At 49.6% G+C, this 57,671-nt stretch carries 58 protein-coding genes and 2 tRNA genes (2 of these 60 cut by a window edge); 35 read left to right on the forward strand and 25 right to left on the reverse strand.

Features of this window, described 5'->3' with window-relative positions; all coding sequences use genetic code 11:
- The 6 genes in view from nuoH to FJ146_04440 are tightly spaced (at most 40 nt apart) and all read left to right on the forward strand, a layout consistent with a single transcriptional unit that may run on beyond the window.
- Positions 1 to 1,049, forward strand: the 3' portion of a protein-coding gene (gene nuoH / locus FJ146_04415; protein MBM4251190.1) for an NADH-quinone oxidoreductase subunit NuoH. The gene continues 67 nt to the left of window position 1, outside the view; 1,049 of the gene's 1,116 nt are visible here — the last part of the coding sequence; its start codon lies off the left edge, out of view; its stop codon occupies positions 1,047 to 1,049.
- Between the two features lie 21 nt (positions 1,050 to 1,070).
- Complete coding sequence (locus tag FJ146_04420; protein MBM4251191.1) at positions 1,071 to 1,622, forward strand: NADH-quinone oxidoreductase subunit J; 552 nt, start codon at positions 1,071 to 1,073, stop codon at positions 1,620 to 1,622.
- Positions 1,615 to 1,917 carry an NADH-quinone oxidoreductase subunit NuoK gene (gene nuoK / locus FJ146_04425; protein MBM4251192.1) on the forward strand — a complete coding sequence of 101 codons (303 nt, stop codon included), beginning with the start codon at positions 1,615 to 1,617 and terminating at the stop codon, positions 1,915 to 1,917. Before FJ146_04420 ends, nuoK begins: the two co-directional genes overlap by 8 nt.
- A gap of 40 nt (positions 1,918 to 1,957) precedes the next feature.
- The gene (gene nuoL, locus FJ146_04430; GenBank protein ID MBM4251193.1) at positions 1,958 to 3,901 is read left to right on the forward strand and encodes an NADH-quinone oxidoreductase subunit L; all 1,944 of its coding nucleotides are present in this window, start codon (positions 1,958 to 1,960) and stop codon (positions 3,899 to 3,901) included.
- A gap of 28 nt (positions 3,902 to 3,929) precedes the next feature.
- Positions 3,930 to 5,507: an NADH-quinone oxidoreductase subunit M gene (locus FJ146_04435; protein MBM4251194.1), complete on the forward strand. Its 1,578-nt coding sequence runs from the start codon at positions 3,930 to 3,932 to the stop codon at positions 5,505 to 5,507.
- On the forward strand, positions 5,504 to 7,024 hold the full coding sequence (locus FJ146_04440; GenBank protein ID MBM4251195.1) for an NADH-quinone oxidoreductase subunit N: 1,521 nt from the start codon (positions 5,504 to 5,506) through the stop codon (positions 7,022 to 7,024). The genes FJ146_04435 and FJ146_04440 overlap by 4 nt, the downstream gene beginning before the upstream one ends.
- A gap of 3 nt (positions 7,025 to 7,027) precedes the next feature.
- Here FJ146_04440 and murJ read toward each other — a convergent pair whose 3' ends face one another.
- Positions 7,028 to 8,587 carry a murein biosynthesis integral membrane protein MurJ gene (murJ, locus tag FJ146_04445; protein ID MBM4251196.1) on the reverse strand — a complete coding sequence of 520 codons (1,560 nt, stop codon included), beginning with the start codon at positions 8,585 to 8,587 and terminating at the stop codon, positions 7,028 to 7,030.
- Between murJ and FJ146_04450 the strand changes: the two genes are divergently transcribed.
- A complete protein-coding gene (locus FJ146_04450; GenBank protein MBM4251197.1) occupies positions 8,519 to 9,469 on the forward strand; it encodes a hypothetical protein in 951 nt (316 codons plus the stop codon). The genes murJ and FJ146_04450 overlap by 69 nt on opposite strands.
- Here FJ146_04450 and FJ146_04455 read toward each other — a convergent pair.
- The 6 genes from FJ146_04455 to trpS all read right to left on the reverse strand — a co-directional run bounded on the left by FJ146_04455 (position 9,466) and on the right by trpS (position 16,741).
- Positions 9,466 to 10,983, reverse strand: a complete 1,518-nt coding sequence (locus FJ146_04455; protein MBM4251198.1) for a DUF4340 domain-containing protein — start codon at positions 10,981 to 10,983, stop codon at positions 9,466 to 9,468. The two genes, FJ146_04450 and FJ146_04455, sit on opposite strands and share 4 nt — an antisense overlap.
- The gene (locus FJ146_04460) at positions 10,980 to 12,611 is read right to left on the reverse strand and encodes a hypothetical protein (GenBank protein ID MBM4251199.1); all 1,632 of its coding nucleotides are present in this window, start codon (positions 12,609 to 12,611) and stop codon (positions 10,980 to 10,982) included. Before FJ146_04460 ends, FJ146_04455 begins: the two co-directional genes overlap by 4 nt.
- 6 nt (positions 12,612 to 12,617) lie before the next feature.
- A complete protein-coding gene (locus tag FJ146_04465; protein MBM4251200.1) occupies positions 12,618 to 13,382 on the reverse strand; it encodes a hypothetical protein in 765 nt (254 codons plus the stop codon).
- 38 nt (positions 13,383 to 13,420) lie between these two features.
- The gene (locus tag FJ146_04470; protein MBM4251201.1) at positions 13,421 to 14,347 is read right to left on the reverse strand and encodes an ABC transporter ATP-binding protein; all 927 of its coding nucleotides are present in this window, start codon (positions 14,345 to 14,347) and stop codon (positions 13,421 to 13,423) included.
- A 184-nt stretch (positions 14,348 to 14,531) separates the two neighbouring features.
- Positions 14,532 to 15,731, reverse strand: a complete 1,200-nt coding sequence (locus FJ146_04475) for a hypothetical protein (protein ID MBM4251202.1) — start codon at positions 15,729 to 15,731, stop codon at positions 14,532 to 14,534.
- A 20-nt stretch (positions 15,732 to 15,751) separates the two neighbouring features.
- Entirely contained in the window at positions 15,752 to 16,741 is a 990-nt protein-coding gene (trpS, locus tag FJ146_04480) for a tryptophan--tRNA ligase (protein MBM4251203.1), read from the reverse strand.
- Positions 16,742 to 16,873: 132 nt separating this feature from the next.
- Here trpS and FJ146_04485 point away from each other — a divergent pair, with 132 nt between their 5' ends.
- The 8 genes from FJ146_04485 to FJ146_04520 all read left to right on the forward strand — a co-directional run bounded on the left by FJ146_04485 (position 16,874) and on the right by FJ146_04520 (position 26,377).
- Positions 16,874 to 17,230 (forward strand): integration host factor subunit alpha, encoded by a 357-nt coding sequence (locus FJ146_04485; protein ID MBM4251204.1) that lies wholly within the window; start codon positions 16,874 to 16,876, stop codon positions 17,228 to 17,230.
- 22 nt (positions 17,231 to 17,252) lie between these two features.
- Positions 17,253 to 17,864: a cob(I)yrinic acid a,c-diamide adenosyltransferase gene (locus FJ146_04490; GenBank protein MBM4251205.1), complete on the forward strand. Its 612-nt coding sequence runs from the start codon at positions 17,253 to 17,255 to the stop codon at positions 17,862 to 17,864.
- 354 nt (positions 17,865 to 18,218) lie between these two features.
- The gene (locus FJ146_04495; GenBank protein MBM4251206.1) at positions 18,219 to 19,007 is read left to right on the forward strand and encodes a hypothetical protein; all 789 of its coding nucleotides are present in this window, start codon (positions 18,219 to 18,221) and stop codon (positions 19,005 to 19,007) included.
- 29 nt (positions 19,008 to 19,036) lie between these two features.
- Positions 19,037 to 20,809, forward strand: coding sequence for a type IV-A pilus assembly ATPase PilB (gene pilB, locus FJ146_04500; GenBank protein ID MBM4251207.1), 1,773 nt, complete (start codon positions 19,037 to 19,039; stop codon positions 20,807 to 20,809).
- Positions 20,806 to 21,927: a type IV pilus twitching motility protein PilT gene (locus tag FJ146_04505; protein ID MBM4251208.1), complete on the forward strand. Its 1,122-nt coding sequence runs from the start codon at positions 20,806 to 20,808 to the stop codon at positions 21,925 to 21,927. The genes pilB and FJ146_04505 overlap by 4 nt, the downstream gene beginning before the upstream one ends.
- Positions 21,928 to 21,935: 8 nt before the next feature.
- Complete coding sequence (locus tag FJ146_04510; protein ID MBM4251209.1) at positions 21,936 to 23,201, forward strand: type II secretion system F family protein; 1,266 nt, start codon at positions 21,936 to 21,938, stop codon at positions 23,199 to 23,201.
- Between the two features lie 317 nt (positions 23,202 to 23,518).
- Positions 23,519 to 25,090, forward strand: coding sequence for an aldehyde dehydrogenase family protein (locus FJ146_04515; protein MBM4251210.1), 1,572 nt, complete (start codon positions 23,519 to 23,521; stop codon positions 25,088 to 25,090).
- A gap of 120 nt (positions 25,091 to 25,210) precedes the next feature.
- A complete protein-coding gene (locus tag FJ146_04520) occupies positions 25,211 to 26,377 on the forward strand; it encodes a hypothetical protein (protein ID MBM4251211.1) in 1,167 nt (388 codons plus the stop codon).
- Here the strand turns inward: FJ146_04520 and FJ146_04525 are convergent.
- The 4 genes from FJ146_04525 to FJ146_04540 form a co-directional block, all read right to left on the reverse strand.
- The gene (locus FJ146_04525; GenBank protein ID MBM4251212.1) at positions 26,374 to 27,744 is read right to left on the reverse strand and encodes a hypothetical protein; all 1,371 of its coding nucleotides are present in this window, start codon (positions 27,742 to 27,744) and stop codon (positions 26,374 to 26,376) included. The genes FJ146_04520 and FJ146_04525 overlap by 4 nt on opposite strands.
- A 147-nt stretch (positions 27,745 to 27,891) precedes the next feature.
- Positions 27,892 to 27,976 (reverse strand) — tRNA-Leu (locus FJ146_04530).
- 34 nt (positions 27,977 to 28,010) lie between these two features.
- Entirely contained in the window at positions 28,011 to 28,337 is a 327-nt protein-coding gene (secG, locus tag FJ146_04535) for a preprotein translocase subunit SecG (GenBank protein MBM4251213.1), read from the reverse strand.
- Between the two features lie 55 nt (positions 28,338 to 28,392).
- A tRNA-Phe gene (locus FJ146_04540) sits at positions 28,393 to 28,468 on the reverse strand.
- Between the two features lie 109 nt (positions 28,469 to 28,577).
- Between FJ146_04540 and FJ146_04545 the strand changes: the two genes are divergently transcribed.
- The 3 genes from FJ146_04545 to FJ146_04555 are packed head-to-tail and all read left to right on the forward strand — an operon-like array spanning position 28,578 to position 31,367.
- The gene (locus FJ146_04545) at positions 28,578 to 29,420 is read left to right on the forward strand and encodes a 3-deoxy-8-phosphooctulonate synthase (protein ID MBM4251214.1); all 843 of its coding nucleotides are present in this window, start codon (positions 28,578 to 28,580) and stop codon (positions 29,418 to 29,420) included.
- A complete protein-coding gene (locus tag FJ146_04550) occupies positions 29,372 to 29,875 on the forward strand; it encodes a VOC family protein (GenBank protein MBM4251215.1) in 504 nt (167 codons plus the stop codon). Before FJ146_04545 ends, FJ146_04550 begins: the two co-directional genes overlap by 49 nt.
- A gap of 55 nt (positions 29,876 to 29,930) precedes the next feature.
- A complete protein-coding gene (locus FJ146_04555) occupies positions 29,931 to 31,367 on the forward strand; it encodes a hypothetical protein (GenBank protein MBM4251216.1) in 1,437 nt (478 codons plus the stop codon).
- Here FJ146_04555 and FJ146_04560 read toward each other — a convergent pair.
- Both FJ146_04560 and FJ146_04565 read right to left on the reverse strand, forming a co-directional pair.
- Positions 31,364 to 32,230, reverse strand: coding sequence for a hypothetical protein (locus tag FJ146_04560; GenBank protein MBM4251217.1), 867 nt, complete (start codon positions 32,228 to 32,230; stop codon positions 31,364 to 31,366). The two genes, FJ146_04555 and FJ146_04560, sit on opposite strands and share 4 nt — an antisense overlap.
- Positions 32,231 to 32,241: 11 nt before the next feature.
- Complete coding sequence (locus tag FJ146_04565; GenBank protein ID MBM4251218.1) at positions 32,242 to 32,445, reverse strand: hypothetical protein; 204 nt, start codon at positions 32,443 to 32,445, stop codon at positions 32,242 to 32,244.
- 301 nt (positions 32,446 to 32,746) lie between these two features.
- Between FJ146_04565 and ribF the strand changes: the two genes are divergently transcribed.
- Positions 32,747 to 33,796: a riboflavin biosynthesis protein RibF gene (ribF, locus tag FJ146_04570; GenBank protein MBM4251219.1), complete on the forward strand. Its 1,050-nt coding sequence runs from the start codon at positions 32,747 to 32,749 to the stop codon at positions 33,794 to 33,796.
- On the opposite strand, the gene FJ146_04575 is transcribed toward ribF, so the two are convergent.
- Complete coding sequence (locus tag FJ146_04575; GenBank protein MBM4251220.1) at positions 33,793 to 35,316, reverse strand: hypothetical protein; 1,524 nt, start codon at positions 35,314 to 35,316, stop codon at positions 33,793 to 33,795. The two genes, ribF and FJ146_04575, sit on opposite strands and share 4 nt — an antisense overlap.
- Before the next feature lie 131 nt (positions 35,317 to 35,447).
- Between FJ146_04575 and FJ146_04580 the strand changes: the two genes are divergently transcribed.
- The 8 genes from FJ146_04580 (at position 35,448) to FJ146_04615 (ending at position 44,136) form a co-directional block, all read left to right on the forward strand.
- Entirely contained in the window at positions 35,448 to 37,043 is a 1,596-nt protein-coding gene (locus tag FJ146_04580; GenBank protein MBM4251221.1) for a Ppx/GppA family phosphatase, read from the forward strand.
- 2 nt (positions 37,044 to 37,045) lie between these two features.
- Positions 37,046 to 38,086: a hypothetical protein gene (locus FJ146_04585; protein MBM4251222.1), complete on the forward strand. Its 1,041-nt coding sequence runs from the start codon at positions 37,046 to 37,048 to the stop codon at positions 38,084 to 38,086.
- A 56-nt stretch (positions 38,087 to 38,142) separates the two neighbouring features.
- Complete coding sequence (locus FJ146_04590) at positions 38,143 to 39,126, forward strand: glutaminyl-peptide cyclotransferase (GenBank protein MBM4251223.1); 984 nt, start codon at positions 38,143 to 38,145, stop codon at positions 39,124 to 39,126.
- The gene (locus tag FJ146_04595) at positions 39,127 to 41,496 is read left to right on the forward strand and encodes a lytic transglycosylase domain-containing protein (GenBank protein MBM4251224.1); all 2,370 of its coding nucleotides are present in this window, start codon (positions 39,127 to 39,129) and stop codon (positions 41,494 to 41,496) included.
- Positions 41,497 to 41,796: 300 nt separating this feature from the next.
- Positions 41,797 to 42,735: a protoheme IX farnesyltransferase gene (locus FJ146_04600; GenBank protein MBM4251225.1), complete on the forward strand. Its 939-nt coding sequence runs from the start codon at positions 41,797 to 41,799 to the stop codon at positions 42,733 to 42,735.
- A gap of 201 nt (positions 42,736 to 42,936) precedes the next feature.
- On the forward strand, positions 42,937 to 43,158 hold the full coding sequence (locus tag FJ146_04605) for a NifU family protein (protein ID MBM4251226.1): 222 nt from the start codon (positions 42,937 to 42,939) through the stop codon (positions 43,156 to 43,158).
- Positions 43,159 to 43,219: 61 nt separating this feature from the next.
- Positions 43,220 to 43,693 carry a hypothetical protein gene (locus FJ146_04610; GenBank protein MBM4251227.1) on the forward strand — a complete coding sequence of 158 codons (474 nt, stop codon included), beginning with the start codon at positions 43,220 to 43,222 and terminating at the stop codon, positions 43,691 to 43,693.
- Positions 43,694 to 43,839: 146 nt separating this feature from the next.
- Positions 43,840 to 44,136, forward strand: coding sequence for a hypothetical protein (locus FJ146_04615; GenBank protein ID MBM4251228.1), 297 nt, complete (start codon positions 43,840 to 43,842; stop codon positions 44,134 to 44,136).
- Here FJ146_04615 and map read toward each other — a convergent pair.
- Together map and FJ146_04625 are read right to left on the reverse strand one after the other, a co-directional pair.
- Complete coding sequence (gene map / locus FJ146_04620; GenBank protein MBM4251229.1) at positions 44,133 to 44,882, reverse strand: type I methionyl aminopeptidase; 750 nt, start codon at positions 44,880 to 44,882, stop codon at positions 44,133 to 44,135. The genes FJ146_04615 and map overlap by 4 nt on opposite strands.
- Before the next feature lie 93 nt (positions 44,883 to 44,975).
- A complete protein-coding gene (locus FJ146_04625; protein MBM4251230.1) occupies positions 44,976 to 46,499 on the reverse strand; it encodes a hypothetical protein in 1,524 nt (507 codons plus the stop codon).
- Positions 46,500 to 46,574: 75 nt separating this feature from the next.
- Here FJ146_04625 and FJ146_04630 point away from each other — a divergent pair, with 75 nt between their 5' ends.
- Both FJ146_04630 and yacG read left to right on the forward strand, forming a co-directional pair.
- Positions 46,575 to 47,726, forward strand: a complete 1,152-nt coding sequence (locus tag FJ146_04630; protein MBM4251231.1) for an FAD-binding oxidoreductase — start codon at positions 46,575 to 46,577, stop codon at positions 47,724 to 47,726.
- A gap of 21 nt (positions 47,727 to 47,747) precedes the next feature.
- Positions 47,748 to 47,960: a DNA gyrase inhibitor YacG gene (gene yacG, locus FJ146_04635; GenBank protein MBM4251232.1), complete on the forward strand. Its 213-nt coding sequence runs from the start codon at positions 47,748 to 47,750 to the stop codon at positions 47,958 to 47,960.
- Positions 47,961 to 47,965: 5 nt separating this feature from the next.
- Here the strand turns inward: yacG and FJ146_04640 are convergent, their stop codons facing one another.
- The 3 genes from FJ146_04640 to FJ146_04650 are packed head-to-tail and all read right to left on the reverse strand — an operon-like array spanning position 47,966 to position 49,131.
- Positions 47,966 to 48,319: a hypothetical protein gene (locus tag FJ146_04640; GenBank protein MBM4251233.1), complete on the reverse strand. Its 354-nt coding sequence runs from the start codon at positions 48,317 to 48,319 to the stop codon at positions 47,966 to 47,968.
- A 12-nt stretch (positions 48,320 to 48,331) separates the two neighbouring features.
- On the reverse strand, positions 48,332 to 48,601 hold the full coding sequence (locus FJ146_04645) for a hypothetical protein (protein ID MBM4251234.1): 270 nt from the start codon (positions 48,599 to 48,601) through the stop codon (positions 48,332 to 48,334).
- Entirely contained in the window at positions 48,598 to 49,131 is a 534-nt protein-coding gene (locus FJ146_04650) for a hypothetical protein (protein MBM4251235.1), read from the reverse strand. The genes FJ146_04645 and FJ146_04650 overlap by 4 nt, the downstream gene beginning before the upstream one ends.
- A gap of 103 nt (positions 49,132 to 49,234) precedes the next feature.
- On the opposite strand from FJ146_04650, the gene FJ146_04655 reads away from it, so the two are divergent.
- The gene (locus tag FJ146_04655) at positions 49,235 to 50,257 is read left to right on the forward strand and encodes a hypothetical protein (protein MBM4251236.1); all 1,023 of its coding nucleotides are present in this window, start codon (positions 49,235 to 49,237) and stop codon (positions 50,255 to 50,257) included.
- Entirely contained in the window at positions 50,241 to 51,539 is a 1,299-nt protein-coding gene (locus FJ146_04660; protein MBM4251237.1) for a hypothetical protein, read from the forward strand. The genes FJ146_04655 and FJ146_04660 overlap by 17 nt, the downstream gene beginning before the upstream one ends.
- Here the strand turns inward: FJ146_04660 and FJ146_04665 are convergent.
- The 3 genes from FJ146_04665 to FJ146_04675 form a co-directional block, all read right to left on the reverse strand.
- Positions 51,536 to 51,772, reverse strand: coding sequence for a hypothetical protein (locus FJ146_04665; GenBank protein MBM4251238.1), 237 nt, complete (start codon positions 51,770 to 51,772; stop codon positions 51,536 to 51,538). The two genes, FJ146_04660 and FJ146_04665, sit on opposite strands and share 4 nt — an antisense overlap.
- Before the next feature lie 37 nt (positions 51,773 to 51,809).
- Complete coding sequence (locus FJ146_04670; GenBank protein MBM4251239.1) at positions 51,810 to 52,757, reverse strand: hypothetical protein; 948 nt, start codon at positions 52,755 to 52,757, stop codon at positions 51,810 to 51,812.
- A 147-nt stretch (positions 52,758 to 52,904) separates the two neighbouring features.
- Positions 52,905 to 53,975: a radical SAM protein gene (locus tag FJ146_04675; protein MBM4251240.1), complete on the reverse strand. Its 1,071-nt coding sequence runs from the start codon at positions 53,973 to 53,975 to the stop codon at positions 52,905 to 52,907.
- 298 nt (positions 53,976 to 54,273) lie between these two features.
- Here FJ146_04675 and FJ146_04680 point away from each other — a divergent pair, with 298 nt between their 5' ends.
- Both FJ146_04680 and rplS read left to right on the forward strand, forming a co-directional pair.
- On the forward strand, positions 54,274 to 54,771 hold the full coding sequence (locus FJ146_04680) for a hemerythrin domain-containing protein (GenBank protein ID MBM4251241.1): 498 nt from the start codon (positions 54,274 to 54,276) through the stop codon (positions 54,769 to 54,771).
- A gap of 109 nt (positions 54,772 to 54,880) precedes the next feature.
- Positions 54,881 to 55,351: a 50S ribosomal protein L19 gene (gene rplS, locus FJ146_04685; GenBank protein MBM4251242.1), complete on the forward strand. Its 471-nt coding sequence runs from the start codon at positions 54,881 to 54,883 to the stop codon at positions 55,349 to 55,351.
- Here the strand turns inward: rplS and FJ146_04690 are convergent, their stop codons facing one another.
- The 3 genes from FJ146_04690 to trxA are packed head-to-tail and all read right to left on the reverse strand — an operon-like array spanning position 55,352 to position 56,688.
- Complete coding sequence (locus FJ146_04690) at positions 55,352 to 55,741, reverse strand: YraN family protein (protein MBM4251243.1); 390 nt, start codon at positions 55,739 to 55,741, stop codon at positions 55,352 to 55,354. It abuts the gene before it with no gap.
- Positions 55,683 to 56,360, reverse strand: a complete 678-nt coding sequence (locus tag FJ146_04695; GenBank protein ID MBM4251244.1) for a ribonuclease HII — start codon at positions 56,358 to 56,360, stop codon at positions 55,683 to 55,685. The genes FJ146_04690 and FJ146_04695 overlap by 59 nt, the downstream gene beginning before the upstream one ends.
- A 1-nt stretch (position 56,361) precedes the next feature.
- Positions 56,362 to 56,688 carry a thioredoxin gene (trxA, locus tag FJ146_04700; GenBank protein MBM4251245.1) on the reverse strand — a complete coding sequence of 109 codons (327 nt, stop codon included), beginning with the start codon at positions 56,686 to 56,688 and terminating at the stop codon, positions 56,362 to 56,364.
- Between the two features lie 238 nt (positions 56,689 to 56,926).
- On the opposite strand from trxA, the gene def reads away from it, so the two are divergent.
- Together def and rpe are read left to right on the forward strand one after the other, a co-directional pair.
- On the forward strand, positions 56,927 to 57,478 hold the full coding sequence (gene def / locus FJ146_04705; GenBank protein MBM4251246.1) for a peptide deformylase: 552 nt from the start codon (positions 56,927 to 56,929) through the stop codon (positions 57,476 to 57,478).
- Positions 57,475 to 57,671: the beginning of a ribulose-phosphate 3-epimerase gene (gene rpe, locus FJ146_04710; GenBank protein MBM4251247.1), read on the forward strand. 469 nt of this gene lie beyond the right edge of the window; only the first 197 of its 666 coding nucleotides appear in the window; its start codon is at positions 57,475 to 57,477; its stop codon lies off the right edge, out of view. The genes def and rpe overlap by 4 nt, the downstream gene beginning before the upstream one ends.

The following is a 57,671-nucleotide window of genomic DNA, read 5'->3' on the forward strand; positions in this document are numbered from 1 at the left end:
TCAAGATTCTGATTATCTTGGTCCTATGCTTGCAAGTCCCTCCGCTTATGGTGTGGGCCGAGCGCCGCGCTCCTGCGATGATGCAGCGGCGGAAGGGTCCAAACCGCGTCGGACTATTTAAATTCAGGTTATACGGGCTCCTACAGTCGGCAGCTGATGCGATAAAACTCATTTTTAAAGAAGAAGTCGTGCCGCGCGGTGCTAATAAAGTGGTCTATCACATTGCGCCGATCTTCGGGGTATTCACAGCTCTGGTAGTCGCTTGCGCGATACCTTATGGCAACGACCTCACCGTTTTTGGACAGAAGATAAGCTTGAGCCCGATCCGGCTCGACGTTGGGTTTCTATTTATTTTCGCCATTTCTAGCCTTGCAGTTTATGCAGTTACACTCGCAGGCTGGGCCAGCAACAACAAGTATTCGCTCCTAGGCTCTCTGCGCGCATCGGCGCAGATGATCAGCTATGAAATTCCACTAGGGATGTCTCTGATTCCATTGGTTGTGATCTTCGGCACCCTCGACCTTAACAAAATGGTGATTGCACAGTCGGCCTATCCATGGTCCTGGGGCATAGTGAAAGCACCGATCTCCTTTCTACTCTTTCTGGTTTGCATGTTCGCTGAAACCAACCGAGCACCTTTTGACCTGGCTGAAGGTGAAAGCGAGTTAGTAGCGGGTTTCCACACAGAATTTAACTCAGCAAAATTTGCGGCTTTCTTCTTGTCCGAATATGTGGCCATGTTTGTTCTGTCAGCTCTGGCAGCTACGGTGTTCTTTGGTGGTTGGCAAACGCCCTTCATCCCCTATGACACGCTACTCGGCCTAGTGGGAGGTATGGAGTGGTTAGCCGCACTTGCTGGTTTTATCTGCCTCATCATTAAAGCAGCATTTTTCCTTTGGGTTTATATTTGGGTTCGGTGGACTCTGCCCCGATTCCGGTATGACCAGCTCATGTCCCTTGGTTGGAAATTCATGTTGCCAGTTGGTCTGGTCAATCTCTTGGTGACAACGCTTGTGGTTGCTTTCATTGAACATGCTGGACGCAACTGAAGGTAGGAGACTCCTTTCAATATGACGCAAGAACTCGTATTTTTAGCTTTCGCTGCACTCATCGCGCTGTGCTCGATGATGGTAATCTTAAGTCGTAATGCCGTTGTCAGTGCAATTTACCTAGTTGGAGATCTCTTTTCCCTAGCTGGTCTTTACGCCTCTATGGACGCTCATTTCGTCGCAGCTATCCAGGTACTGGTTTACGCTGGCGCGATCGTCGTCCTCTTTATGTTTGTGATCATGCTTCTCAACTTGGGACCGGATCAACGGCAGCATTTGCAAGTGTCAGCCCCCGAAGTTGGAGTTTTAGCGCTGACGATTATTGGCTTTCTCGTCGTTGGAGGGATGTTGCTGCTCGGTCAGCCAACCGGTGTGACAGGACCTTTGACTGCGGAGGCAATCGAAAACGCTGGAGGCAACACCTACACCGTAGGTATGGTTCTTTTCACTAAGTACCTATGGCCGTTTGAACTCGCATCCATGCTTATTTTGCTCGCAATTATCGCGGCGATCGTGATCGCCAAGAAAGAGCAAAATAAGGACGGTGACACACGGAGACTGGCACATGGTTAGTATTGACCACTACTTGGTTTTAGCTACGTTTATGTTTCTTTGCGGCACTCTTGGCGTGCTTTTTAGACGCAACCTACTCATGGTCCTGATGTCAATTGAACTTATGCTGAACGCAGTTAATTTGGTTTTCGTAAGCGGCTCACGGATGCTTGGGAACCTAGACGGACAGGTCATGGTTTTCTTCATCATTACAGTCGCCGCATGTGAAGCAGGCGTTGGCCTAGCGATGGTGATTGCTTTATTCCGTCGATACGGCACTGTTGATACTAATTTCCTCAGAATTTTACGCGGTTAACCCCACACCACCGGTCTATGGCACGGGAGGTCTGACTCTGATGTTGTTTTGGTTAATTCTCTTCTTCCCTTTACTTGGGGCCTTCCTCAATGGTCTGGTGCTGAGAAAAGTCTCACCAACCGTTTCACACATTCTTGGCGCTGCAGCGCTGATCGCGGCTTTCGTCTGTGCCCTAATAACCTACCTGCAATTCATGGGGGCGGGAGGCGAGGCGCAAGTTATTAACGGTATGGACTGGATTGAAGCTGGGACTTTCAAAGCCCCTTTCAATTTCATCCTAGATCGCCTTTCCGGCATGATGCTGCTGATAATCACTGGAATAGGTAGCCTGATCCACATTTACGCAGGTGGATATATGCATGAAGAAGCCGCGACGTATCGCTTCTTCAGCTATCTGAACCTTTTTGTATTCATGATGTTGCTGTTAGTCCTAGGGGACAACCTTCTCGTAATGTTTATCGGCTGGGAAGGAGTGGGATTATGCTCTTATCTGCTGATCGGATACTGGTACGAGGACGATAAAAATGCCGCAGCGGGCATGAAGGCCTTTCTGGTTAACCGAATCGGCGATATTGGGTTTCTTTTGGGAATCTTTTTAACTTTCAAATACTTTCATACGATCTCTTTCAGCCAGCTCAAAGAAATGGTTCTAACGGCCAGTGCTAATCTAAGTGGTGAGCAGTTGGAGGCTATCGGCTGGATCACCCTGGCGCTCTTCGTAGGAGCCTGCGGCAAGTCAGCTCAGATGCCACTATATGTCTGGTTGCCAGATGCTATGGCAGGCCCAACTCCCGTGTCAGCATTGATTCACGCGGCAACCATGGTGACCGCAGGTATCTACATGATGACCAGACTAAATTTCATGTTCTACCTTGCGCCAGATACGCAAATGGTCGTGGCTAGCGTTGGTGCCATTACGGCACTCTTTGCGGCCACTATCGCACTTGTTCAATACGACATCAAAAAAGTTCTGGCATATTCGACTGTTAGTCAACTTGGTTACATGGTCCTTGGATGCGGGGTCGGTGCCTATAGCGCTGGTGTGTTCCATTTGTTTACGCACGCGTGTTTTAAAGCCCTACTATTCCTAGGGGCAGGTAGCGTCATTGTTGCGATGCATCACAAACAAGACATGCGTGAAATGGGTGGCCTACGGAAGTACATGCCGATCACGCATTTAGTGATGTTTGTTGGTGTCCTGGCTATCATTGGTTTCCCCGGATTGTCCGGGTTCTTCTCTAAAGATGAGATCCTTTGGCGAGCATGGACTGGCGGGGATCGATACCATATCCAATGGGTCCTAGGTGCTCTAGCAGCGGTTTGCACCTCGTTCTACATGGTCCGACTTCTGATGCTCACCTTCTATGGCAAGAATCGCAGCGATCATCACACCCAAGAGCACCTGCATGAGACTAGTGTAACTATGTGGGGTCCACTTGTTGTCTTGGCGGTCCTCAGTGCGGGAGTCGGTTATTTAAACGTGCCGCATATTCTTCCATTCCCAGCACCTCTGTTGTTCGAACACTACTTGGATCCCGTCATCAGCATACCGCCATCCGTTGCTGATTACTGGCATCACTTGCATGCGGAATACCCTCACTCTCTTGAGTGGGGGATTATGGGAGTCTCTGTAGTCGGGATGGCTTTGTCCTCGATTTTAGCCATCGGTATGTACAGTGACGGATTTAGTAAACTTGCCCACTCCCTGGGATCAACTCTCAAGGGTGCACATAGAGTCCTCACTCACAAATATTATGTCGATGAGTTTTACGACGCCTACTTCGTTTCTCCACTGCGCGACATAGCCCAATTTCTCTGGAAAATAGTCGATGTCGTTATCATTGACGGTATCGTCAATGGAGTTGGCCAAGCCTGCATGCTGATCGGCGGCCTAAGCAGCTTTCGCATGTCTGGAAGCCTACATCGTCATGGCATGGTAATGATCGTTGGCATTGTCTGTATGCTGTCCGTGTTGTTTTTCTGAGTACTTCTAGCAAATAGGCTATCAACAGATGGACTTTCTCAATTCTCACATTTTGTCGATCACGACGTTCGTTCCCTTGCTGACTGCGATTACTGTGCTCTTGAGTCCCAAGCTTGCGATCGCAAGATGGGTTTCAATGGGTGGCTCGATTTTAGCTTTCCTTGCCAGTCTGCATGTTTGGTTTTATTTCGACCCTCAAACAGCGGGACTTCAATTTACCGAAATGCATGATTGGATGCCCAGTTTTGGCATCCGCTACATTATGGGGGTAGATGGGCTTAATCTTCTTCTGATTATGCTGACCACCTTCCTGACACCATTGATCTTACTGAGTGTTTGGCACGTAGATGATAAAAAGCAAAAAGCGTTCTTATCGTTGTTTATGACTCTCGAGTGCGGCATGCTCGGGTCTCTGGTCGCCTTTGATTTGGTCTTCTTCTACGTCTTTTGGGAAGCGATGCTAATCCCGATGTACTTCATCATCGGTCTTTGGGGCGGAAAGAATCGCATTTACGCAACGACGAAATTCATCATTTATACCTTCGTAGGCTCGCTACTCATGCTAGCAGCTATGATTGTGCTTTATGTGCTGCACTTTCAGCAGACTGGCATTTATACCACCAACCTGCTTGACCTTTATGGCACTAGCGCTGAGTACAGCACGCAAATGTGGCTTTTTGCTGCCTTTGCGCTCGCCTTTGCCATCAAGGTGCCTATGTTTCCCTTCCACACTTGGTTGCCCGATGCGCATACCGAGGCCCCTACCAGCGGATCTGTGATCCTGGCCGGCGTTCTGTTAAAACTCGGTACTTACGGATTAGTACGATTTGCAATCCCTCTTTTCCCCCAGGCAACTGCCACCTTTGCTCCCGTCATGGTCGCACTTGGGGTGATCGGCATCATTTACGGGGCACTTACAGCGTGGATGCAGAAAGACGCGAAGAAGATGGTCGCATACTCTTCAGTCTCGCACCTTGGCTTTGTCGTGATTGGTTCGGTTGCTGTCGTCAGCGGCGGAGCTGCCTTATCTGCTGAGGCGCTGACCGGAGCCGTTTATCAGCAGATCAACCACGGGATCAGCACCGGAGCCCTGTTCTTCCTAGTTGGATGTATCTACGATCGCCGCCACACCAGGATGCTGGCCGATTTTGGCGGTATTGCCAAAGTGATGCCATGGTTTGCTGTCATGCTCATCGTTGCTACCCTCAGCTCGGTTGGTCTTCCTGGCACCGGTGGCTTTGTTGGTGAGTTTCTCATCCTGTTGGGTACTTTCTTATCGTCACCGCTCGCTGGCGCTACGGCGGCACTTGGAGTGCTGCTCGGCGCTGTATATATGCTGACACTTTGCCGAAAGATCCTCTTCGGACCGCTTGATAATGAAGAGAACAAAACCCTTGAGGACCTCAGTCCCCGAGAGTTTGCTTATCTTACTCCACTTGCTGTCTTGGCCGTGGTGATGGGCGTATTCCCTAACCTGTTCCTGGATAAAGTCCGCCCTTCTATTGAAAATTTGGCAAACAACTTTCGGAATTACAAAATTGTCGCTGAAGCACCGCTTGGATCTGAATATCTACTCGGAGCAGATCAAAAGGAGACGGGACGTTGAACTTCAATATTCCTTCACTAACCTCTGAATTTTACCTAACTACCTCCCCCGTTCTGATCTTGTGCATAGGCGCCCTGATCTCCATGTTACAGGGGGTATCGCGTCACTTAGGCAGCGAGAAGGCCGTATATACAGTTCTTGTCCTTAGCTTAGTAGCAGCCTTAGCCGCTACTTTGGCCACTACTCCTGGTGTTGAGACCTTTTATCTGGGCGGTAGCTATCTAGCTGGGGTGCTTTCTCGCTTCGGCCAGGGCCTAATCCTAACCGTAGCCTTGATTGTTGCGCTGCTTTTCAAGTCTACGTTTCTCAGTGACAAATTCTTCCGTGGGGAAATTACGTCACTCTATCTCATGGTCATCACAGGCATGCTCATCACGGTAGCTAGCGAAGACCTGGTAACACTTTTTGTTGGATTAGAGCTGTCTTCAATAGGGCTTTATGCTCTCGTTGGCTACTTAAATCCATCCAGAAGAAGTCAAGAGGGAGCAATTAAGTACTTCGTACTCGGATCATTTGCCGCTGCCTTGCTTCTATTTGGATTCGCCCTACTTTACGTGTCAACGGGTTCACTTCGATTGAGCGAGGTGAGTCAGGCAGTTCCAAAATTGATCGGACATAATTGGGTCAAAGTTGGTGTAGTGTTTTCGCTGGCTGGCCTCTCCTTCAAACTTGCCCTTGCTCCGTTTCACCTTTGGGCACCCGATGCTTATGAATCAGCGCCTACAGGGCTCACGGCCCTTATGGCTACCACAGTGAAAGCAATGGTCATTGTACTTGCCGCAAGATTCTTTGCCGGTAGCCTCGCCTCGGTCTATGAAGTTTGGCTGCCAGCTTTGATGTTTACGGCTGCGATCTCGATGATTCTTGGCAATATTATGGCATTGGTCCAATCGAGTCTGAAGCGCATGCTCGCGTATTCATCGATAGCCCACAGTGGTTACATGGCAATCGCAATTTGCGCTAGCAGTGGGAGCACAGGTAACTTGCCTGTTGCTGCGGTTCTCTACTACCTCGTTGGTTATACGATTATTTCACTCGGTGCCTTTAGTATTATCATGTGGTTAGAGAACAAAGATAACGACAACCTGCTACTCGATGACATCTCCGGCTTAGCCAAGACTCATCCGTGGGCAGCATTCGGTCTGGCTGTGTGTATGTTTAGTTTTGCTGGTATGCCACCGACGGTTGGTTTCATCGGTAAATTCTTTGTCTTCAATGCAGCGATGATTAATCATCTAACCGGCCTGGTTATTATCGGCGTGGTAGGGAGCTCGATCTCACTCTTTTACTACCTTAGGGTTATAGTCAGACTCTACATGTCTGAGCCTCTGCATCTACCCACCCCCCTTACCCCAACGCGGTCTTGGGTAGTCGCCACTGTAGTGGGAGTTACGGTTGCTGCGAACTTCGCTCTCGGTACCGTTTTGCCGGAAGCGGCGATGAGATTGATGGTAGATACCTCAAAAGAGGTCGCTTCTGCTCCCGTGTCCGAGAAGTCGGGAACAGTTGCCCACTAGCTCTTATTGGAAACGCTTGGCGATGGCGGCACGGAGTGCTTTGCCTTCGCCCACTCCGAGACCTACAGTGATCCCTAGGTAGCAGCCACCGAATGCCCCCAGTATCACGACACCAGCTGCAACAGGGTTTTGGCCGGTCGTAATCATTTTGGCACAAAAACCTACCGATGCGCTAAGTACGGTTGTAATGCTTAACTTCAGCAATAACTTTGGACTGAGTGACACATCTCCAACTACTTTCACAACAGCGAACCTTAATAGCACGAACTCGACCCAGCTTGAGAGTCCAGCTGCGCTTGTTAGCATGGCGGCCCCGGCGATCAGTGATAAGCCCAGGGCACGAGATAGAACTAAGGCAGCAGCTGCACCGAGTGACGCAGTTAAGCCGACCCTAAGACAGGCAAACTTTAGAGGAGTGCGAGAATCGCCAATAGCATAGAATGCCGTTGAGCAAAGTCGTCCCAGAGTTGATGGCAATAATCCGATGGCATATCCGCCTAAAATTAGCCAACCATCGGTGGCATCTTTGGTCGTAAAGGCACCAGTTTGATAGACAGCAGCTATGATGACATCACCTAAAACCACCATAGCGCCGACCGACGGGATCACAAAAAAAGCTACGCGAGCCAATCCTCGCTCTAATTTTTGCCTAATTTGCTGATGGATCAACTTTTGATTGCCAATTACGGATGACATGGCGGGAAGTTCCGCTGCAGAGACAGACATGCCAAACAAGGATATCGGTAGCAAATAAAGTGTTTGGGCATAGGCCATAGCGGAATAAATTGCCGGACCAAGAAAACTTGCAATGATGCCGTCGATATAGGCACTGACCTGGACAACGCCACGACTTGCAAGAACTGGTAGAAAATTTCTGATAACCCTCTGCACTGAAGGGTCCTTGATGGTGAACTGAATTTTCACACCCTTCAGCAATTTCCAAACTTTGGGTAGCTGCACGACAAGCTGCAGTAGACAGCCCACCACTGTCCCCCAAGCTACATCTTCAACCATGGCATATTTGGCGGCTAATCCGGAGTCCTGGGCAGCACCGGACCAAACCAGGGCCACGATAATCGACAGATTCCAAAGCACAGGCGCCAAGTAACTTAAAAGAAAGTAGCCATGACTGTTTAAGACCCCCAAGCACCACGCCGACATGACCAGTAAAGCGATACCTGGAAACATGATCCGGACAAGGTTTATGGTAAGCTGTCGTACCTCTGGAGCCTCAAAACCTGGCGCCAAAATATCAATCATAACTGGCGCAAACATAACTCCTAGCGCGGAAAGTATAGTAATAATGAGCAACAAAATGGTCGCCACAGATCCGGCAAGGCGCCGAGCTTCCTCTGTCTGGCCCTCAGCGTGGAGCCTCGCATACACAGGGATAAATGAAGCTGAAAGGACTCCTTCTCCGAATAAGTTTTGTAAGAAATTTGGGATGCGGAGTGCCGCCTTAAAAGCTCCAGCTGCAAGAGAATTGCCGAGGTAATGGGCAAATACCCGGTCTCTGACAAGGCCGGCTATGCGAGAAAGGAAAATCCCGACCGCGACGGCTATGGCTGCTGGGGTTTTAGGACGACCCACAAATTACTCCTCAATCTTCGGTTATTTGAGATTCTAACACTCTTGCGCCGCGGCAAGTTACTGATTACCGTAATCCTTATGTATCCAATTCTTTTAAGATACGGCTCATTCTTATTGCCATCTTGGCACGCGATGTATGCTATCGGGGCCCTGGCGTCACTTTGGCTGTTTTTGCGCCTTGCTCGCAAAAATGTTCCAAGTGTGACTTGGCCACAGCTGTCACGAGTCTTCGCAATTTGCTACGTTGCCGGTTACTTCGGTGCACGGCTGTTATCCATTTTGATTGAGGAACCAGAAGTTACGGGGATTCATGCAACACTCTTGGCCCTTTTCAGATTCGGTCCTATGACATTCTATGGCGGAGCCTTAGCAGCGGCACTTTGCGGTAGCATCTACGCCGCAAAAAACCGCTTGCCGCTCGTCGCCCTTTTTGACTGCGCAATTCCCGCTGGCCTTTTAGCTCTTGGGATAGGGCGTGTAGGATGCTTTTTAAACGGGGACGATTTCGGCAAGGCTGTACCAATGTCTACGGGAGAAGCCCCACCCTTTTGGGCGGTCGTATTGCCAAATTTAGGTGACCATATTCCGCGCTACCCCGTTCAACTCATGGAATCATCGTTAGCGCTGCTACTCTGCCTGGTATGTGTAGTTCGCGGCGATCGCCATGCGCCGCGCGGCCTTAGTGCTGTCCTGGGCATTGGTGGGTACGCAGCGATAAGATTCTTACTCGAATACCTGCGGGATGATTTTAGAGGCACGATACCCTGGACTCAACTCTCCACCTCCCAGGGTATCAGCCTTGCCTTGGTGACCGTCGTGGTTTTTGCGCTGTTAAGAATGCGCAAAATTACTTAACTAGGTGACGCAATAGCGCCCAAAGAGCCGGCCTCTCCACCTAGATCGGCGCCGTTATCGTCATCTATCGGCATTTCGGAGGCTGGCGCAGTATTTGCTCCTGCCACGGGCGGAGTCATACTTGCGAAAACGCTCACCGGCACGTGATAAATGACATCTGTACCCGCGCGGCGCACGAGGTAGTTTGCATTATCACTTTCAATCTTGAATACGTCGATTGATAGGGGTTTTTTCTTAGGATCGTCATATCCTAGGACGATATGATGCAGCGGAGCTGACCCTAGATTCTTGGCCTCAGGAGCTGACGGGGGAATAAACTTGTCAGTTTTGGCAAACTCTAAATCTACTACAAACGCGCGAATATGAGGCAAGTCAGAAGGCTTGTCTTTCACGTCTAACTTGAGAATCCCCTTTTCATCGAACTTTTCAGAATCACTCGAAGCGTACCAACTTCCCGCAATATTTTTATAGAGCTGTCCATCGATTGAAATAGACTTGGCACTTACCATGTCCGATTCTAATATCCGCCTGTTGCGAAAATCCATAATGTCACGCTTGTATTTGTCCCTTAGACCGTCACCTAATTCGTAAAGTGTGGGCTTTTGGTCAACAGAGGCGAATACTTTACCACCAAATTCTAGAAATTTAATTTCAGTTGGCACTCCGTTATCCGCATTGAGAACAACTGAGACTTCAGGCATGGTCAGAGCTGCTTTTAGAGTATCGTCCGGCGTGTCCACAAAGTTAGAGGCTCTTAGGTTGCCAAGATCTTCGACAAATTCCCGAACTGCGACACTGTCCGCCTGTAATTGTTCTGGAGCAACGATAGAATACTTGCCATCCACTCGGGGGAGCACGATTTCGGGCTCGCCGCGACGCTGATACCGTAGCGACTTCAACCTAGACTCATCAATTTTAACGATAGTCTTATCTCGGAATTCTGCTGCTGTTTTAGTGGTGGATACGAGAATGTGCTGACTCCCGATATATACTTTGTCGCTGTCACTGGTACGAAAGTATACCTCATAGCCTATTGGAGCTTTTTCCCCAATAAAGAGGGTCCAATCTGAGGGGTTTTGCCCTGAAGTCCTCATCCTTATAAAACGTTTCGGATGCGCAAGCCCGTAATCGGCCCAGCGACTTTTGTCATCACTTACCACCTTGGCAAAAGAGTAGCCCGTAACAGTCTTCACAAGATTATCAAGTGTGCCCGCATCGGCGGGCGCATCTACAGGTGACTTCAGTCGCCACAGTCCTTCAACCTTCGTTACCTCTACGTCGACTGGCTTTACGCCCTGTGCACTATGGTCGTCTTCAACTACGGGGATCGTTGTGTCCATTTCTGAGTGATATTGAAAATCAACGACATCTTCAGCCCTGAACTTAGTTAGCTTGTTCTTATTTTCCTCAAGCTCTTGATCCTTTTTTGTTTGCCATTCGTCCCAGGTAGCAACTCCACCTAGAGCAAGTAGGATCACCGCTAGTAAGCCGGAAATTTTTAGCTTTTTATTCACGCCCTTCTCCTCTTCAGCCAGGCAAGAGTGCCGCCGCCTAAGAATACGAACGGATATATAAAGGCAAGGAAAAGAAGGACTAATTGACTCTTGGCAGAGGTTAGCTGGATGGTGCTTTTAGTTGGGTCTTTCGGTCGAATAGAGATAAAATCCTCATCCTGAAGTAAGAAGTTGGTCATGTTCAAGAACATATCCCGATGCTCCGCCAATTGTGCGCCCTGATTCGCGGCAAAATCCACTGATCCAGTGGCCACAATGCGCGTTTCCTTAGTTTTTGGGGCACCTTCACCTTTTGCCGCATCTGTTTTGGTAGCTTTATCATCAGAACTTGCAGTTGCTAATGCAGGAGCCTGAGCTTTACCCGTGGACACCGCAATCACTGGAAACGAGCCTGTCTCCCAACGGTCTTCCGTAAGATTTTCTAAATCACTTGCGGATTTGACGTTTTTGACTCGGATCATATCCTTACTGGTCTTACCGACCATTTCGACCTTAAATTTATTTACGTTTTCCTTTAACTCTTCAAGCGAGCGAGTGTTACGAAAAACCAGCTGAACCTGTGACATCCGTGAAAAGTCCTTGGATATCGGGCTAAACTCATCAAACTCGCTGACAATAGCGTTGTTTTGGCCAATCATCTGCGCCCTAATGTCGTTAGGTGCCAGTATCAGTAAATCGTCCTGATACTTAAGACCAAATTTTTCCAAAAGTTTATTTAAAGAGGAAACAGGAACAAGTGCGTCGGTCATTACCAACAACGCGCCGCCTTGTTTCAGATAGTCCTCGAGAATTCTGGTTTCCTCTTCCTTGAATTCATACTTCGGTCCAGGGATGACAACGAGGTCTGCGTCTTCTGGAATTTTCGCAGTTTCTAGTAAAGACAGTTCCTCGACATTATCCTTATTACCTTCAAGTTCTGCAGCAATCTGCCCAAACCCCGTAGCATCGCTACCTTTTAGGGCGCCCTCGCCATGTCCCTTTGTAAAGTAGACTTTTTTCGTCTTATTCTTAAGCACACTAACTAGCGCATTAGTAACTTTCTCCTCACTAAATGCGGTTAGACGTTTTTCTTGACCCTTATATGTGAATATAGCTGTATTTGGATCGGTGATTTTTGCCGCTAATACGGCAGTGGGATTTGATCGTGGATCAATAAACTCAATCTTTAATACAGCGCCCTTTGCCTGATATAAATTAAGAGTGTCTCGCAAATCAGTCGCGACCTTCTCATCAGTGGTGAAAACCTTGACCGCAACATAATCTCCAGTATCTTTGATTTGTTGAACAACTTTGACAGATTGGTCTGACAAAGTGTTCAATTTGTCTCTGCTGAGATCTACACTTTTGTTAAACCTTGGGCGGGCCGCCAAGACGGCAACACCGACGATGATCAATGTACCCAGAAGTACCACCAAGCCGGAGCTTGCTCCGTACTTGGCACCTTTTCTTTGGAACAGTAACTTGAAATTATCGATGTCCATGATCACCCACAAGGTCACAATTGTTGCCGACAAAGCCCAGGTGAGTTGAAGAATCCATTGATGTTCAGGCAAAGCCGAGCCCACGGCGGTGCCGAGTGCAGCGACAAGTACAGCTAAGAAGGGCAAAATTAGTAGACCAGGTTTCATCTTAGCTTACCTCCAGCGCTGCGAGTCTAAAACGACGTTGGTAAAAAACAGGAAAAGAGCAGCAAAACAAACAAAGTAGGCGGTGTCATTGACCGTAAGCATGCCTTTGAAAAACATGTCTAAATGGTCTGTAGATGCAATATACTTGAGGACACCTTCAAATAGACTCCCACTGTTAAAACTAGGCGCCAGCCAGTTTAGTATCAAAAGCAGGAAGAGCCCAAACATCGTGAACAGAAATGCCATGAACTGGTTGGTTGTCATCGAGGACACCCACAGGCCAAATGCTAATTGGGCGCACATTAAAAGAAAGATCCCAAGGTAACTTGTCAAAATCAGGCTGCCATCAGGGTTACCAAAGGCTTTAATGTATAAGGGATAGACGGATGAACATGCGAGCACTAGCGCCAAAATAGCGGCCGTTGCGATAAACTTGCCGAGAACGATCTGGGTAGCTGTAACCGGCGAGGTTTGCAAGAGACGAATTGTTTGATTCCGCCTCTCCTCCGAGAAAGAGGACATAGTGACCGCTGGAATCACGAGCACCAAAATAAAGTGTAAATTGTAAAAAAGCGCGCGGAGTAATTGCTCTAAGGTTGGTGCTTCACCACCATACATCGGCGCCCGCTGGGTGATATCGACAAAGGTATGAAGAAAACTATAGAAGAAAACACCCATGAACCCTAGAAAGAAGAAGAAAATAGCGCAGCCTTTTGGGGATGCGAATGTGGCGCGTATATCACGCCATGCGATAGTAAATACTGCCGTCATTATTTTGTGACCTCCAAGAACTCATGTGTTTATTGTCATTAATGTGTAAGTTGAAAAAAAACATCTTCAAGGGAATGTGTCTTTAGCGTCAGCTCGCGAAGCCCGTAGCTGCCGTTCACCACTACTTTAGACACCTCGGTTATTACCTGCTCATCGGCAGCCTTGGCCAAACCGAATTCCAACTCACCATTTTTCGGATCAGTGAGTCTCACACCGCTCAATTGATTGATAGCGCCCAAATCGCGGGCCAATTGATCGACATTATTTGCGACGCGCATCCGGTATATGCGGCCCGCCTCAGCTTGGCGCGCTAACTCCTCTACGGAACCCTGCTGAACAACGACACCGTTATGGATAATGACGATTCGATCACAGGTGTTTTGCACCTCACTCAGGATGTGTGAACTGAGTATAATAGTATGCTGTCCCGCAAGGGATTTGATCAGCTCGCGAATGTGCAATATCTGATTAGGATCCAAACCCTCTGTTGGCTCATCTAGAATTAAAACCTCAGGGTTGTGCACAATAGCCTGTGCCAAAGCCACTCTCTGCCTATAACCTTTTGAAAGATTTCCAACCAAACGATGGCGTACATCGCCTAATGACAAGCGATCCAAAGCGTCATCGACTTGTTTACGCAATTGCACCGCCGGAACCTTGTGTAAACGTGCCGCGAATGTCACATAGTCAGCTACGCGCATTTCCAGATGGAGGGGGGCGACATCGGGTAAATAACCTAATCGTCTCTTAGCCTCCAAAGGCTGATCCATGATGTCAAAACCGGCTATCTTAGCCGATCCTGAATCTGCTCCTATGCAGCCACACATGATATCCATTGTTGTCGTCTTACCTGCACCGTTAGCGCCCAAAAATCCAACAATTTGACCTGGCTCAACCTTGAATGACACATCTCGTAGCGCCTGGATTGATCCAAATCGCTTAGTCAGACCGTTTACCTCGATCATGCGTCAACACCCCCAACCGACCCTTGGTTTGAAACTCTATGAGATCAAGACTATAGTTTTTAGATGAAACGATATTAAGATTCCATATTAGGCAGTTCGGACAGGTAGTCAAGAATGACAAAAAAATCTATTTCAGACCAAATTTTTTGGCCCCTAGGGCAGCAAGACTTCGAACACGCCTTACCTACTGGCTACAAACCTTCGACGTCTTTCCTGAACCAGCGGCGATTTCGCCAAAGGAGCCACAGAGTTTGGTTTTTTGTTCATCAGACAAAGGAGTGGGTAGGCTTGCTACTTGACTATCAATGCTAGCTGCTACCTTCTCCGCAATCCCCCCCCCCAACTGACCACGAAGTGCCTGCGTAGAGTCGCCAGATGCCGCGACTTTATCTTGGCCACTCCTAATACTTCCAAGCGCGGTAGTTAGGGTCGCTCGGACCGATGCAGGCGCCTTAGCCAACTGGGCAAATCCAGCATCGACAGCGGCAAGATCGTATACAGTTGCAGAAAACTGGGTCGTACGAGCAGAGGCGGAGCAAATCCCACTCGATGGCAGGATAGACTGCATTGTTTTATTCAAGCTACTGATGGCATTAATGTAGGTATCTGGATTATTAGCTGCTTGATTGCTTCCCGTGACTCGAGCAACCCTCAGCTGCAGATTGGTTTGCGGTGGAGATACGGTTGCGTAAGTGAATACCTGGTTGAAAATAACAGCTTCAGTCAGATGGGTAAATGCCCACAGGAAATGGGCCTGATCCGCGTATTGCCTCTCGCGCGTCGTACTATTGCATACTTGCCGCAGATCAAGCTTGCTACGCACACTTTCAGACACAAATGGGCACGTGGCTAAAACCGCCTCATTTAGATAATTTAATCGAGGCACTGAAGATCGGACAGTTTCAGCACAGGATGGAAGGATTAACGGCAAATCCTCTACAGTGCGATCTAGGGTACCGAGCGACTGAAGCTCATCCATAGTCAAGCCAATGGCTGTTTTGAGGGCTGTCATTGTGGCTGCAGCCCCCTCGCCACTTGCACCTTTAGCGGCGATCAGGGCTTGAGCCAAATTGAAAGGGTCGCCGCCGGCTAAGCCGAGATTGATGAAACCATATAGTATGGACGCCTGCTCAGATTCGGGATTCAAAGCTAGAGCGTTACTCGCGTGCCTGAGTGCGACATCAAACTTTCCACGGTCATAATTCGTCCTGGCCATATCGAGCTGATTCTCAAAGTCCTTCTTGTGCTCGCTAGGCACAGTACGACCAAGAATGTTTTGGTCCGCGCCGCACGCCAACAGCCGCAGAACCGCCATTAGTATAACCAGGATGCGCCACTGGCGCTTAGCAACCACCTGGCCAAGCTGTTGGAGAAGCGCTTGCATAGTCAAAGCCTACGATCAAGTTAGTACGGGCGGCCAATAACCCCGACCGCATGCTGAATTTTCTCAAGCTTTTCTCTGGCAAGGACTCTAGCTCTAGTTGATCCGGTGAGCACGATATCACGGAGATCATCAGGTCGTTTGATAAGCTCAAAATACCGATCACGCATAGGCCCGAAAACCGACTTGATCTTTTCAATAAGCTCAAGCTTCGCGTGGCCATAACCGAAACCTCCAGCCCTATATTTATCGGCCAATTGACCGACCTCAGCTGGGGAGCCTAAAAGCCTGTATAATGCGAACACGTTACAGCTGGAGGGATCTTTAGAATCCGCCAATGCGGCCGACCCCGTCACGATTGACATGACTTGCTTATGCCACTCTTTGTCAGTGGCAAAAATGGCGACAGTGTTGTTCTTAGACTTACTCATCTTCTCACCGTCTGTCCCTGGAACCACAGCCACATCGTCCGAGATCAATGGTTCTGGCAAATGCATCAAGGGCCCGTAACGGTTATTAAATCGCTGAGCAAAATCGCGCGTCATCTCTAAATGCTGCTTTTGATCCTGCCCCACTGGCACCACGTCAGCGTCAAACATAAGGATGTCTGCGGCCATCAGTACCGGATAGTTAAATACGCCCATGTTGACATCGATGCCTTTAGCCTGGGTATCCTTGAAGGAGTGAGCACGCGTCAGCATACCGTAAGGTGCCTGGCAACCTAGGATCCAAGCCAACTCGCATACCTCAGGGACCGCAGATTGAGCATAAAGGAGCCCTCTTTGTGGGTCCAGACCGCAAGCGAGCATAGTCGCAAGCAAGGTGAACGAATACTGCCTCGTTTCAGCGGCCGTATCAGAGCCGTTTAACGAGTGAAAATCGGCAAGAAAAAAGAAAAAATCGTACTGATTCTGTAGGTCAATGAGGGGCTTATAGGCGCCGAAATAATTACCTAAGTGTGGCGTCCCCGACGGACGCGAGCCGGTGAGAACGCGTTTTTTGGACTGTCCCATAGACCTCCCCAGTACCCAAAGAGGGCATACTACTCCTCAACCTCAAAAAAATCATTACACTATCTTCTCGCAGGAAAGAGAACCTGTTAATATTTAAGAGCTAGTTAACCAGTAGTCGACGCCAGGCTAGCGATGACTTCACCTGCCGGGCGTCGGAGTTTAACGGACAGGGAGACTCAAGCCGTGGAAGGTACCCTCACCAAAGACGCTCTGATTGAGATGATTCGTGACAAAGTCGGCTATCCTGTCAAGGAAGCCAAGGAGATCCTCGAGATCATCCTTGAGGAGATCAAATCTCGGCTAGAAGAAGGCAAAGAGGTCAAGATCTCTGGGTTCGGTAAATGGACCGTGAAAGAAAAACGCTCCCGTCCGGGCCGCAACCCCCACACAGGCGATCGGATTGAAATTTCCGCGCGCCGGGTTGTGACTTTTCACCCATCTGATAAACTTCGTGATTCGGTTAATAGCACCGTCAATCAAGGCGGCTAATTTTACCGACCCATGCGGTTTTATGCGGCTTACAAAAATTTACACCAAGATCGGTGACAAGGGGACCACGATGCTGGCTGATGGCACGATGGTCCCCAAGCATTCTTTACGCATTGAGACCTACGGAACGATTGATGAGCTCAACAGCTACCTAGGTTGGCTTCGCGATGTGCTCCGAGACACCGAACCTGGTAAATTTGCATCTCTGGTCTCACGCTTAACTTTGATACAGAATGAGATGCACGATTTGGGAGGTGAGCTCGCAACGCCCACCGACAGACTCAGGCCTGAGCGACAAAACTTGGTGTCTGCCGCGAGCGTTGGGCGCCTAGAGTCCGAAATCGATAGTTACAACGAGTCCTTACCAGCGCTGTCGAATTTTGTATTACCGGGCGGCCACCAAGCTAACTCAGCTGCCCACATCTGCCGCACCGTTTGCCGACGAGCGGAGCGACTCATCGTCCGCTTGGGCAGCGTTGAGGCATTGCGTGAAGAGCCACGCATCTATGTAAATCGACTTAGCGACTGGCTTTTTGTAGTTTCTCGGCACATCAGCATGACCCTAGGAGTGCCTGAGGTGCTGTGGAACCAAGGTGGAAAATCACGTCCCCATGACCAATCGTCAGTCCCCTAAAACTGCTTGGACATTGACAGTGGTTCTGCCAATTTTGGCAGCCATTGGCTGGTCGGCACACCCGGCACTCTTAGCCGCTTGGGCTATCTTTGACGCACCGTCTTTCACCCCGGAAGTGGTGCCTAATGGTGCCGATGAAGACCCCACCTTGAAACGACAGATCCAGCGTCATTTCCTACGCCATTACGTTTACATTCCAACAGACGACATCGTCTCTGTGAACCCAGATCCAATCCCAGCTAATGATACTGCGTCTTTAGTTATGCAAAAAGCCTGTGGCCGAGGTAGACTATTCGTCTGGATACCCTTCAAAATACGTCTACCCTTTGCTGGTGAAAAGGTCTTCGAGTGGTGTTGGAAACCGCAGACAAAGAACTCGTAACAGTTAATAATTTGGCGTCTGTAACATCAGACTCAGTTGAGTGCCGCATTCCACTAAGAGAGCGTTTTGCTAGCTTGAAAGAAAAACTCGGAGACGTTGAAGAACTGCTCGAGCAACTGATCGGTTGGACTCACGACATCGTCGGAACGGCGGAAATCGTGACTGCACACGAGAGGTTTCACTTAGAGAATGGCAAGGTTTTTCATGACGACCCATTCTATGACTCACGTACCACCTATTTCTTCGATCACTTTATTTTCGATCGAAAATTAAACGGACATGGATCCAACTGCGACACTTACTCTGGCTTAACGCCATGTCAACTCTTCCTCTCGCGAGCTCAGCAGGAGTCCCCTGCGCTCCCGATAGAGGTGGCAGAGGCCTTAGATTCTCTGAGTCATTTTAGGCATTCCCTGTACCAAATTCATAAAATATCTGAAAAGCAAATGACTCTAGTTGACTTAATCGATTCAGCACGAATTTCGATTCACGCTAAACCAAGGGAGCATTTCCGTGGAATTGAGAAAAAAACAATCCTTCAAGGATATGTTTTCAATCTTGGCACATTCCACTACTTGAGCTCCGGGATTGTACTCCACCCGCTAAAAGCTAACCGGCTGATTAAAAAGCTAATCAAGCAAAGCCTAAAGGATGGGCATAATCGCAAACAAGTTCTACCCTTACTGGCTAACTTACAATTGCGATACCTGCGTCACAAACACGTGCATCCAAAGCTCATCTACAAAAATCAAGCCCCCTAAATTGAATCATCTAAACAAAGTGCTCCCCCTTGCCGATGAAGCAAGGGACGATTTGGAGCACTATGAGCAATCCGCTGAAAACTTATCTTATCGAGGGATCGCACCTCAGCGATAAGGATTATATTCGCGCGGAACAACTTGCAGCCAAAGAAACCATCACTCTCATGCACGCTGTGGAGCAGCTTCAGTTAATGCCTGAGGCCGCAGTGTTAGACGTTTTCTCACGATTTTATAAAATCCCTAAAACCAAAATCGAAGATATGGAAATTCCACAGCCGATCGTTGCCCTGTTACCGAAAGACCTGGCTCATAAGCATAGAGTTCTGCCTATCGACCGCGCTGGCAACAACATCATCATCGCTACAGGTGACCCAAGAAACCAGAACGCAATAAATGCCATAAGATTTTCTGTCGGTTTTTTTCCAAAACCTGTATTGGCGAGCGAGCTCCGTATCACCGAGGCTCTCACAAAATACTACGGTCGCAAAATTCTGGACATTGAGGCTTTAAACGAAGCGGGCGACGTCCAAACTAGAGCCCAGCAAAAAGTCGAACGCCAAGACATTTCAAATAACGAAAAAGGCGACGGACCCATCATTAAGCTTGTGAATCAAATCCTGATTCAATGCTTAGTTAGACGAGCGTCTGATATTCATATCGAACCGTATGAGTCCTATCTCAGGATTCGGCTACGGATTGACGGTGTTCTCCATGAGATCGCACGACCGCCCATTTCCATGAAAGCTCCGCTAATATCGCGGATAAAAATTATGTCCCATCTAGACATTGCGGAGACTAGGCTTCCCCAAGACGGGGCCATAAACATCACTATCGACGGCAAACCAGTAGACTTTCGGGTAAGCTCTTTGCCGACTGTTTATGGCGAAAAAACCGTTATGCGGATCCTGGATAAATCAAATCTCCAGACTGATATGACGCAACTAGGATTCGACCACGAAGAGCTTCAAAAGTTTAAATCATCCATTCATAACCCATTCGGGATGGTTTTAGTCACTGGGCCTACGGGTTCGGGTAAAACTACGACTCTATACTCAGCGTTAGCTGAACTAAATCAGGAGTCTGATAATATCATGACTGCCGAAGATCCAGTGGAATACAACTTGGAGGGTATCAACCAGGTTCAAATGAAACCAGATATAGGGTTAAATTTTGCCTCCGCACTCCGGTCTTTTCTCAGGCAGGATCCAGACATTATCATGGTGGGAGAGATCCGCGACCTAGAAACTGCCGAAATTTCGATCAAAGCTGCACTTACAGGGCATATGGTCCTATCGACGTTGCATACCAATAGCGCTACAGATACCATTTCACGTTTATTAAATATGGGCGTTGAATCGTTCAATTTAGTGTCGGCATTGACTTGTGTGACAGCTCAACGACTTATGCGAAAAATCTGTGAGAAATGCCGTGTTCCAGATGATAGCGTCAACTCTACGATAATGATCGAACTTGGTATCCACCCTCAGTACGCAGACAAGGTGAAAGCATACAAAGGGGCTGGTTGCCCTAATTGCAATGGCACTGGCAACAAAGGTCGCGTCGCAGTACATGAGGTGCTTAAACTCAATGATCCTGTTCGTGAATCAATCCTTGATAATGCACCTGCGATGAAAATCAAAAAGATTGCTATGGCAAATGGAATGCGAACACTCCGCCAATCCGCATTGAACAAAATGGCCCAGGGTATCGTCGATGTCCATGAGATCATCAAGACAACAACCTCTGACTCCGATGACAATCAACACGCTAAGAAAACGACGCAACAAAAGGGAGCAGCATGAACTACTCACTCCCACAGCTTTTGAAGGCACTTGTGGATCAGGGCGGCAGTGATCTCCACATCACCAGCGAATCTCCACCACGCATGCGCATTCATGGAAATCTACTGCCCGTAGAGTTGCCTCCACTTGACGGCAACGGTACCAAATCTCTCTGCTACAGCGTTCTAACAGAAGAGCAGCGCCGAGAATTTGAAGAAGGAAAAGAATTAGACTTTGCTTTTTCTATAACGAATGTAGCGCGATTTCGCGCAAATATTTTCATGCAACGAAACATGGTGAGCGGAGCATTCAGGGTGATTCCTCAAAGAATCACAACGATGGACCAATTGGGATTAGCTCCAGTGCTTAAAGACCTCTGCACTTTACCTCGTGGACTAGTGCTCGTTACCGGGCCTACAGGATCTGGCAAATCCACCACCCTAGCTTCGATGATAAATCATATTAATGATACGCGACAGGGCCACATACTCACCATCGAAGATCCAGTTGAATTTATTCATCAACATAAGAAATGTACCGTTAATCAACGCGAGATTGGCACGGACACGAAATCGTTTGCGCGTGCTTTGAAGAGTGCCCTTCGGGAAGATCCCGATGTAATTTTAGTGGGTGAATTAAGAGATTTAGAAACTATTAGCCTCGCCCTTACCGCCGCGGAGACCGGTCACTTGGTCATGGCAACTCTGCACACTAATACGGCGATCAGCTCATTAAACAGATTGATCGACGTATTTCCTCCTCACCAACAAGTACAAGTTCGAGCCCAAATTTCTCTGTCTCTCGCCGGAGTCATGTGTCAATCCCTAATACCAAGCACCGCAGGTGGGCGCGTCATGGCCATGGAAATACTCATACCAAACAAAGCGATTAGAAATCTAATCCGCGAAGACAAGTTACATCAGATTTATTCCTCTATGCAAAGCGGGCAGGAGGATTCGGGTATGCAAACCATGAACCGAGCTCTGATGAGCCTCATAGAGAGGCGGTTGATTACCCTCGATCAAGCTCTCGAAACCTCGCCAGAGCCGGAAGAGCTAGAGGAAATGATTACAAAACGCGACCAAAGAGGGCTTGCTGTTCACTCAAAGAGTAAATTGATACCCAAAAAGGGGGCTTAAGGTAAATCGTGGCTGAGTTTAAGTACAAAGCAAAAGACCTCCGTGGGCGGGTGAAGGTGGGTAAAATCCAGGCTGCCACAGCCGTCCAGGCAAAAGCGCAACTAACTAAAATGCGCATGCGCCCAATCACCGTCACGGCCGTAAAACTTGACGGTCCCGAGGACGAGTCTCAAGATTTTTTTTCAAAAATTTTCTTTCGAGACGACAAGGGCAAGCTGCAGATTCAGCTCGGAAGTGGCGCACCATCTGACAAAGAGCTTATTGTTTTCACAAAGCAGTTCTCGACAATGATTTCCAGCGGTGTACCACTCATTCAATCGATTGGTGTCTTAGCGTCCCAACAACCATCCGTGATGTTTGGTCGTGCCCTTGGAAAAATTCGCTACGCAGTCGAAAATGGTGCGACACTGAGTGAAAGTCTCGAGGCATTTCCCTCAATTTTTGATAATTTGTACGTGGCTATGGTACGTGCTGGAGAGGCAAGCGGCAATTTGGATGAGATCCTCTTGAAGCTAACCACCTATATAGAAAAAGCGGCAAAAATACGTGCTCAAGTCAAATCAGCAATGTTTTACCCAATCATGATCGTGACGGTAGCCATTACTGTCATTTCGGTGCTTTTGGTCTTTGTAGTTCCCACCTTTGCTAAGCAATATGAGGATGCCGGCAAGGAGCTACCTTGGTTGACGCAGCAAATTGTCGACCTGTCAGACTTTTTAGTAGCAGATGGGGTGTATCTGCTCATCGGCTTAGGCACTTCAATCTTTCTATTTCGCCGATATATTAAAACTGAGAACGGGCGTAAGTGGCTTGACAACAAACTGCTGAACGCCCCTGGATTTGGTGTGTTATTCCGTAAGCTAGCTGTTGGGCGATTTTGTAATACAATGTCGACTATGCTAACGTCTGGAGTAAATTTGCTCGAGGCCTTGAATATCTGTGCGGCATCTTCCGGCAACAAGGTTATCGAAAAATTCGTCGTTTCAGCGCGTACTGGTGTTGAGCAGGGCCGCAAACTTTCAGAGCCACTGGCAGATGGCGGACTTTTTCCCAAGATGGTTATCTCAATGATTCAGATTGGCGAACAAACTGGAGCATTGGATGACATGCTTCTAAAAGTTAGTGCGTTTTATGAGGAGGAAGTAGATCTAGCTGTGAAGACCCTACTCTCTATGATTGAGCCAGTGATGATAGCTGTCATCGGCGGAATTGTTGGCGTCATCGTGATCGCTATGTACCTGCCAGTATTCGATGCTGCAAGTCTGGTAGGTTAGATAATTATCTGGACTTCTGTAGCATCCAATTATGGCAGCACTCAGCGCAGGAATAGGCGAAACCGCCATCCTGGTAATCCACACTTGCCAAGTCCTTGCTTTGGCATCGGGGACACTCCACATGTGTGTGATTATAGAGGCAAGTAGATCGTCGACACTTCACGCCATCTAGCCCCTCAGGATCAAATGTAGTCGGACCGTGACAGACTGGACATCTTTGATGACTTCTACGCTCCACTTTTGCTTCGCTCCCAGGTACGGATTAGCTGTAAGCTAGTCCCCTGTCGGCAACTAGCACTTACTCGTGAGGACTTGCAATGACATCTACCAACCATAAAATTGATGGAACCAAAGCTGCCTTCATCAATGGCCAATGGCACAATTCGAACCGCACTATTGAATCTCGAAGCCCCGCAAACCTCGATAATATTCTAGGTGTATTTGGAGAGGCCGACAAGACACTGATAGCTGATGCCGCGGCTGCGGCACGCAAGGCCTTTAAGACATGGTCACGCACCCCGGCTCCAGTCCGCGCAGGAGTGATACAGAATTTCGGTCGACTGGTCGAATCCAATAAGGAGGCTCTAGCTAGTATCGTCACACACGAGATTGGTAAACCCTATAAGGAGGCACTCGGGTCTGTCCAAGAGGTCATCGACACGGCTAACTTCTTCGTATCCGAGGGACGACGTTTGTACGGCCAGACTGTCCCGTCAGAGATGCCTAATAAAGAACTTTTTACTTATCGACGTCCGATTGGTGTATTTGGTTGTCTCACTGCGTGCAACTTCCCAGTGGCCGTGCCTGCATGGTATTTTATTCCAGCACTAGTTGCAGGCAATACCTGTGTTTGGAAGCCCAGTGAAGACTCACTTCTGACTAGCTATTGGTTCACTGAACTGTGGGCTAAGGCCGGGCTCCCTTCTGGAGTGTTCAACACGGTATTTGGCGCCGGTGCAACGACCGGAGCAGCCTTTGTTGATCTTATCGAAAGCGGTGCCTTTGATAAAATCGGATTCACAGGTTCCACGACGGTCGGACGGCGCATCGGAGAGGTTTGCGGGAGATCGCTACAAACACCTTGCCTTGAGCTAGGGGGAAAAAATCCCATGATTGTTTGCTCTGACGCGGACCTTGAGCTTGCCGTCAATGGCGCATTGTTCTCCGGCTTTGGTACTGGAGGCCAAAGATGCACATCCCTCGGTAATCTGATCTTGCATGAAAAAATTTATGATCAGTTTGTGACTAAGTTGGTGAGTAAAGTTAGTCAGATTAAAATAGGCGATCCCTTCGACAAGGACATAACGTATGGGCCACTCATTAGTCAGCGATTCCTCGACAATCACCTCGATCATCTATCTACCCTTATTGAAAGCCATCACGAGCTACCTCTTGGAAACGGAGGTCACATCGGTCACGGTGTGACCTGGCAAAACTTCAGCGGCAATGCTGCGCGCGGGGTATATGCAAGACCAAATATTGTGCTCAATGTATCGATGAAGGACAGGATTTACGCGACCGAGACCTTTGGTCCACTTTTTAATGTTCTCAAATTTCGAGAATTTGACGAAGCCATGGCCATGGCAAACAATCACGGTTACGGACTTTCGTCTGCAATTTACACAAACGAACCGCGGACTATCTATCAATTTAAGCAAGATATTACTGCTGGCATGTCGAGCATCAATAATACAACTACGGGTGCGGAAGCTCACTTGCCTTTCGGCGGTAACGGCAAAAGTGGCAACGGTGGACGCCAATCTGGGATTTGGGTAATTGATCAGTTTACTAAGTGGCATGCGGTCAACTGGGATATGTCCGGTCGCCTTCAACTTGCCCAAATGGATACCGCCTACGTGGAACCGGATCTCCAGTTCCGCATAAGTTGACGATTATTTCCTATTGTTTATGGGTTGTTGCAAATCACCCTCAAGGCTTACAAGCATTTTTACCGATACTCTGTGTGTGAGGTAGGAGGTGCTTTTGAGCGCTTGGGGGGGAAGCGCACCATGTACCCATTAATCAGGACATCACTGCTCAGTATTTTGCTGTTCGGCAGCACCTATCTTTACTCTCAGCTTATTGCAAATGGTCGATATCTGTCCGTCTCCAACCATGTGCTTCACGCGTATTCTGAGATTCCAAGTACTGAACTGGTTGGAAAAGCTAGAGACATAATCGCAACCACTCGCCAGAGGGCACTACTTTATGAACGTTTAATCGAAAGCTCGCATTTAATCGATGGTATGGTGGTAAATCGCGGCGCCTCGGGAGAAATGCTAGATCAGTGTGACAGCCTACTATTCTCTTCGATTCGTTACGTAAGTCTCGCGAAATTAAGTTGGCTGGATGAGGCTTCGAAGGCCTGGGCTGCGATTGAAAGTTCCAAGGACCGCGACGCCTGGTTGCGCCATCCAAGATGTTATCGAAGTATTTCACGTGATATGTTGCTTGGCCTGCTCATAGCCATGACCCGCAGCCCTCCGCGATTCGAACAACACCTCAGTCAACTGATGTTCATGATCCATCAGAACAATGGCTTCTTTGGCACCGGCCCGGTGTATGTGAGCTACCTGTCCCCGGGATTAGCCCGACTTATGAGAGGCTTTGCAAAGCGCGATCTGAGGATAGCTCCGAAGATTCCTGACCTTATTGCGGCAGGCTATTCGACCGCTGAGATTGAGGTTTTGCTTAATCCGGCGGGATACACGTCTCACTTGGGGGGGCTAACCGCATGGCTTGAGATGGAGTTAAACGACCAGGGTCTTCACCTTGGAGATTCGCGGCTGAGCTTTCTCGGAGCGGCTGACTCTTTGGTTGCGCCCTTTGGCAAGTTTTCACTAACCGACCAGCGACTTGAATGGATCACTGACCGACTAATGAAGGCAGATCAGCAAAATCTTTTTTTTAGATATTTGCGCTTTAGATCCGTCGGCGGCCTTTCTAATACTGTTAGACTGAAGCTATTGAACGAGCTCATCACTATGAGACAGTTTCCAGCGGACCGTCTCCCAATGGACTGTGATCGGCACTCGGACTATCTTTGGCAGAGAGCCAATAAATCTGCGAATTACGACCCTATTCCATGCCAGATCGAATTTTCAGGTGTCGACTTCTTGTGGATGGCTGCTCTCCTCTTGGAGGGCTTGGATTCTAGCTCCCTTACATCACACTAGAATGCAATAGGGGCGAGATTATCCTGGTGATCTTCTGGCCTAACCACGAACCAAAGGACCATGCGCGTTTTCAGAGATTCGTATGAATTTCGATTAAACAACGGCCCTATTAGAGGTATTTGTGCAAAAATGGGGACATACGCCTTATCCCCACCTTTTCCACGCAGGTCCAAAATACTCGCTATGGTCGGAGTGCCTAATTTACAAATAACTTCGCTCTGAATCTCACTCATATTAACGTCAAGCTCTCTACCAGATCGATCCCGATAACTTAAATCGTATCTGATTCGTACTCGTTCCCGAGACAGCTCGGTTAATCCTACCTTAACCTTTAGACCCAACTGCTTCCATAGGGTTGGGGAACTCGCACGCGTTGCCTTAGATTCAGGAGGCTTCGATGTCAAAACCTGGTGCTCTGAGCCCGTTGAAAGTTCGATCGGTTGATTACCAACAATACGTACGACCGGCTCGGCAATCGTTTCTACTCGACGATCTTTCGCCATTGACTCGAACTTTGATAATAGTTCGATCTCCGATATTCCATGGGGCACCGCAGCGTCCGCATTAATTTTAGTATCAAGGCCTAGCACACGAGCCTCTGCCTCCTGGATCGAAAACATACGTATTTGCAACTGGTAGGGATGATCATTTCTATCTTCAAGACAGCGAAAGATGATCACACCCTCACTTAGGCCCCCCTGGGTCACTGCGTCTACTTCGGTTTCGGCAGAGTGGCGCGACGACGTATCACCGCAATAACTCATGACAGATAACAAATTCTTTCCAAGGGTACTGACCGCGTATCTGGGCCCTAATATTGCGGCAGTTTCTCTCTCCCAGTTAGCCAACGTATCGACATCTAGAGTTACGCTTAAGCGACAATCGGAACGTAATCGACAAAAGGTTTGCGCCCGCCGAAACCAGTCAACTGACTTCGTCTCACCAGAAATGATCCCAGCATCACTCTGACAACGAATCCCCGGTTCTTTACAAAGCCAAGGGGGCATTATCAAATTGCTCTCAGGCACTGCCGCCTTGCCAGCTTCCACAGAATCTGCCGCGATGACCTCGACCAATAACCTCGCGGCGTCTCCTCCCCCCGCCGACTGAACCGTATCTGCCGTTATCATCACGATCCCCGAACGGAGAGCCGTCAAATGCCATCGACCTTGGCCCACGTGAGCAACATCGATGATCCCTCGCCTCGACACGTGTAGACTTGATTCTTGGGGAAACGAGACTGACCGCACTTGACCCGGTAGCATCCTTACACTTCGATGTAACAACTCTGGCGCTGGATCTGCGACTAGGATGTCAGCGAATAGAGAACTGCCGAGGATAAAGACTATAAGAACTTTTGCGACCACTGCTGCGTCCCCTCTTCCAATCGTTGCCGAGAGATAAGGCCATAGCTGATAGTCGTACCCAATTGAAGTGACATGGGCTCGGTGACATAAGATGTCATTCCCGAGCCCAACTCGCTTTTCTACCGAAACTACCTGTAAGCATTTGTTTGGTGCGGTCGAGAGGACTTGAACCTCCACGCCTCGCGGCACCAGTCCCTCAAACTGGCGTGTCTACCAATTTCACCACGACCGCAATCTAAAACCAAAAAACCAGCAATAACAAAAGCTTAAGGATTGGGCGGAGCCTGTGCCGCCGATGGCTGAACCGGAGCCTGCTGTTCGGATTGCTCCTTGAGACGCTCTTTCAACCCGACATCACCGCTCTTGCCCTGCATGACCGTCAGAGTTATCGACGTGATCATGAATATCAAAGCTGCGCCATAAGTTAATTTCCCTAGCAGGGAAGTCGCACCTGTGGCGCCAAACACACCTGAACTACTGCCACCCCCGAATGCCGCACTGACCCCACCCTCGTTGCCACCCTGAACGAGTACAACTAGGATCATGAACAACGCAACAGTCACATGCACAATCTCAATAAGTATCTCTGCCATCGGTCCGTCCGCTCCTTGGGTGATCGGTGAATCTACGACCGAGTGTACGATAAAATGGTGGCGCCTCCCAGAATCGAACTGGGGACACGAGGATTTTCAATCCTCTGCTCTACCGACTGAGCTAAAGCGCCATGCTTCCCCAAAAGGAAGTTAGTATGTATGCGCCTATTTTGTGATAGTCAATGGATAACTAGCAGGCCACCTTTAATTGACCTCTCGTGTGCTAATCCGGAGCCCTGAATGACCACTAAGCCCAAGCGTGAACGCCCCCTCGTAATTGCCGGGCCCTGTGCGGCCGAATCCTTTGAACTGATGGCTGAAGTCGCCGGACACATGAGCCGCTTGAGTATCGAACTGGGGTTCGACTACGTGTTCAAGGCCAGTTTTGATAAGGCTAATCGGACGTCCGCAACTAGCGTCCGCGGCCCCGGGATGGATGCCACTCTCAGATGGTTCGCGGATCTAAAAGCCAAATTTGGGGTAAGAATCCTTACTGATGTCCATGAAACCTACCAAGTGGGTCCAGTCGCTCAGGTCTGTGATTACCTGCAGATTCCGGCTTTCCTATGTCGCCAAACCGATCTCGTAGTAGAGGCTGCCATGAGTGGGCGCGCCGTAAACATCAAGAAGGGTCAATTTATGGCCCCGGCGGCGATGGCCAGTGTTGTCAGTAAAGCACGAAAGGCCGCACAATCCGCCAATTCTGAGGCCGACATTCTCTTAACTGAGCGTGGCTTCACATTTGGGTACGGCAATCTTGTAGTGGACATGCGCGCCCTACCCATCATGGCTGAGACGGAAGCTCCGGTCATTTTGGATATCACTCACAGCACACAGTTGCCTGCCGCTGGTGGCGAAACATCTGGCGCACAGCGTCGATTTGCACCGGTGCTAGCCCGCGCTGCGACTGCAACTGGCTATCTCTCTGGGTATTTTCTTGAAGTCCACACCAATCCCACATTAGCGATTAGTGACAAAGACGCGCAATTGAACCTAAAACAAGCGACGGCGCTACTTAGCCAACTCGTACCCCTGTGGCAAAGTTCAAAGGCCTGGTCCTCGATCGATACGGAATTCAAGTAAGCGTCGACCCTCGAAAACAATGGGAGACACCGGTGAGTTTTACGATAAGCGGACTCAATCACCTAGGTTTAGTTGTCGAGGACATAAAGACCGCCAGGAAGTGGTTCGTCGACAGCCTTGGCATGAGGCTAGTCGAGGACCGAGGCGAACTATTGTTCATCGCTGTTGGTGGCGACATTTTGGCCCTTAAAACTCCTCGGATGGCCGTATCCAAACCAGAACATGGCGGGGAAAAAGACTACCAAACTGACGCTAAGAGCGGCTGGCAATCTCTGGACCACTATGGTTTTTTTGCTCCAAATCCAGCGGCCGTCGATGCATTTGCCAGTTTTGTTGTAGGTCAGGGGGCAACCCTGCTCAAGGGACCGTATGACCGCAGTGATGGTCGCGCGGTTTACTTTCGTGATCCCTGTGGCCTAGTTGGCGAGTACCTCTACTACTCACCGACTAAGTGACGTAGACTATCTGGATAACATCTGCTGCATTGAGCCACCTTCACCGGGGAGACTTATGATGGCTGTGCCATATTTGCGCTGGCTAGGGATAGCCATACTGGTAACCACCCTAAACCCAAAGTATGCCGTGGCCGCATCTAACGTGGAACAGGCGAGGCCCAGTGGTATAGCCAAGATCAAAATGAGCGCATCGCGATCGGAACTACGTCAGCTACGCGATAAGGGCTACGACATAGCAGGATTTAATCTCAAAACGGGGACTGCTGACGTCGTGATAACGACTGACCAGGAGACTCTGTCACTTTTGGCTGAGGGTTTCACAGTTAAATCCGTAGACACAATCGACACCACGCTTGCTCCTGACAGCGATTACAAAACCCCTGAGGAGGTCTACGAAATTCTCAACGATTGGGCACGCAATTACCCTGGACTAGCCCATTTAGAGTCATTGGGTAAATCCCTCAAGGGCACAGAACTTTGGGGGTTGCGCATTAGCAATGATGCTGCCACAAGGGAGGCCAAGCCGGCAGTACTTTTTAATGCAGAGCATCATTCTAGAGAAGTAATGACAGTTGAGGTTGTACTAGATACGGCCGAATATCTACTAACTCGCTACGGCTCCGATCCGCGCGTCACATCATGGGTCGATCGAAACAACATTTGGGTGGTCCCGATGGTCAATCCAGACGGCAGCCACATGGTGTGGACCAGCAACAACATGTGGCGCAAAAACGGACGGGGCAACTACGGGGTCGATATCAATCGCAATTATCCATACATGTGGTCGGGCTGTGGTGGGTCTAGCTCGATGCCATGGGCTCAAGATTTTCATGGGGCATCCGCAGCATCTGAACCCGAAACTCAGATCATGATGAAACTAGTAGAGCGCATAAAACCAGTTTTTAACATTTCCTACCATTCTTACAGCGAAATAGTGATCTACCCCTATGGATGCGACGGTCGCCACGCTGAAGACCGTGATCTTGTAGAATCCATCGGCAAACAGCTGGCCGACACTATCCCGAGCGAGTTGGGACAAGGGACCTACACCCCGGGTACAGCTTGGGAACTTCTCTACGATGTCGATGGCAGTGACATTGACTGGATGTACCATGACCACCATGTGCTCGCGTACTGTATCGAGGTGACTAGCGATCAGTCAGGCTTTCAGCCCCCCTTCAGTCAACGCCAATCGACCGTTGAGTCTGTGAGGCCAGCTTGGCAAAAACTACTCGATAGGCTTGATCAAAGTGGTATCCATGGCACAATTCGTGATAATCGCGGGCGTCCGCTCGCTAATGTCAGCATTTCCATCCATTCATTAGACAACCTCAAAGCTACACCAGGAACCTGGAACACGGATGCGCAGGGGAGGTTTCACGCCATCCTAGCCCCTGGCAATTACAACGTACGATTCTCAGCCGGCCCTTTGACCGGCGATCGCACGGTTCGTGTGGCTGATAAGGTGGTGACCTCGGACTTTGAAATCTAAAAGGTTCGCCTAGCTTTAAGGGCTGTCTGCATATCCTCGAAAATGGCAGCCTGCCCCCACCACAACTTCTGTGACGCTAGTGCTTGCTCAATCAGCATCGCCTGGCCATCTTGAGCCCTAAGACCCGCCAGCGTGCAAAATTGCAGCAACTTCGACCTACTTCCATAAACCAAGTCACAGTAGGCACCGCGAAAGCCCCTCAAAGCCGGCACCAGATAGCCCAAGTCGTCTCCACGGTGTGGCGCGCTAGTGGCTTGAATGAGTAGTGCCTCCGGCGCGCGCGCCAATACCCCGACCAGCGCTGCCGCACTGAGGTCACTAAACTGCAATAAGCTCTTATCTGGCCATAGTAACTGCAAATGCTCCCTGGGTTCTTTGCTGCGTGCCAGGATCGACACTCGCGGTAATTTTGTCAGTTTTCCGTCACCATATCGGGCGGCCAAGTATCCCAATATAGCCGTCACCGCACCTCCATCGCCGAGAAAGACTAAGTCCTGAAACTCTTCTACTTGTGCATTCATCCGCCTTAGACCACGCACAAATCCGGGGCCGTCCGTTGATGCCGCGTTCCACCACTCGACGCCCCGATACAATGTATTAACCGAACTCAATAAATTACCGGGAACTAGCGATGCCACTAGTGCTTTATGTGGGGTGGTCACATTAAAGCCAACTGCTCCCATGTCCCATGCTACATGTAAAAAATTTCTCACTTGTGGCGCTGGCATTGGTAAGGGCAAATATACAATATTGAGACCAAGCCGCGCAGCTGCGAGGTTATGGATCTCGGGCGACATCGTGTAGCTGATTTGCTCACCGAGTAGGCCCATCAGTTGAGTCCGACCGTTTATCCATTGAGTCAACTTAGACCCCCTCAGTGGGCAAGAGACAATTTGTGACGACGCGACAAATGATTGATAAAGGCACGCAGCGGTAATCGCAGCTTCGGAGCCATCGGTGAGAAGTTAGCCCTCACTAGGTAACTACCCGAACGATCTCGCAGTAATCGGCAGCTGCCCACTGTGATTTGGTAGGGATCAATGACTGACGCGAAATCTGGGACCTTTGCGAAGCTCATGGTCAATCTCTCACCCTTTGAGAACGAACTGTTAGAGATAAAAATAACATGAGCCAGATCTATATCAACTACGTGTACATCAACTTCGCCTCTGCTCTCAGCGGACTCCGGAGCAGACTCTCTATGTAGCTGCACCCCCAAGAATAGTTTGGTCGCAGCGGGCCCCTTGATAATATAAGACAGACGAGACCCGGCAAGGGCCGACCATACGCCCAGGCAGACAAATAGAACGATTATCATGATAATCCAATAATTGTCCGCCAATGATACAGTCGTATAAAGTGAATTTAAGAAACTTTTAATCATAAGGCCATTTCGCCATAAATTCATAAGGCGGACCGGTAGTAGCAAGGTTACTGAATTGATTCAAGTCTCAGATATAAAATCCTATGGGAAAACACCTGCAGCTGGAGCCGCATTAACCATCGGTAACTTCGACGGTTGCCACCTGGGCCATCAGAGACTGATAGCCGAAGTCATCGAATATACTAACAAATATTCATTAACCCCAATGGCGATCACTTTTGATCCGAGGCCTGATGCCTATTTTAGGAGCCTAAAAGACGAGGCTCTGCTCTTCACACCCAACCAGAAGACCAGGTGCCTAGGTGAACTAGGGGTGGAGATTCAGATCGTACAATGCTTCGATGCAGCGTTCAGCAGCGTTACTCATGAAGAATTTTTAAACGAATATTTAATCGAATCACTTAGCGCCAAAGCAATCGTGGTTGGAGATGATTTTAAGTTTGGTCGGAGCAGGCTTGGTAACCTCGACTTTCTCCGGACAAAAAGTTTGGAGCACGGCATAAAGCTCAGCATTGGACAAGCGTGCGACTTTCAAAACTCTCGTATAAGCAGCAGCCGCATTAGACAGGCAATCGCCAACGATGGAGACATGGCTAACGCCGCTTTGATGCTCGGACGCCCCTATCTTCTAGAGGGCACTATTGAAAAAGGTGACCAACTCGGGCGAAAACTTGGTTTCCCGACAGCAAACTTAGGGGGCTGTAAGCAAATTCTACCTAAATTTGGGGTATACCTAGGGTTTGTTTGGTTAGAGAACACCTCAAATGCAGCGCAGATGGCACCTGTCACGCGGATGCCAGCCAATTTGAGTCCTGCAGTCATCAATATTGGGGTGAGACCCTCAGTCTCAAGTCAAACTTCTATCGTGCGCATTGAGGCTCACATACTTACGGGGAATTTCGCCCCTGATTCACTCTACAAGCTGAGAGCTGGATACTACATCACTCACAGGTTGCGCGATGAGAGGCGCTTTAATGCGATAGCGGATTTACAAAACCAAATCAGAGCCGACATTCAACAGGCTAAGCATTTGCTGAATAGTTAAAGCCTGCAAAAACCCTGTTCCAAAGTATTATCCTTGAGGACTTCTGGGTCATGATTCTTGGAAACTGGGTAAAAAGCACCTCCCGCGGCATCGACATTTAGGGCCCACACCTCGGTGTCACCGGCTTTCAGACTACAGTTTGCGTCAAGCTTGGTGGTGGAGCGCGTCACATAAACCATTCGATAAACGCTAGAGGAGGCCAGTCCATTCAGGGCGAAATCAACAATTTGGTCGTCAATGCGACTCACTCGGCCATCCAAACCCTGTCGATTCGAACATAGGTCTGAGGCAGCAAATGAGTAGGCTTCCACTACATTGTGGGAGGACTCAGTGGCAGTCCCGAGATTCATGCGAGGGTTAAACATGGCATATGGCTGGCTTGAATCTAACTTCATCCAGCTGAAAGTTGTGCCAAATTGATCAGATGTATCACCAGCGCAGCGATAGAATACACCCGACAAAACTAAAGCGTCAGAACCATCGCTACTCAGTGCGACCGACCGTACGTCAAAGCCTGGTGGCGGATTTGTTGCCCCAGATACATAACTAAAGCGTTCGAGGACTTTGGCCTCATCGACACTTACAAAGATAGGAGCCGACTTAAGCGGCGCAAAAGTTGCTGGGTTAGTCGGAGCACCTGTGCCCCTCTGCGGAGCCTGTGCGGACGGCTCGACGATCTGCTCCACAATCACAGCACTTGTAGCTCGCACTGCAGGTCTGGATTCAATTGCTAGCCGAATACCTTGCAACCATTTAGTGCCAGTAGAGGTAGCAATATCGGCAAAAGTCACAAACGGGAACTTTTTAAGGTCTGAGGTACCGGAAACATCGGGTGACGCTGAGGCGGTAACTAAGATGTAGGGCTTAGCTGCGCCAGCCTCCGTAGGCATCCAAAAAAACTGGTCAATGTGATCGCTACCAGTCGGCAAATCCACGTTATTGGTTAATTCAACCTCACTGCCACCTCCAATTTGAGCAACCTTCACCACGGTAGAACCGGAGGTAGCCTCGGTACTGAGCCAAGCAACCATCTTACTGTCCGGACTGAAGGAGATTTGAGACTCAACCGCATCGTTTGACGTCATTTTGACTGCCCCGCTACCTCCAGCGAATGCCTGTAGATACACATCGACCTGGTTATCTTTCAGAGACGCTAATAAAACCCACTGGCCGTCCGGAGATATGAGGGCCTCACGTTCGTAGCCAATATCTTCGGTTGTAACGCGGCTACTGCTTCCCGGCACCGCACCAGCTCCCCAAGCCAGTTTGTAGGCTTTTAGAACAGGAATGCCGTCTGCGGAACCTACTCCGGAAATATAGACAATACGCTGGCCATCATCACTTATTGTGGGGTCCACATCTGAAAAACGTAGACCTGTCGGTATCAAGGTCCGCCCGGTGCGGATAATCTCCGCACTCGCTGATGGGCCGCCCTTGGGTTTTTCGCAGCTTATGAGAACACCGACTGAAGCCGCCAATAGCACTGCCGACGCAATCATCGCCGATCCGATTATTCTCATATTTTTAAGTCCTTATATAGCGAAACCCTTTTCTCTGGGTTTTTCCAACCAACTAACGTATTTTCGACCGCGATTGGCAATTCTTTTTACTACGGGATCGTATTCGATTTCGTCAGACCGGTAAATGCTCCATGCCCCAATCCCATCTGCCGAAAAAAACAATTGCAGCTATAGACATTGGTACCAATTCAGCCCACATGGTCATTGCTGAGATTGATCATGTCGGCGAAATGCGCATTTTAGACAATGATAAGGTAAACTTACGGCTTGGCAAGGCAATTGAGGCTGACGGTAATTTATCCGAAGATGGAATCCAACGCACAGTTGAGACTCTTGCCCACATGCAGGAGATCATCCGCCCGTTTCACGCCACGGTCCGAGCCGTAGCCACACACGCAACGCGCGAGGCCAGAAACCACCGACGGCTTCTGCGCGAGGTAGAGCGAACCTCTGGTATCAAAATAGAGATCATTGACGGCATTGAAGAAGCCCGGCTCGTTTTTTTAGGAATGCGCTACGGACTGGCGCTTAATAACATACCTTGCCTTGGCGTCGACGTTGGGGGCGGTTCTACGGAAATGATTGTGGCTAAAGACGACGAAATCCGATTCGTCTCCTCGATCAAACTCGGGGCCGTGACCTTAACCGATCGTTTCTTTAAACACTCCTACGGCGTCTCTGCATTTGAGGCTCTGAAGGACCATGTGCACAGTCGCCTTGCTCCACTGGAGCAGGAAATGTCTGGATTATCGTTTGAACGCACATTGGCTTCATCAGGTACAGCAAAAGCTATCGCCTTTTTGCATGCGAAGCTGTTCGGTAACGTATCGATGTCAGATCCTAATGGCTACATACTGCCCAGGGATGACCTATTTAAACTAGGGACGCTGTTTGCCTCGCTCATGACACCGGACAAAATTCGCGAGGCAACAGGCCTAGACCAATCCCGTGCAGAAATCATCCTGGCTGGGACAGTAATTCTTGAAGAACTAACACGCCTTCTCGACGTAAAGGAGTGGATGATTACCTCGTTTGGCCTCAGGGAGGGGCTAGTAGCAGACACTTTCTACCGAGCCACGGATGCGCCAGCTGGTGAATTACCTGACATTCAGTGGCACAGCGTGCAACAGTTCGCCAGACGGTTAGGACTTAATCAGGTTCATGCAGCGAAGGTCAAGCTACTCGCATTAAGACTTTATCATCAGTTGGCGCCGCTTTGCCTCAAAGTCTCATCTGCAGACACCTCTGATGCTGATGTGAAGGCTCTAAAAGCTGCGGCATACCTAAGGGAGGCGGGTAAGTTCATAAGTAACCCGCAGTACCACAGGCACTCGCAGTATCTGATATCAAACTCACGGTTACCTGGGTTTACCGAATCGGAGAGGCAGCTAACGGGTCTTATCGCACGCTTCCAGCGAAAGGGCTTGCCTAGCGCTGATCATCCTGATTGTGCTGAATTGACGGCAAACGACCTCAAAAGACTTCGTTTTTTATCCGGTATCTTACGCCTAGCTGCCGCCCTTGATCGCACTAGACAGGGTCGGGTTGAGGACGTTGAAGTCGACGTCTCTGGCCAGGTTGTAAAGCTTTCTCTAATACACAGTCGGGAACGCTCACCCGACGTCGAACTCCTAAAAGCTCGCCTGGAACAAAGTGCGCTGGAGAAATCCTGGGATTTGGAACTTGGGTTCCATACGCGGCCAGCAATCACCGTGGAGTCTAGGTAGCCTTGTCAGGTAAATACCCTAAGCATGGAGCATTTCGCGATTATCTAGATGCTATGAAGGTTGCCCTTAGCACCACCGGTGCACCTTCAACCAAGGGACAGTGGGTCGTAGTCTATGGGTCCTCGGACGCACTACTAGGTGAGGCCGTCGCAAAACTGCAAGCGACTGCCGTCGAGGCAGGAGCTGTTGTGGCCTCCTGTGAAGCAAATCAACTCAACGAGTCATCACTGACCTCCATGCTCCAACAGGGAAGCCTGTTCGACCCCCGCATTCTTTACCTGATAAGAAGGTGCGAGGCGGCAAAAAATCTACATAAGCCACTAACCTTCATTGCATCTAAGGATCAGGGTCCAAACTCACTTTGCTTCGTGTATCAAGGTGAAAATCTGCCAGTGTCGGTAAAGGCCTCGCTTTTGCATCGTAAGGCTACACTAGTCCCCTGCTACCTACCGTGGCCCAATGAGTTACCTCAGGTCCTGAGTCATTTTGCAGACGGCCTCAAACTGAAACTCACCGCCGATGGAGTGCAGGCACTTTTAGCCTCAAATGGCGACGATTTAGCGACTAACCTCAATGAGCTTAGACGGTTGAAGTGTTTATTTGGCAACGAAGCCAAAGCCCTGACTGCGACAGATTTAATTGCTCACTTAGATGGACTGCGAGTTGACGAAGCGAACCAACTGGAGCGACTGCTGCTGGCAAGGCAATGGGCCAAGGCTCAGGCCTTAAGCTCCCAGCTTTTGCTGAGAGGCGAAAGAGCATTACAAATACTCGCCATCGTTGCCAGTCATATAAGAGTCACTTTGAAATTGCTGGACGCCCACGCGCAAGGGGTTAAAAGTCCCGCCGGTCTCGCTCAAGAGGCGCAGGTCTCGACCTATGTAGTGAAAAACTACCTGCCCCTAGTGCAACGAGTCCGTAGTGCGGGAACTTATCGTACCGCACTGAAGCTGTGCCATCATGCCGATGTGTCCCTGAAAAGCCGCCGCTGTAATGAAGATCTCATTCTAGCAGGGATTATCGACGCCTTAGCGATGACGTAATATAATAGACTGCTCCCTGCTGAAATAACCACAGGTTCGCCACAAAGGGGCTCTCGTTGCGTCGATTTGGACTGGCCAAAGTGGCCGTGGTCATGGCTTTGGGTATTTCCAAAATTGGTTGGTCCAGCGACCATCAATTACTGTATGCTCGGGAATTATCCCTGCCAGCTTACCAGCTCGCTACCCTGGCAAAGGACGCGCCAATCACCGATTTGAGGTTATCCTCCCCTACTAACCTGCTCATGATTGGCCAAACCTCGCTTTGGAGCTGGGATCTAGCTTCGGGTAAACTCGTACGCACGCAGCTCGTGACACCGAGCGAGCGTTTTGCTAGTCCGCTACGACATATCGGATCTGACGGCCTAAATGACTTTGTCTCATCAGACAATAAGCTCTTTGAGCTTGCTTGGACATCTGGACGCATACTTCGATTTGACATTGCTGAACCCGATCGTGCTCTCGGTTTCGCCGGCGAAGGCGATAATTTTTGGCTTATCAAAGCTCATCACATTTTTCGGATCGATCGGTACACAAAGGCGGTCTTAGCTCGCTACGATTATAATATTTCTGACGTCACTAAATATGTTTTTGACCCGCAGTCGCGGAGACTCTGGTACTTAGCTCAGCGTGAGGTGCGCTACATCGCGCTTGATGGACCCGATCGACAAAGTCATGTGAGCGCCAAATTAAGATCAATGGGTCTAGATCTACAGATGACAAAACACGAGCTAGTTGCGTTATCCGCATCAGCGTTAATACGCCTCAGTTTTGCGGGTAAACCCTTACAGTCAGTGCCGGTTGAGGGCCGTCGCAAGCTCCACAACATGGCCTTAAATGATGTCAGTCATGCCTACTTGTTCGACGACGGAAATCTGGAAATATATAACGTTCCTCTTAAATCAACATCCGCTGCTCAAATTCCATCAGATCTGGTCGCAAATACTAGCCTCATGCGCTTTGACCGGGATGTATTGGCTATATTAGCAGCGGGGAGCCCACGTGTATTTCGTCTAAGCGTAGACAAGTTAGGTGATGAATAAATGGCGCATGCATACAAGCGATGCTTATTCGTGATCTTATTGGCGATAGCAATGGCGGCGTGCGCCGGGTCTGAAGCAGATTTGTCCTCCGAACAGGTGGTCAGTAGGCCCAAGCGGAAAAAGGGTCGTCCAAGTAAGCCTCGAGTCATAAGCGCCAATCAGTTGGCTGCCCTAGACGCCGCGATTGATGAACATGACCACACCGCAAACTACGTCAAAGATATTCGCGTTATTGTGAAAGCCACGGAACTCGAAAAAGCAGGAAATTTCGACGGAGCGAGCAAAGCATGGTTTGAAGCGCTTACTCTAAGTCATGGCTCTTTCGGCAAACTGTCTTTACAAGGATGGATTCGGACCTACGCCGAATCAGCAGGTAAATCGACTGACATAGATGTCTTCAGTAAGCTTTTGATGACTGAAACGCAAAACGGCAAGCTAAGCCCCTACATGACAGAGTCCGGGCTTAGCCGCGATGAACAGCTAAGACCGATTATTAGGCAAGTAGCAAGCAAATGGATCTCTTCTGGTCACCACGCCAACGACGCGCAGTCACCCGACTTTCTCCCCCCAACAGGAATCCCAGCTACCGATCCACTGCTGACAAAACTGGTTGTTAAATATTGCCGCAAGTCGACCCTGGATGATCCTAGTTGGTCGACCTGGCAACATTCACTTAGTGCGTCATGGCAAGACTACTGGTCTGCATTGGTCAATTATCAGTGCGGTAACAACTCTACTGCTACCATCAGTATTCTCAAAGAACTGTACCCGCGTCTAGCAGAGCAGCCGGAAACTCAGGGCATGGCGGTCGAGATTGCCGGTCGTATGATCTCTCTTCAGCGGTCCGTTGGCCAGAGGGTAGATGCCGCAGAAACCTATTTAGATTTAGTAAAATTATGGGGAAATCCAGGGGTTACGGGAAAAGCGATGGGAACCGACCCTGTTAGCCTAGTCTTACGACGTATCGATGAAACCCTTTGGGCTGCCAGGTACAGAGCACTAGTAGGTGATTTGGAAAATGCGAAAACATTTGCACGTGACGCTTTAGTCCTTGCCAAGCGTACCGCCAAGTCACAAAGCCTCTCCCTGCGAAAAGCGCAAAACGAGCAATTATCGATACTTACTGTCGATGCATACCACACGCTGGCCTCGCGCGTTGCAGTGGAAAAAAAACACTATCACAGTGCTAGCTCCCTAAATACCTTGGCGCTTAAAACCCCCGAATTGAACGATCAATGGCGCGACCGCTTAGCATGGGCCGGTGGGATCTACGAATATCTTTCAGGAAACTACGTAGCGGCCCTAAACCACTGGAAGAAAGTGCAAGAGTCCACGGCAGATGAGAGCCAAAGAATCGCATCCATGTTCTGGCGGAGTCGTTGTCATGAAAAGCTGGGGCAGATCGACGAGGCCGGGCTGGAGTTAGCTAATATGATCGGAAGGGCACCTCTCAGCTACTACAGTGTCATCGCTTCTGGAGAGTCAGGTATTTTGCCACCAACCGAATGGAAAAAAGCTATTGGCCACATGCCACAACTAACAGATCGGATCAGCGAAACCCAAGACTTCGGTTTATCTGAGTTACGTCTCCAGCCTAAATTGGGCCAGTTATTTATGCGAGCCGAACTTCTTCTGGCCGCTGACATTCAATCCCTTGGCCGCGTTGCTGTGGCCGAACTAGAAACTGAAATGAATAGCCGATTATCCCCCAAAAAACACCTTAGCGCCTTCGTTTACCTAAGTAGACTTCAGTTTAAAGCTGGGGCTCACCTTGCTGCCATCGGACTCACGGGTAAATTGGCAAAGTTGGACCAGGACTTTTGGCAGGCCTGGCCAGAGCAGATCCTTATCTACTTCCCTCAGCCATACCTTTCTCTTTACCAAGAGCAGGCTCTTGCACTGCAGGTGCCAACATCACTCCTTTTGGCCATTTCCCGCCAGGAAAGCGGCTTCACTCCTGACATTCGCAGTTCTGCTAATGCAATCGGCATCATGCAACTGATCCCATCAACTGCCAAAAAGTATGCTGCCGAAATCGGTCTCACTCCTAATCAAGGTATTGAGGAGCAATTGCTCGATCCAACAATCAATATTCGTCTGGGCAGTCATTATCTACGGTTGCTAACTGCAACTTACGATGGCTTCCCGCCGGCCGTTTATGGCAGCTATAATGCTGGTGAGTTTGCCATGGATGCCTGGCTGAAACGGCGCCATCATCCCGACCCACTTATGTTTGTGGAGCTAGTACCTTTTGGCGAGACTCGCGAATATATTAAAAATGTCTGGCGGAATGCTGTCGTATACGACTATTTGATCAGCCAGGGGATCGGCCCAGTAGACCCAGGTTTTGATTTCGGATTTGCTGGCTAAGGCGGCGCATGATAAAAAGGTGAGTAACTGTTTGTACTAGAGGGGCTTATATGTCGTTAACACCGCAACGTGATCCGCTAAAAGAGGCAGCTGGTTGGATTAGTCTGGCGGTCGTAATGGTGGTTTTTCCCGCCCTGTTTTATCTCTGTGTGTTTTTTCCGATTTGGGTTGGCTGGACCCCCCGTTGGTAAGCTGAAGCGCAAGGCTGTCTTTGCCCAGGCGCCGCTATAGAGACCCCTCCCGACCAAGATCGAGTTGAGTGGTCAAGCCTACGTGTTGTACACGTGAGGTAGCCGATCTATTCGGACGCAACATTTGGAGCAAACGCGCGTGTCACAAACTTTCACTGAAACTGCCCCTAAGGCAACCTCTTCAGGTTGGCAAAGCTACCTTCCGTTAACTAAGCCGACAATATCACTGTTAGTGGTTGTCACAATGTTACCTACAATGCTGCTTGCTGCCCAGGTGACTCTGAGCCCGACTTTGATGGTTGCTGCCATTATTGGGACTTTTCTATCGTCCGCGTCTGCTTCAGTGTTTAACCACTTACTGGATGCTGACCTTGACGTGGTCATGAATAGAACTCGTGGACGCCCAGTTCCGTCTGGCCAGGTTTCAGCAATGAAAGGCTTCATTTTCGGAGGCATTTTAGCTGCTATCTCCATGATAGTTCTCTACAAGTGGACTACCCCAGCAGCAGCTTATATCGCTCTCGCGGCTAATGTATTTTACGTACTTATATATACCCTGTGTTTAAAGCGATATACTGATCAAAACATCGTGATAGGTGGGGCGGCTGGAGCCGTCGGCCCTCTGATTGGATGGGCCTCAGTTCACGGCAGTTTGGGCTGGCAAGCGTGGGTGCTGTTTGGGATCATTTTTCTTTGGACACCCCCACACTTTTGGGCGCTAGCGATCAAGTACCAGAAAGACTACGCGGCTGCTAACGTACCCATGCTGCCCGTTACACGTGGAGAAGCGAACACACGCAAGCAAATACTGCTCTACACTTTGACTCTGCTCCCTGCAGTTGGTTCCCTATTTGTCTTTGGTGCCGTCGGGTATCTCTTTCTGATCATCGCTGGGGCGGCCACTATTTATTTCTGCTGGCAAGCATGGGCGTTATTCGCATCCAAAAGCAACGCACTTGCGATGCCACTTTTCCATTATTCGTGCCTGTATCTCTTTGCCGTATTTGGTGCCCTGGCCATCGATAGGTTGACGGTCGGTATATTATGACCAAATTAACCCATACTAAGTGGCGACGGATCTTTCTCGGGCCATCCGCAAGCTACCACAATCATTACCGTAACTGGCTATATCTGGGCTTCATCATACTGATTTTAATAATAGCTTTAGTAAATCCTAGTTTTTTCCGATAACTATGTGTACGGATCGGTAGGGTATCGAAAGCTCAGGATTTGAGCGTCGAAGGTTAGTATGCTCGAAAAGATTAAAGAAATTATAGAAAACGAAATAAATCCGCAGCTCCAGCTTCACGCCGGCGGCTGCGAGCTCATTGATGTCGATGACGGTGTCGTCACCCTGCGCATGTACGGCGGATGTTCGGGATGTCCGTCCAGTACCATCACCCTTTTCAATGGTATCGTACCGATACTTAAGGAGCATTTCCCTGACATCAAGGATGTGCTGCTAGCCTAAAGTAACACCTCTTTTTACCGATAACTGATCAAATGCGATCGTTTCGGTAGAGGGGATGTTTATGATTGGGCAGAGGTTTGTGTACGCAGCTATTCTCCTGTGTACGGCTCTTAATGCTCTAGCAGCACCCGCAGCGCCTACATCAACTGCCAAGCCCGACTTTTTCTTCACCTACCCTCAACCACCACGCATGAAGCCGCGAGACAAAATGTTGGTGGCTCCAGGATACGCCCTCCCACCGGAGCACGAGCGCTATGTATGGAAAACTACTGGCAAGAACCCTCAGGGCAAGGTCCGCTACACTGGATCGGTGCCTGTCTACTATATAGATCCATATAAACGAGTCCCAATTGGAGAAATCCCGATAGGGACTGAAGTCAACCTCGATACTGTGACACATTTTCGTGGGGTCATGCACTTTCGCGTGCCATTTGTCTCGCCACAGCTAGATAAAGTTTTAAGGGTTGGTTGGCGCGGCTACGCTTGGATCAGTGGCGAATACATTAAAGCTACTGCATATAAGCCAGCTGGCTAGATTGTATACAGATCCATGTTAGTGATTTTGATTACTTGCGCGCGATTTCCCGGTGGCATAACTATTGCTGATATGTAAACGAGCCTAAGTCTTGGCTCTAAGCGTGAACAATCTGCTCCCCGCTGCTGCTGCCGAGGTCCCACCCTATGGAAACTGCCAATGTTGTTTTTGAGCATCCTTTTGACAAAACCACTCTCGAGCAAATTAATGATTTGCGGCGCCTCCGACTGAGCATGGCTGAAACCATGCTGCAAGACGTCAGTGGCACCGGAGGTTCGCTTCGAGAGAGAGGATTGGCCTCTGATTTCAGCAATGATGAGCTGCGCCAAGAGTTGATGATGCGGGTCTGTGAATTGCGCTCGCGCCTAAGTGAGCCGAACGTGATTTATGCCGATGAGATCGACTTTTACATCGATCTCATGGACCAAAACCCAGATGACTAGACCTTGGGCCGTGAGGCAATTTCTCGGTCTGATTCCGTCAAAATGATCACTTCTCCGCTGCTCATGATTGCAAGCGTATGCTCCCATTGGGCGGATAGCCCGCCGTCAACAGTCACCGCGGTCCAGCCATCTCGCAATACTTTTGTTTTCCAATGGCCTTGGTTGATCATCGGCTCGATTGTGAATACCATTCCAGGACCAAGTCGGGTCCCCTTGCCCTTTTGACCGTAGTGAAGGATCTGTGGATCTTCATGAAAGGTCCGGCCAATTCCATGCCCGACGAATTCACGCACAACACTAAAACCATGGGATTCAGCGTATTGTTGTATAGCTGCTCCGATATCTCCTGTGCGGCCGCCATCCTGGACAGCGGCTATACCCCTGAATAAACTGACCCTTGCACACTCACTTAGCTTACGAGCTGCAGGCGAAACAGAGTTGCCAACATAAAACATCCGCGAAGTATCGCCATAAAAGCCATCAACTATTGACGTGACGTCGATGTTGATGATGTCGCCGTCGCGTAACCTCTGCTTAGCATTGGGAATGCCATGGCACACGACTTCGTTGACCGAAGTGCAAATGGACTTAGGGAACCCTTTATAGTTTAGAGGTGCTGGAATACCGCCATGCTTGATCGTGTATTCATGCGCTAAGTCATTCAACTCTAATGTGGTGACTCCGGGCTTGACGTAGGGTTCCAGATAGTCCAATAAATTTGCCGACAACTGTCCGGCCGCACGCATGGCCAAGATCTCGGCATCAGATTTCAAAACGATCACTTTTGGGGTCCCTTCTGCCTAAAAACGTGAGCCCAGCCTAGAGCTGGCCGCCACTCCTCAGAAAAGGAGCTGACGGAACCAATCAGGATTACGCTGACTGATACTGCCCTTGGCTAACTTGAAATTGGCAGGGTTGTCTATGCAGGCTTTTTGCTGCAATAGCACTGTGACACCCTCCAAGTCGGCAAAATCACGTTGTACAGCACTGAGTAGACTCCAGTCCGGCTTCTGATAAGTTATTGAAATAGCATACTTTTCAAGGTCGTGATCGAGATTTTTGTCGGTTACCGGTTGAACTGGCCACTCCAGCTTTGCCCCGGAATGAAAGTAGGGCAGGTAACTCACACGCGGCCAGTCGACGGCAAAATTTGCTAACATACCGTCCACTTTTTCCCCTGCTGCAATTTGCGTTTTAACTTCGACTGCTATCCCTACGGCGGATAGAGAGTCCAAGATGACTTTTTCTGCCAGGCCAGCCTGATTACTCTGGGTGAGAAATGTGAGTTTTATTGGCTCTCCGCGCTCATCCAACCTAGGGGATGTCGATGTGACGCGCTTTAGCCCCAACCGATTTAGTGCTGCCGAAGCAGCTTTAAGGTCGAACACTTGGGGCGGTAATTTAGCATCATATCCAGGGTGATTTTTCGGGATAGGTGAGTTAGCGCTTTCCGCTAAAGCAGCCGCGCCAGAGCTTGCCAGGGCCGACCGCGGCATTAACTGACCAATAGCACGACGAAATTCAGCCTGTGACCCGAGAGGGCTACGCTTATCCCATACAAGCATAAGTAGATTCGGCAGCTCTAGGGTATGTGAGCAACTGTAGCTGGCGTCTGGTGGTCTCACCGCAGGAGAACTACTTACTGCACCGGCAAACCGCACGTAAAGAGCTTGGGTTGGCTTAGTCGCGGGTGCTTGACCGGTGGCATAAAGCGCGAGCTCTGGCATCGCACGTTGTAGTTTATACCCAGGCGTAGGAGCCAGGGCTACGCCCCACGAAGCTGATTGCGGGCGGTAAAGTCCAACACATTCGTACTTATAGGCCTCAGTACCAGGCTGGCTGGGCCGAAAGAAAGGTACACCATTCAGAACGTAAGGACCGAAAGCCGGCTTATTTTTGAACTGTATTTTTACGGTTTGTGGACCAGTTGCGTTGACTTCGAATTCTCCCGTGTCCCAAATCTGTCCAGAGCGGATTGATACAACAGGACCGAGCTCTGCCCGCAGGAACTTTGCCAAATCCTCAGATGTAACCGGTTCTCCACGCCACCAGTAAAGCCCCGTGCGCAGGTCCATGGTCCAAACAGTCTGTCCTCCTGCTGTTTCATGTCGCACACTCTTGAGCAAAAGCTCCTCGGACTTACGTTCATCCAAATTCAACCTTGTCAGTGGTGGACACATTTGCCGTCCATAGACGGGATCGTCACCAAGCTCTATCGCCGGAGTATCACCACTCAAATTGGGCGCAGGCCACCCAACCACATGAACCGTTGCAGCAGCCGCAACTTTAGGACTCGACATTGCGTTCAGCGACAACATCACTAGGAACGCTGCTTTAATTTTTCGGATTTTGCGTGTGATCATAGTCCCATCTCACCTATATTTGGGTAGATTGGTGTTACCCCACCGGCTTTCTAAACTCGAATTGTTGGAGCCAGGATGCCACCGCTAGGTGACAGATACGATATTATCATTTTAGGCTCTGGAATCACTGGTCTATCTACTGTTTATCACCTTCGTAAAGCTGGCGTCCAGTCTATCGCTCTAGCCAGCGCCACGGACCGGGCTCAAATTGCGACCAGTTCAACGCCAGGACTCTTATTTGGTACGCCTCTGGATAATTTTACGCGCCCCTCTCACCGTCATGGCACGGATGTTGCCCGAGATATTTGGCAATTTAGTTCATCTGCATTTGAAGGCGTAATAAGCTATTGTGACGCACATAAAATCCCTCACGCTAAGGGCCAGCGCCAGCGCTTCATCACCAGTGATCACGAGGTTTCTGAAGCCATCATTGCGACTCAGCAGCTTCAAAATATCGGGCGTCCAGTCCAGATGAGGACTCCGCCAATAGAGTGCTCCTCGACAGTGCGTGCTGTCCAAGATGAAGGATTGTTGGGAGCTGTTGTCGAAGTTCCCGACCTCCTTGCAGCCCTTGAGTCCCATCCCTATGCGGCTATGCTACCCAAGATTGATAGGATCGCTGCTGACGGCCGTGGCCCGATCGCATTATTCACCGCAGATGGACGGCAGTTTACCTGCGAGATCGTGGTACTAGCCTGCCACCTAGACATCTCAAGATTACTGCCTGAGTTATCAGAGGCAATCGTCACAACGGCCCAGCAGTGGTGTCAAATAGACTTCGATCACGCTGTGCCACCCGCATTCCACAACCTGATCTTTAGTTGGAACCATGGAAACGTCTGGGGCGGATTCAACACCCCCCAAAGCGCGCGGATCGGGGGTGCAAGTTACCTCCGGCCAAACGGTGGAATGGAGGCAGAAGTAGCGTCCGTCGATCCCCAAATAAGCGACCATCTGATGGAGCAGCTAACAAGAAATTTTGCCTTTTTAAAGTCACCAAGGATCATGAAAACTACGGCTGGTCTGGACATTCGCCCTTGTGACGAGTTACCAATTATTGGGCCTATGTTTGGTAACGGGCGAGTTCTCGTGGCTTGTGGCTATATGGGTCACGGGCTGTCTTGGGGCTTCCATGCTGGCAAATGCCTTGCTGAACTCATGGTCACCGGTCGTGCGATGGACCTGCCTCGGAGCTTTTGGCCTGAACGACTTCGCTCTCTGGAGTAATAACTAATGCACGCAAGCTTAATGAAGAGCCTTAAAACGGTGAAATGCCCAAGGTGTGGCTGCTTGACCACCTACACAAGTACCAATCAATCGCGTCCTTTTTGCAGCGAGCGTTGCAAAAACGACGATATCGTCAATTGGGCAACCGAAAGCTATGGGATCCCAGGCTCCACTAAGGATGAGCTTCAGGACGCAATATTATGGACTGCTGACGAAACCATAGACGATATTTGAGGGAGTCAGCCGATAGGCCGCTCACAAAACCGCAGCTCATCGACTGGCTGGCCACCAATGAGGTGCTCCTGCAGCACACGCTCAAGATTAACCGGATTCAATGAGTGGTACCAGATCCCGCCCGGGTAAACCAAACCAATGGGACCTGAGCGACATATACGCAGGCATCCCACTTTAGTTCTGAAGACTGGGCCCGGCGTAAGATGGAGCTCCTTCAAGCGACGTTTCAAGTATTCCCAACTCTCAGCACCCTGGTGCGAGCTGCAGCAATCCTCTCCGACACAAAGGAATATGTGCTGCTCCACGGAGTCAATGTGCAAGCCATCCGCAATTTTCTTTAACTGATCGTTAAGGCCCAAACAGTCGCTCCCTCAAACGCCTCTCATTTTATGAGATGCCAATCGATTTAGGACTAAAGACTGAACCCCTACTAGTGACGGCTTGCGATTCTGGTTAAAGAAGCCCGGCAGGATATCCGAAAGCGCTAACAATAACTCATCAGCGCATTGCGCATGAGCTAACCAATCTTCGATCACTGCGTAGTCCTGATAGGGAAGAAACAGCGCGTTGCCCCTTAGCGTGAGCACGTATTGCGCCACCAATTCTGAGGGTGACAATGTTTTAGGATCAGCGAAGCTCATGGACTTTGACTCGAATTTCTTAATTTCATTAGCTCTGATTCAAGCTCTTTGACCCTTGTGCTGACTTCAACTATCGCAAGTTCGTAGCGGTCTAATTCGTGCAGATGATCGTGTATCCGCAATAGATTGGCTACCCTAATAGGTAACGACTCTACATGTAACGGCATTAAGATGTCGAAATACCAGTTTTCGGCCGTGACTTCCGTAAGGATATCTGCCAAGATGTCAAAACCCACGTCAGCTAGGATCAATGCCGGTACCCAAATCTTTCCATTACCGTGAATACGAGATCTCAGCCCCATTAGCCACTTAGGAAACTCTTTTTTTGGTATGCTATGGGCTGCGATAATTAATAAATCGCATCCATCTTGGGGGATTAGGTCTAGACTCTTGATACTGGTCAACTTGACGTCACCCAGGCGTTTCAAGAGTTTTTCCAGTTGCATTAGGTCAGCGTCAAGAACGCGAGGGTCCGCGTTCCAATAGAACAGTCGCAATGGTCGATCGGCAAACATCGATGGGGTACTCATGGGTGATTGCTCTAAGTGAAGGAAAGCGGTTTAATAACGGCTGCATACAGTTATCTATCATACCAGATACGCTTGCAGAGGGACGCAAAAGGAGTACCCCATCATGGTGAGAGTGCGAGCACAGGCACCTACACGGATCGATTTAGCCGGCGGTACTCTGGATATCTGGCCTATACCGCATATTCTGGAGGACAAGGCGACGGTCAATGTGGGAGTGACCCTAATGGCCACTGCTGAGGTGTTCAGCGTAGAGGGCGATTCTTTTACCCTCGAAAGCCTTGATCAGGGGACTAAGGTCTACGGCACTTTCGGTGAAATCGTCAAAAACGATGATCTCCCATTACTGGCGCTCCTAATCGCCGCGATTTGGCGACAAGACCTTCCTGCCATTCATGTCAAAACCTCTGCCGGATCTCCGGCGGGAGCCGGTTTGGGTGGATCTTCTTGCCTCGGAATCGCGGTGGCAGGGGCTCTTTGGCGGGCACGCCAGATACTTGAGGGTTGGAGAACCCCAACGGACCAAGAACTGGTGCAACTCGTCGGTGACGTTGAGGCCCGCCTCATCCATACACCAACCGGTATTCAGGATTATTGGGGAGGTCTGAGGGGGCGCATTAATTTGATCAGCTACCCCTACGGCCGAACTGTCGTCGAAACTTTGTCACCTAGTTATTTGCCTGAGCTAGCAGACGAACTGATTCTCTGTTACAGCGGCAAATCTCGGGCCTCAGCGATTAACAACTGGGAATTATTTAAGCGACTTTTTGATGGTGACAAGTCACTACTGAGTACTTTTAATGCTATTGGCAGATGTGCAAGAGCTTGTGCTGAGGCCGCCCGCAGCCAACACTACGAAGAATTGGTCGCCCTCTCCCAAGAGGAATGGAGTCTACGCGTCAAACTGTGGCCAAACATTGAAACAATTGAAACCAAGAGGTTAGATCAGGCCGCCCTCCAGGCAGGTGCACGCCTTACCCGCGTCTGCGGAGCCGGTGGTGGAGGTGTCATGGCAGTGCTGGCGCCCAGAGCTCGACGGGACCAAGTTGAACTTGCACTGCAGCAGCAAGGGGGGAGAATTCTTCCTGCGTCGGTGGCATCCGAGGGTTTAAATGTCGAAGTACTCTGACACCAAGCAGCTGCAGACTGTCGATCCGGACCAGTTAGCAAAAATCGTGAAAAAACAGATTATCGGCGCCCCGCAGACGGCTGTTTTACGAGTAGCCAAAGGATTTATCGATATCGCCGCTGACGAAGTCGCCGCCACACTTGCTGCGAACTTACTCCAAGCGCAATTTAAACCAGTTCTTGAGGTGACCGAATCAGGCTTAGAGTTAAGTCAGATAGGTCTACGTGACCTCATGTCCCTGGCGGCCCATGTCACGACAGTTCGAGAAGTGCTATGGATTATTGGCAGCGGACGCGGAGGATCCGTTGCAGAGCTGAAACACAGCTTGGAGCGCATCAAATGGCCCCTCATTTTCCAGCAGGGGGCCAAAATTAGCCTGCGTGTTCAGGCTAGAGGCAGCCACCTGTTTCACGAGGGCAAGATCACCGAAATCGTTGAGAAAATCCTGAAAACAAACGGCATCACACCCGTAGAGCGCCATGAAGAGGCGCTGCTCCTTGATGTCCGGCTTCAGAATGATCGCCTGACTCTTGGCCTAAGCCTAAGTGGCCGCCCTTTATATATGCGCAATTATAAAAAGGTCTTACGCGGATCGGCACCAATTAAAGAGGATATCGCCGCCGCAGCGCTTCGCACGGCACTGACTTTGGCAAGAAGCTACAAAATTGAAACTTATGACAAGATTCTAGTGCCTTTTGCTGGATCAGGTACGTTGGCTTTCGAGGCTGCATTGAACTTTGGCAGTATTCCGCCGTGGGTATTCTTCGGACCGCTTGCCGCGGAAACTTTAGTATGCGCACCAACGGCAAGTTTGAGGTTTGCACGCCAGAAGTCCATTGCGAAAGCTGCCCCTTACCATGTTCCAGCAATTCTGGCTGTAGACATTGACACTCAAGCTGTGCGGCAACTGAAAACCAATTTCCAAGGTTTTAACAGCACTCTGAATGCCCTGGGCCTAACCAATATCGATGTGACTTCGATGACAGGTGACATGTTCGAAATGGACCTCGAACGCTCAACGCGAGCTAAAGGCTCAACGCTGATACTCCTTAACCCTCCTTACGGTGGAAGGTTGGGTCATCGCTCCGAAACGCCAAAGCTTTATGTTCGCCTTGCGTCGTTTGTGGCTTCCCTGCGGGGCCGCATCGCAGGTTTCATCCTAGCACCCACACTCGCTATCGCAGATCGATTTAGCGCGTCGTTGAAAGGCTTCACCTTAGAGCAGAGACCGTTTAATCACGGTGGAAAAACTGTCTATCTCATGAGCTTCTGTCGTCCTTAAATTCCCTTTCCATCTCCAGGCGCACGCTGCGCAAAGGCGACTCTGGCTGCCCGGCGCAGGCGGTCCCAAACATCCGTTAGACCTTCATCAATAGTTCTAACGATCGTATTTTGAACCAAAACGTTGTTAGCATGGTAAAAAATCGGCCGTCCGTCCTGCCGAATCGACAACACGAATACCCAAAAAACCGCGCTGGCTGCGACTTTCGTTGACCACTTGAGCAGATCATTCATGGCTTAGTTCTCCTCACCTTTGATTAGAAGGCAACGCCTAGTGTGTCCTGCCGAATCCCCGCATCTGAATCCTTGCCCAGGGAATTATATCTCGTGCAGTCGTAGAGTTACGAGTGATAGTCAGCCCCCCCCGATCCAAGTCGGAAACAGCAAGCAAGAATGTCATCATGCCAAGAGTTGCACGCCTCACCACCCCCTCAAGATCCTTGGGCGGAGGAGTCGGCGCGTGCGACACCTCTAAGGTCAAGGCAAGAGTGCCATGAGCCATATACGCATAGTCGATAAATTCGCCCTGCGAAGGATAATCGTCAAAAGATTGTCTGAACTGCTCAATGCCCATAGTCTTCGCCATGAGCCTAGCAATTGTGAAAAACTGATCGGCATCTGGGGGGCGAGTGGCAGAATGCCCCCATGCCCAAAGCACCCCTTCCATCCCGGAGTGCAAAGCTAACGCAGCCCTAAATTTGACCCGATCCATCAAGGTACGGACGATGCGAACAATTGGGGTCTTAAAGGCGTCTTCCTCAGTGTGACCGGGGATAGCATAGTCCCGATTTGGGTCAACACCATTAGCGTCAAATCTGGTATTACTGGCGTGTCCATCCGGATTCACTAACGGCTGGATGTAGATAGTATAGGAGCTCAAGAGATCTCTCACGAGAGACTCATCCTTGTGCTGAACTAAATAGTCCAACAAACCGAGAGTAGCTTCCGTGCTTGATTTTTCGTCTCCGTGGTGAGTGCCATTGATGTAGATTGCAGGTAGCGTTTCTCTGTCACCTGATGTCAATGTTACAAGATCGATCGGTCTGCCGGCATCTGAGTAACCGAGTGTTTGAAACCGAATTAGCTGAGGATTTTCAGCCGTCAATCTGACCAAGAAAGAACGAATTTCCCCCTGGCTGTGGTAGCCCTCGAAAGTAAGGCTCCAAGCGATGCTCGGAGTTACAAGCCAAAGGATGAGGGTCAGGAGTGCATGCGCCACGACTCACACTCTCCCACCGGTCGGTCGCCTTCGCCGGTTAAGATGCAGTTAGCTCGCACCTAAAATGAAATAATGAAGCAGATAAAATCGTATCGACAACTGAGTTTAGCTGTCAATGTGGCGAGGCTATTTTTGGGTTACGGGTAGTTATCGTCCACCTGGCTCAAACGGACGTCGCAATTGGGGCTCGTACCCTGCGCGCCTTGCGGCCGCTAAGATTCTCTCGAATTCTAAGCTGATAGTTGCTCCGGCTTTCTGCGTGACTTCGTCCTCTGTTGGGATATCAAAGTCATTTGCGCCGTATTTCAAACCTTCAAGAGCTGCTTCATTTTTGGTCAGTACAGATGTTCGAATGTGCCGAATATTGTGCAAATAGATCCTCGATACTGCCAGCCAGCGCAGATATTCCTGATTGCTGATTTCCTGGCCGCCAAGCTCTGTGTTCCAGGGTTTATAACTCCAGCACAGAAAACTTGTAAGCCGACGATCCGTGGACTCCTGAAAGTCCCGCAGTTGTTGCAAATGACTCAGGCGCTCTTCGAGTGTCTCGTCGAATCCAATAACCATGGTGGCCGTGGACCCAAGACCTGCCTCTAGGATCGCTCTCTGGGCACGGTAATAATCTGCTACAGAATATTTCCCAGGACTGTGCCTACGGCGAAACCGATCATCAAGAATCTCAGCACCACCACCAGTAACCCACTTGGTGCCCACCGATTTAAGTAGCGCAGCGCCGTCATCGTAACTAATTTTTGACAACTTGCAGCTAAACATAAATTCAGCTATCGTCATTTCGTAAAAGCTTAATCGCTCACCATATCGTGCATGAATGCGCCCAAATAGTTCGGCATAATCATTCAGCTTAAGCTTCGGATGAAAGCCGCCGTTGAATCCAACTAAAGTACCCCCGTGACTAACCAACTCATCGATCTTGGCGCAAACCTGGTCGTAGTTGAGTAAGTACCCACCCTCTTGGTGGGGTAGTTTGTAAAATGCGCAGTAATCACATTTTGCAACACAGACGTTTGTATAGTTGACGATAGCCATGACCACATAAGTGGCCTCGTTTGCCGGGTGAAGCCTATCGCGAGCTAACGTAGCCAACTCGCACAACGTGCGATCATCGGCATCCACAAACAGCGAGGCGGCTTCATCCAACGATACTGGCTCGCCTGCCATGATTGCCTCACGCAACCTTGAAACAACATCAAGCTTCATTAGCTATGTCCAACAGTTAACTTTAATTTTAAACATCATACTCATAGTCTTCATTAACCTAGCGTGGAACACCGAACGTTGGTAGCTATTTTTAAGCACTTTCCAACAACAATTAGCGACCAGAAAAGAACGTTGAACCCTGATTTGCGCACGAATCTGTAAAATTCTGGGGTTGCCTAGGCACGGTATTTCTACTAAAGGGTAGGCGCTGAGCGAGCACTCAGACATTGTTGCAGTCGTCGTAGCGAGGGGGTCCCCCCGACATCCGAGCACACTTGGTACAGGGAGAGTCTGACAGATGGATATCCTACACTACCTAAAGACCCAGCATGATTCAATTCGTGGCATTTATAGGCGCGTTGCAGAGGCTAAGGTCCCTAAGGAGCGGAAGTCGCAACTGGAGTCCCTTGTTAGGTCTACTCAGGTCTACCTCACTTTACAGCGGGATTTTTTATATCCAGAGCTATCCGGTTCGTTCGCCGCTGCCGACGGTTTAATATCAACCTCAGAAAGCAACGCAAAAACCATTGATAAAGCAATGAAATCAATGATTAATGTCGCGTCAATGGCCGCTTTTGACGCGAGTGCATTTGAAGACAAGATGAGTTCATTGGGCAGAGCGCTTACTGCTCACTTTGACCAAGAAGAACAGAACCTTTTGCCAAAGATACGGGACTTTATTCGGACTGAGGATCGCGAGGACTTGGGACTAGTATTCGCGGATGCTGAGTCTGAACTTTTAGCTGCCTTAGATAGTGGTGGTGGCCTTTCACCAGCCCGAAGACGCCGGGCTTGAACGAGCACACCGGAAAGCGGCTTGACCACAGGGCGCAAGACGCGGTACTTACTCTGCTCCAGTCTGCCTGAAATAGGCATAACATAGTCGTAAGCTGTAGGTTTTAGTGATGAAGAACAAACTGATTAGCCAATTTGAACAGCGCGTTTTCAGCGAGCGCAAAAAGCACCCCACTTTCCGTACCGGTGATACGGTCCGCATCGCGTACAAGATCCAAGAGGGTGCTGACAAAACCAAGTTCCGCCTGCAGCAATTTGAGGGAATTGTTATCCGCCTGCGCAAAGGCACGGCCGATGGCAGTTTCACGGTGCGTAAGATTGGTGCCAATGGCGTTGGTGTTGAGCGCTGCTTTCCGCTTTATTCACCCTATGTGGATGCGATCGAGGTTGTTGCTTCCGGGGTGGTTCGTCGGGCCCGTCTGTACTACCTACGTGACCTGGCCGGTAAGGCTGCTCGTATTCGTAGTCGGTTTCACGGTCGCAAAGAGCTAGTTTCGGTACCAGGAGCCGATCAAGTGGCCGAGGATTTGACCAAAGTCGAACTCGCCCCTGCTCCCGAATCAGAGCAATCTGCCGAGTAATTAGGCAAAGACGTTGACATAGTAGTCAATTCTTAGCTTATGTGACTGATCCGGATAGACCACTGCCAGGTCGATCCGGATCGTGTCGTATTGGCCACGTAGCTTGGCATAAGCGTATCTGGCCCCTCGCTGCAAAGCGCGAAGCTTTCTGGTTGAGAGTAAGTTCAGCGTGTCGCTCATGGTCGTAGGCCTACGAGCTCGAAACTTTACTTCCACGACTACGAAAGTCCGACCTTTTGTAGCAACTATATCTAGCTCAAATCCCCGCCGTCGAAGATTACGCCAAGGGATCTCCCACCCCTGACGATACAATGCAGCTGCAACTAGGGTCTCAGCCAGAGCCGCCTGTGCATAGCGACTTGTTTTCTCTGTATTGACGTATGGGAGCAAAGCTAGTCCTGTGAAGCTCGCAGATTCCTAGAGCCCCAATACTACCAATATGAGCCTTAGTACCGTAACCGACATGAGCTGCAAAACCGTATCCAGGATAGATGTCCGCCATCTCTTGCATGAAATGATCTCGGGCTGTTTTGGCTAAAATCGATGCCGCTGCAATAGAGAAGGTTGTAGCATCGCCTTTGACAATAGCCATTTGTTCGCCTTCGTATCCAGGAATCGGCAATTTCCCATCGACCAGGACCAAGTCTACCTCTCCACATTGGGCTATCGCACGTCGCATAGCCAAAAAACATGCAGGTAAGATCCCCAATCGGTCGATTTCGACCACGGATGCGCTCGCCACAGAGAACTTTTTGCAGACAGCTTGGATGACGGGCGTGATGGACGCCCGTTGTTTGGGACTTAGCTGCTTAGAGTCTCGAATCAATGCTAAGTCCGAGGCGGGAAGCTTGATCAAGCGCGCCCAATCTAGGACCGCACACCCGGCATAAACCGGGCCTGCCAAACAGCCACGCCCAACCTCATCAACCCCAGCGAAGCTTAAATTCTGCTCAAATAGTTGGCGTTCGAGACGGCCTTTAGCGCTTGTTGGGGCGCTGGACCGTGCCATCTCACAATGCTTTCTTGATTAGATCAATCAACTTGGTCTTGGGTACTGCTCCAACAACGCTATCGACTAGTTTCCCGTCCTTGAACAGTGCTAGGAACGGTATAGACCTAACGCCCAATGAAGCCGGAACGTTGGCATTTTCGTCTACGTTCATCTTCGCAACGGTGACCTTACCTTTGTACTCCTGGGCAAGGGATTCCAAGACAGGCCCAATGGCCACGCACGGGCCACACCAAGGAGCCCAAAAATCAACTAAAACCGGTACACTAGATTTCAGAACCGTTGCTTCGAAACTAGCGTCATTTATGGCAACAGTATTCTCGGCCATGACAAATCTCCACAAATGTTTGACCCTGGATTATGGCATAAAAGCCTTACACAAAAACAGCACTATTCCAGCTACTGAAATTCGGCAAAGCAATAGACCGAATCAGACAGTATTAGGGTTATGATGACAGCTACTTTCGTCCATGCTAGCATCGCCGCCGCTCATGGCTTTGTGGCACGGCGCTCAATGAGTGGGCCTAACATATTTTGCATCTTTTTTTGCGTAGGGGAACTCGACAGTGGCAGTTTTAGAGGTCGTCGTTTGGCCAGCTAAAGTCCTCGAGACACGAGCCAGCGAAGTATCTAAGTTTGATGATCATTTAAGGTCTTTCGTCAAAGACATGCACGACACGATGAAGGCCGCCAACGGTATCGGACTAGCAGCTAATCAGGTTGGCGATTTGCGTCGAGTCATAACGATCGAAATACCCTGGGTGCCTAATGATGATGCTGACGACAGTGACGATCACTGCGAGCCAAAGGAATGGTGGCACGACAAAAAGTTTACTTTCGTAAACCCAAAAATCACCAAAAAGTCTGGTAAATTTCGCTACCAAGAGGGGTGCCTTAGTTTCCCTGAAGTTTACGAGTTTATCGACCGCGCCGCTGATATTTGGGTGACAGCTCAAGATGAGAATGGCAAGAGCTTTGAAGTACACGCGACTGGGCTATTGTCGGTATGTCTCCAACATGAAATCGACCATATTGACGGCATTGTCTTTATCGATCGGATGAGTAGACTCAAGGCGGGTCTTGCCAAAAAGAAACTGAAGCGACCGGTGACGCCATGACTAGCGTCCTTGTTGCACCGTCTCTATTAGCTGCTGACCCCATGAGTTTCAGGGACGAAGTGCATAGTGTGGAAAAGGCTGGTGCAGATTGGCACCATGTGGACGTGATGGACGGCCATTTTGTCCCGAACCTTACCTACGGTTTACAGTTCATAGCTGCGTTGAAAAAGATCTCGACGCTGCCTCTGGACGT

This window comes from Deltaproteobacteria bacterium (assembly GCA_016874735.1).
In the GTDB taxonomy this organism is placed as follows: domain Bacteria; phylum Bdellovibrionota_B; class Oligoflexia; order Oligoflexales; family CAIYRB01; genus CAIYRB01.

Bases quoted from the DNA above. Each gene is read 5' to 3' on its own strand.
- FJ146_04420 (MBM4251191.1), top strand. From the start codon at position 1,071: ATGACGCAAGAACTCGTATTTTTAGCTTTCGCTGCACTCATCGCGCTG.
- nuoK (MBM4251192.1), top strand. From the start codon at position 1,615: ATGGTTAGTATTGACCACTACTTGGTTTTAGCTACGTTTATGTTTCTT.
- nuoL (MBM4251193.1), top strand. From the start codon at position 1,958: ATGTTGTTTTGGTTAATTCTCTTCTTCCCTTTACTTGGGGCCTTCCTC.
- FJ146_04435 (MBM4251194.1), top strand. From the start codon at position 3,930: ATGGACTTTCTCAATTCTCACATTTTGTCGATCACGACGTTCGTTCCC.
- FJ146_04450 (MBM4251197.1), top strand. From the start codon at position 8,519: ATGGGCAAATACCCGGTCTCTGACAAGGCCGGCTATGCGAGAAAGGAA.
- FJ146_04460 (MBM4251199.1), bottom strand. From the start codon at position 12,611: ATGAAACCTGGTCTACTAATTTTGCCCTTCTTAGCTGTACTTGTCGCT.
- FJ146_04465 (MBM4251200.1), bottom strand. From the start codon at position 13,382: ATGACGGCAGTATTTACTATCGCATGGCGTGATATACGCGCCACATTC.
- FJ146_04470 (MBM4251201.1), bottom strand. From the start codon at position 14,347: ATGATCGAGGTAAACGGTCTGACTAAGCGATTTGGATCAATCCAGGCG.
- FJ146_04475 (MBM4251202.1), bottom strand. From the start codon at position 15,731: ATGCAAGCGCTTCTCCAACAGCTTGGCCAGGTGGTTGCTAAGCGCCAG.
- trpS (MBM4251203.1), bottom strand. From the start codon at position 16,741: ATGGGACAGTCCAAAAAACGCGTTCTCACCGGCTCGCGTCCGTCGGGG.
- FJ146_04485 (MBM4251204.1), top strand. From the start codon at position 16,874: ATGACTTCACCTGCCGGGCGTCGGAGTTTAACGGACAGGGAGACTCAA.
- FJ146_04490 (MBM4251205.1), top strand. From the start codon at position 17,253: ATGCGGCTTACAAAAATTTACACCAAGATCGGTGACAAGGGGACCACG.
- FJ146_04505 (MBM4251208.1), top strand. From the start codon at position 20,806: ATGAACTACTCACTCCCACAGCTTTTGAAGGCACTTGTGGATCAGGGC.
- FJ146_04515 (MBM4251210.1), top strand. From the start codon at position 23,519: ATGACATCTACCAACCATAAAATTGATGGAACCAAAGCTGCCTTCATC.
- FJ146_04520 (MBM4251211.1), top strand. From the start codon at position 25,211: ATGTACCCATTAATCAGGACATCACTGCTCAGTATTTTGCTGTTCGGC.
- secG (MBM4251213.1), bottom strand. From the start codon at position 28,337: ATGGCAGAGATACTTATTGAGATTGTGCATGTGACTGTTGCGTTGTTC.
- FJ146_04545 (MBM4251214.1), top strand. From the start codon at position 28,578: ATGACCACTAAGCCCAAGCGTGAACGCCCCCTCGTAATTGCCGGGCCC.
- FJ146_04555 (MBM4251216.1), top strand. From the start codon at position 29,931: ATGATGGCTGTGCCATATTTGCGCTGGCTAGGGATAGCCATACTGGTA.
- FJ146_04565 (MBM4251218.1), bottom strand. From the start codon at position 32,445: ATGAGCTTCGCAAAGGTCCCAGATTTCGCGTCAGTCATTGATCCCTAC.
- FJ146_04575 (MBM4251220.1), bottom strand. From the start codon at position 35,316: ATGAGAATAATCGGATCGGCGATGATTGCGTCGGCAGTGCTATTGGCG.
- FJ146_04580 (MBM4251221.1), top strand. From the start codon at position 35,448: ATGCCCCAATCCCATCTGCCGAAAAAAACAATTGCAGCTATAGACATT.
- FJ146_04595 (MBM4251224.1), top strand. From the start codon at position 39,127: ATGGCGCATGCATACAAGCGATGCTTATTCGTGATCTTATTGGCGATA.
- FJ146_04605 (MBM4251226.1), top strand. From the start codon at position 42,937: ATGCTCGAAAAGATTAAAGAAATTATAGAAAACGAAATAAATCCGCAG.
- FJ146_04610 (MBM4251227.1), top strand. From the start codon at position 43,220: ATGATTGGGCAGAGGTTTGTGTACGCAGCTATTCTCCTGTGTACGGCT.
- FJ146_04615 (MBM4251228.1), top strand. From the start codon at position 43,840: ATGGAAACTGCCAATGTTGTTTTTGAGCATCCTTTTGACAAAACCACT.
- map (MBM4251229.1), bottom strand. From the start codon at position 44,882: ATGCGTGCGGCCGGACAGTTGTCGGCAAATTTATTGGACTATCTGGAA.
- FJ146_04625 (MBM4251230.1), bottom strand. From the start codon at position 46,499: ATGATCACACGCAAAATCCGAAAAATTAAAGCAGCGTTCCTAGTGATG.
- FJ146_04630 (MBM4251231.1), top strand. From the start codon at position 46,575: ATGCCACCGCTAGGTGACAGATACGATATTATCATTTTAGGCTCTGGA.
- yacG (MBM4251232.1), top strand. From the start codon at position 47,748: ATGAAGAGCCTTAAAACGGTGAAATGCCCAAGGTGTGGCTGCTTGACC.
- FJ146_04645 (MBM4251234.1), bottom strand. From the start codon at position 48,601: ATGAGCTTCGCTGATCCTAAAACATTGTCACCCTCAGAATTGGTGGCG.
- FJ146_04650 (MBM4251235.1), bottom strand. From the start codon at position 49,131: ATGAGTACCCCATCGATGTTTGCCGATCGACCATTGCGACTGTTCTAT.
- FJ146_04655 (MBM4251236.1), top strand. From the start codon at position 49,235: ATGGTGAGAGTGCGAGCACAGGCACCTACACGGATCGATTTAGCCGGC.
- FJ146_04660 (MBM4251237.1), top strand. From the start codon at position 50,241: ATGTCGAAGTACTCTGACACCAAGCAGCTGCAGACTGTCGATCCGGAC.
- FJ146_04665 (MBM4251238.1), bottom strand. From the start codon at position 51,772: ATGAATGATCTGCTCAAGTGGTCAACGAAAGTCGCAGCCAGCGCGGTT.
- FJ146_04675 (MBM4251240.1), bottom strand. From the start codon at position 53,975: ATGAAGCTTGATGTTGTTTCAAGGTTGCGTGAGGCAATCATGGCAGGC.
- FJ146_04680 (MBM4251241.1), top strand. From the start codon at position 54,274: ATGGATATCCTACACTACCTAAAGACCCAGCATGATTCAATTCGTGGC.
- rplS (MBM4251242.1), top strand. From the start codon at position 54,881: ATGAAGAACAAACTGATTAGCCAATTTGAACAGCGCGTTTTCAGCGAG.
- FJ146_04695 (MBM4251244.1), bottom strand. From the start codon at position 56,360: ATGGCACGGTCCAGCGCCCCAACAAGCGCTAAAGGCCGTCTCGAACGC.
- trxA (MBM4251245.1), bottom strand. From the start codon at position 56,688: ATGGCCGAGAATACTGTTGCCATAAATGACGCTAGTTTCGAAGCAACG.